The 57,671-nt window shown below is 43.8% G+C and carries 52 protein-coding genes, 3 tRNA genes and 3 pseudogenes (1 of these 58 running past the window's edge); 22 read left to right on the forward strand and 36 right to left on the reverse strand.

Annotated elements, in window-relative coordinates; genetic code table 11:
* Nucleotides 1–147: 147 nt before the first annotated feature.
* Nucleotides 148–720, reverse strand: coding sequence for a helix-turn-helix transcriptional regulator (locus tag F6K53_RS23890; protein ID WP_293071143.1), 573 nt, complete (start codon nt 718–720; stop codon nt 148–150).
* Between the two features lie 188 nt (nt 721–908).
* On the opposite strand from F6K53_RS23890, the gene F6K53_RS23895 reads away from it, so the two are divergent.
* Nucleotides 909–1,094 (forward strand): hypothetical protein, encoded by a 186-nt coding sequence (locus F6K53_RS23895; protein ID WP_293026463.1) that lies wholly within the window; start codon nt 909–911, stop codon nt 1,092–1,094.
* Nucleotides 1,095–1,638: 544 nt separating this feature from the next.
* Here the strand turns inward: F6K53_RS23895 and F6K53_RS23900 are convergent.
* The 3 genes from F6K53_RS23900 to F6K53_RS23910 all read right to left on the reverse strand — a co-directional run bounded on the left by F6K53_RS23900 (nt 1,639) and on the right by F6K53_RS23910 (nt 7,101).
* A complete protein-coding gene (locus tag F6K53_RS23900) occupies nt 1,639–4,116 on the reverse strand; it encodes a CHAT domain-containing protein (RefSeq protein WP_293071145.1) in 2,478 nt (825 codons plus the stop codon).
* A gap of 119 nt (nt 4,117–4,235) precedes the next feature.
* A complete protein-coding gene (locus F6K53_RS23905) occupies nt 4,236–5,570 on the reverse strand; it encodes a DUF1822 family protein (RefSeq protein ID WP_293026467.1) in 1,335 nt (444 codons plus the stop codon).
* Nucleotides 5,563–7,101 (reverse strand): hypothetical protein, encoded by a 1,539-nt coding sequence (locus F6K53_RS23910; RefSeq protein WP_293071147.1) that lies wholly within the window; start codon nt 7,099–7,101, stop codon nt 5,563–5,565. Before F6K53_RS23910 ends, F6K53_RS23905 begins: the two co-directional genes overlap by 8 nt.
* A 298-nt stretch (nt 7,102–7,399) precedes the next feature.
* Here F6K53_RS23910 and F6K53_RS23915 point away from each other — a divergent pair, with 298 nt between their 5' ends.
* From F6K53_RS23915 to F6K53_RS23925, 3 genes are all read left to right on the forward strand, one after another.
* Nucleotides 7,400–8,461, forward strand: a complete 1,062-nt coding sequence (locus F6K53_RS23915; RefSeq protein WP_293071149.1) for a hypothetical protein — start codon at nt 7,400–7,402, stop codon at nt 8,459–8,461.
* Nucleotides 8,462–8,660: 199 nt separating this feature from the next.
* Entirely contained in the window at nt 8,661–9,275 is a 615-nt protein-coding gene (locus F6K53_RS23920; RefSeq protein WP_293071151.1) for a Uma2 family endonuclease, read from the forward strand.
* Nucleotides 9,276–9,473: 198 nt separating this feature from the next.
* Nucleotides 9,474–10,415 carry a polysaccharide pyruvyl transferase family protein gene (locus F6K53_RS23925; protein ID WP_293071153.1) on the forward strand — a complete coding sequence of 314 codons (942 nt, stop codon included), beginning with the start codon at nt 9,474–9,476 and terminating at the stop codon, nt 10,413–10,415.
* A gap of 110 nt (nt 10,416–10,525) precedes the next feature.
* On the opposite strand, the gene F6K53_RS23930 is transcribed toward F6K53_RS23925, so the two are convergent.
* Nucleotides 10,526–11,374, reverse strand: a complete 849-nt coding sequence (locus tag F6K53_RS23930; RefSeq protein WP_293071155.1) for an ABC transporter permease — start codon at nt 11,372–11,374, stop codon at nt 10,526–10,528.
* 182 nt (nt 11,375–11,556) lie between these two features.
* Here F6K53_RS23930 and F6K53_RS23935 point away from each other — a divergent pair, with 182 nt between their 5' ends.
* Nucleotides 11,557–11,724: a hypothetical protein gene (locus F6K53_RS23935; RefSeq protein ID WP_293071157.1), complete on the forward strand. Its 168-nt coding sequence runs from the start codon at nt 11,557–11,559 to the stop codon at nt 11,722–11,724.
* Here F6K53_RS23935 and F6K53_RS23940 read toward each other — a convergent pair.
* From F6K53_RS23940 to F6K53_RS23950, 3 genes are all read right to left on the reverse strand, one after another.
* Nucleotides 11,693–12,556, reverse strand: a complete 864-nt coding sequence (locus F6K53_RS23940) for an ABC transporter permease (protein ID WP_293071169.1) — start codon at nt 12,554–12,556, stop codon at nt 11,693–11,695. The genes F6K53_RS23935 and F6K53_RS23940 overlap by 32 nt on opposite strands.
* 323 nt (nt 12,557–12,879) lie before the next feature.
* Nucleotides 12,880–14,004 (reverse strand): spermidine/putrescine ABC transporter substrate-binding protein, encoded by a 1,125-nt coding sequence (locus tag F6K53_RS23945; protein ID WP_293071159.1) that lies wholly within the window; start codon nt 14,002–14,004, stop codon nt 12,880–12,882.
* A gap of 221 nt (nt 14,005–14,225) precedes the next feature.
* A complete protein-coding gene (locus F6K53_RS23950) occupies nt 14,226–15,380 on the reverse strand; it encodes an ABC transporter ATP-binding protein (RefSeq protein ID WP_293030115.1) in 1,155 nt (384 codons plus the stop codon).
* Between the two features lie 575 nt (nt 15,381–15,955).
* Here F6K53_RS23950 and mrdA point away from each other — a divergent pair.
* Nucleotides 15,956–17,698, forward strand: a complete 1,743-nt coding sequence (gene mrdA / locus F6K53_RS23955) for a penicillin-binding protein 2 (protein ID WP_366510756.1) — start codon at nt 15,956–15,958, stop codon at nt 17,696–17,698.
* A gap of 107 nt (nt 17,699–17,805) precedes the next feature.
* Here the strand turns inward: mrdA and ispE are convergent, their stop codons facing one another.
* The 14 genes and pseudogenes from ispE to F6K53_RS24025 all read right to left on the reverse strand — a co-directional run.
* The gene (gene ispE / locus F6K53_RS23960; protein ID WP_293071163.1) at nt 17,806–18,756 is read right to left on the reverse strand and encodes a 4-(cytidine 5'-diphospho)-2-C-methyl-D-erythritol kinase; all 951 of its coding nucleotides are present in this window, start codon (nt 18,754–18,756) and stop codon (nt 17,806–17,808) included.
* Nucleotides 18,725–19,573: a 16S rRNA (adenine(1518)-N(6)/adenine(1519)-N(6))-dimethyltransferase RsmA gene (gene rsmA / locus F6K53_RS23965; RefSeq protein WP_293071165.1), complete on the reverse strand. Its 849-nt coding sequence runs from the start codon at nt 19,571–19,573 to the stop codon at nt 18,725–18,727. The genes ispE and rsmA overlap by 32 nt, the downstream gene beginning before the upstream one ends.
* 376 nt (nt 19,574–19,949) lie before the next feature.
* Nucleotides 19,950–20,915 (reverse strand): CBASS cGAMP-activated phospholipase, encoded by a 966-nt coding sequence (locus F6K53_RS23970; RefSeq protein WP_293071167.1) that lies wholly within the window; start codon nt 20,913–20,915, stop codon nt 19,950–19,952.
* A 37-nt stretch (nt 20,916–20,952) separates the two neighbouring features.
* Nucleotides 20,953–21,318, reverse strand: a complete 366-nt coding sequence (gene folB, locus F6K53_RS23975) for a dihydroneopterin aldolase (RefSeq protein ID WP_293044580.1) — start codon at nt 21,316–21,318, stop codon at nt 20,953–20,955.
* A 343-nt stretch (nt 21,319–21,661) separates the two neighbouring features.
* Nucleotides 21,662–22,342, reverse strand: a complete 681-nt coding sequence (plsY, locus tag F6K53_RS23980) for a glycerol-3-phosphate 1-O-acyltransferase PlsY (RefSeq protein WP_366511364.1) — start codon at nt 22,340–22,342, stop codon at nt 21,662–21,664.
* 86 nt (nt 22,343–22,428) lie between these two features.
* Nucleotides 22,429–23,619, reverse strand: a complete 1,191-nt coding sequence (locus tag F6K53_RS23985) for an RNA-guided endonuclease TnpB family protein (protein WP_293018365.1) — start codon at nt 23,617–23,619, stop codon at nt 22,429–22,431.
* Nucleotides 23,620–23,769: 150 nt separating this feature from the next.
* Nucleotides 23,770–25,014 (reverse strand): DUF3086 domain-containing protein, encoded by a 1,245-nt coding sequence (locus F6K53_RS23990; protein ID WP_293018366.1) that lies wholly within the window; start codon nt 25,012–25,014, stop codon nt 23,770–23,772.
* A 98-nt stretch (nt 25,015–25,112) separates the two neighbouring features.
* Nucleotides 25,113–26,297, reverse strand: a complete 1,185-nt coding sequence (locus F6K53_RS23995; protein ID WP_293066888.1) for a transposase — start codon at nt 26,295–26,297, stop codon at nt 25,113–25,115.
* 156 nt (nt 26,298–26,453) lie between these two features.
* Nucleotides 26,454–26,843 carry a DUF3119 family protein gene (locus tag F6K53_RS24000; protein WP_293018368.1) on the reverse strand — a complete coding sequence of 130 codons (390 nt, stop codon included), beginning with the start codon at nt 26,841–26,843 and terminating at the stop codon, nt 26,454–26,456.
* A 198-nt stretch (nt 26,844–27,041) separates the two neighbouring features.
* Nucleotides 27,042–27,128: transfer RNA gene (locus F6K53_RS24005), tRNA-Ser, on the reverse strand.
* Between the two features lie 119 nt (nt 27,129–27,247).
* On the reverse strand, nt 27,248–29,608 hold the full coding sequence (locus F6K53_RS24010) for a ComEC/Rec2 family competence protein (RefSeq protein ID WP_293066892.1): 2,361 nt from the start codon (nt 29,606–29,608) through the stop codon (nt 27,248–27,250).
* Nucleotides 29,608–30,087 (reverse strand): DUF4079 domain-containing protein, encoded by a 480-nt coding sequence (locus tag F6K53_RS24015; RefSeq protein WP_293066895.1) that lies wholly within the window; start codon nt 30,085–30,087, stop codon nt 29,608–29,610. The genes F6K53_RS24010 and F6K53_RS24015 overlap by 1 nt, the downstream gene beginning before the upstream one ends.
* 524 nt (nt 30,088–30,611) lie before the next feature.
* A complete protein-coding gene (locus F6K53_RS24020) occupies nt 30,612–31,493 on the reverse strand; it encodes a hypothetical protein (protein WP_293066898.1) in 882 nt (293 codons plus the stop codon).
* Nucleotides 31,494–31,772: 279 nt separating this feature from the next.
* A pseudogene (locus F6K53_RS24025) lies at nt 31,773–31,901 on the reverse strand (IS200/IS605 family transposase); the annotation flags it as partial.
* A 72-nt stretch (nt 31,902–31,973) separates the two neighbouring features.
* Here F6K53_RS24025 and F6K53_RS24030 point away from each other — a divergent pair.
* Nucleotides 31,974–32,813: an SGNH/GDSL hydrolase family protein gene (locus F6K53_RS24030; RefSeq protein WP_293066901.1), complete on the forward strand. Its 840-nt coding sequence runs from the start codon at nt 31,974–31,976 to the stop codon at nt 32,811–32,813.
* A 129-nt stretch (nt 32,814–32,942) separates the two neighbouring features.
* On the opposite strand, the gene F6K53_RS24035 is transcribed toward F6K53_RS24030, so the two are convergent.
* The 5 genes from F6K53_RS24035 to F6K53_RS24055 form a co-directional block, all read right to left on the reverse strand.
* Entirely contained in the window at nt 32,943–34,271 is a 1,329-nt protein-coding gene (locus F6K53_RS24035) for a DUF2330 domain-containing protein (RefSeq protein WP_293066904.1), read from the reverse strand.
* 40 nt (nt 34,272–34,311) lie between these two features.
* On the reverse strand, nt 34,312–35,325 hold the full coding sequence (locus tag F6K53_RS24040) for an RnfABCDGE type electron transport complex subunit D (protein WP_293066907.1): 1,014 nt from the start codon (nt 35,323–35,325) through the stop codon (nt 34,312–34,314).
* Nucleotides 35,326–35,431: 106 nt separating this feature from the next.
* A complete protein-coding gene (locus F6K53_RS24045) occupies nt 35,432–35,569 on the reverse strand; it encodes a hypothetical protein (RefSeq protein WP_293018377.1) in 138 nt (45 codons plus the stop codon).
* Nucleotides 35,570–35,703: 134 nt separating this feature from the next.
* A complete protein-coding gene (locus tag F6K53_RS24050) occupies nt 35,704–36,615 on the reverse strand; it encodes an alpha/beta hydrolase (RefSeq protein ID WP_293018379.1) in 912 nt (303 codons plus the stop codon).
* A 219-nt stretch (nt 36,616–36,834) separates the two neighbouring features.
* Nucleotides 36,835–37,560 carry a hypothetical protein gene (locus tag F6K53_RS24055; protein WP_293018507.1) on the reverse strand — a complete coding sequence of 242 codons (726 nt, stop codon included), beginning with the start codon at nt 37,558–37,560 and terminating at the stop codon, nt 36,835–36,837.
* A 925-nt stretch (nt 37,561–38,485) separates the two neighbouring features.
* On the opposite strand from F6K53_RS24055, the gene F6K53_RS24060 reads away from it, so the two are divergent.
* The 6 genes from F6K53_RS24060 (at nt 38,486) to F6K53_RS24085 (ending at nt 43,141) form a co-directional block, all read left to right on the forward strand.
* Nucleotides 38,486–39,007 carry a GNAT family N-acetyltransferase gene (locus F6K53_RS24060; protein WP_293018381.1) on the forward strand — a complete coding sequence of 174 codons (522 nt, stop codon included), beginning with the start codon at nt 38,486–38,488 and terminating at the stop codon, nt 39,005–39,007.
* Between the two features lie 63 nt (nt 39,008–39,070).
* Nucleotides 39,071–39,144, forward strand: a tRNA-Pro gene (locus F6K53_RS24065).
* Between the two features lie 255 nt (nt 39,145–39,399).
* The gene (locus tag F6K53_RS24070) at nt 39,400–40,167 is read left to right on the forward strand and encodes a Tic22 family protein (RefSeq protein ID WP_293018383.1); all 768 of its coding nucleotides are present in this window, start codon (nt 39,400–39,402) and stop codon (nt 40,165–40,167) included.
* Nucleotides 40,164–41,111: a peptide chain release factor N(5)-glutamine methyltransferase gene (prmC, locus tag F6K53_RS24075; protein ID WP_293018385.1), complete on the forward strand. Its 948-nt coding sequence runs from the start codon at nt 40,164–40,166 to the stop codon at nt 41,109–41,111. Before F6K53_RS24070 ends, prmC begins: the two co-directional genes overlap by 4 nt.
* Nucleotides 41,112–41,213: 102 nt before the next feature.
* Nucleotides 41,214–41,816, forward strand: a complete 603-nt coding sequence (locus tag F6K53_RS24080) for an L-threonylcarbamoyladenylate synthase (RefSeq protein ID WP_293018386.1) — start codon at nt 41,214–41,216, stop codon at nt 41,814–41,816.
* A 386-nt stretch (nt 41,817–42,202) separates the two neighbouring features.
* Nucleotides 42,203–43,141, forward strand: a complete 939-nt coding sequence (locus tag F6K53_RS24085; RefSeq protein WP_293040034.1) for a HAMP domain-containing sensor histidine kinase — start codon at nt 42,203–42,205, stop codon at nt 43,139–43,141.
* On the opposite strand, the gene F6K53_RS24090 is transcribed toward F6K53_RS24085, so the two are convergent.
* Nucleotides 43,101–43,571 carry a GNAT family N-acetyltransferase gene (locus F6K53_RS24090; protein ID WP_293018389.1) on the reverse strand — a complete coding sequence of 157 codons (471 nt, stop codon included), beginning with the start codon at nt 43,569–43,571 and terminating at the stop codon, nt 43,101–43,103. The two genes, F6K53_RS24085 and F6K53_RS24090, sit on opposite strands and share 41 nt — an antisense overlap.
* Nucleotides 43,572–43,915: 344 nt before the next feature.
* On the opposite strand from F6K53_RS24090, the gene recJ reads away from it, so the two are divergent.
* Nucleotides 43,916–45,967 (forward strand): single-stranded-DNA-specific exonuclease RecJ, encoded by a 2,052-nt coding sequence (recJ, locus tag F6K53_RS24095; RefSeq protein ID WP_293018391.1) that lies wholly within the window; start codon nt 43,916–43,918, stop codon nt 45,965–45,967.
* A gap of 186 nt (nt 45,968–46,153) precedes the next feature.
* Here the strand turns inward: recJ and F6K53_RS46010 are convergent, their stop codons facing one another.
* Nucleotides 46,154–46,288, reverse strand: a complete 135-nt coding sequence (locus tag F6K53_RS46010) for a photosystem II reaction center protein Ycf12 (protein ID WP_008178400.1) — start codon at nt 46,286–46,288, stop codon at nt 46,154–46,156.
* A 201-nt stretch (nt 46,289–46,489) separates the two neighbouring features.
* Between F6K53_RS46010 and F6K53_RS24100 the strand changes: the two genes are divergently transcribed.
* Complete coding sequence (locus F6K53_RS24100) at nt 46,490–46,843, forward strand: YkgJ family cysteine cluster protein (RefSeq protein ID WP_293018393.1); 354 nt, start codon at nt 46,490–46,492, stop codon at nt 46,841–46,843.
* 67 nt (nt 46,844–46,910) lie between these two features.
* Nucleotides 46,911–47,543 (forward strand): phosphoribosylanthranilate isomerase, encoded by a 633-nt coding sequence (locus F6K53_RS24105; RefSeq protein ID WP_293018395.1) that lies wholly within the window; start codon nt 46,911–46,913, stop codon nt 47,541–47,543.
* Between the two features lie 111 nt (nt 47,544–47,654).
* Here the strand turns inward: F6K53_RS24105 and F6K53_RS24110 are convergent.
* A pseudogene (locus F6K53_RS24110) lies at nt 47,655–48,065 on the reverse strand (ATP-binding protein); the annotation flags it as partial.
* 75 nt (nt 48,066–48,140) lie between these two features.
* Nucleotides 48,141–49,610: a hypothetical protein gene (locus F6K53_RS24115; RefSeq protein ID WP_293018397.1), complete on the reverse strand. Its 1,470-nt coding sequence runs from the start codon at nt 49,608–49,610 to the stop codon at nt 48,141–48,143.
* A 40-nt stretch (nt 49,611–49,650) separates the two neighbouring features.
* Here F6K53_RS24115 and F6K53_RS24120 point away from each other — a divergent pair, with 40 nt between their 5' ends.
* On the forward strand, nt 49,651–49,824 hold the full coding sequence (locus F6K53_RS24120; RefSeq protein ID WP_293018399.1) for a hypothetical protein: 174 nt from the start codon (nt 49,651–49,653) through the stop codon (nt 49,822–49,824).
* A gap of 64 nt (nt 49,825–49,888) precedes the next feature.
* Here the strand turns inward: F6K53_RS24120 and F6K53_RS24125 are convergent, their stop codons facing one another.
* A complete protein-coding gene (locus F6K53_RS24125; protein WP_293066918.1) occupies nt 49,889–50,521 on the reverse strand; it encodes a pentapeptide repeat-containing protein in 633 nt (210 codons plus the stop codon).
* Between the two features lie 475 nt (nt 50,522–50,996).
* Here F6K53_RS24125 and F6K53_RS24130 point away from each other — a divergent pair, with 475 nt between their 5' ends.
* Nucleotides 50,997–52,022 (forward strand): Hpt domain-containing protein, encoded by a 1,026-nt coding sequence (locus F6K53_RS24130; protein ID WP_293043597.1) that lies wholly within the window; start codon nt 50,997–50,999, stop codon nt 52,020–52,022.
* 21 nt (nt 52,023–52,043) lie between these two features.
* Here the strand turns inward: F6K53_RS24130 and F6K53_RS24135 are convergent, their stop codons facing one another.
* The gene (locus F6K53_RS24135; RefSeq protein ID WP_293066922.1) at nt 52,044–52,565 is read right to left on the reverse strand and encodes a hypothetical protein; all 522 of its coding nucleotides are present in this window, start codon (nt 52,563–52,565) and stop codon (nt 52,044–52,046) included.
* A 98-nt stretch (nt 52,566–52,663) separates the two neighbouring features.
* Between F6K53_RS24135 and F6K53_RS24140 the strand changes: the two genes are divergently transcribed.
* Together F6K53_RS24140 and F6K53_RS24145 are read left to right on the forward strand one after the other, a co-directional pair.
* Entirely contained in the window at nt 52,664–52,801 is a 138-nt protein-coding gene (locus F6K53_RS24140; RefSeq protein WP_293066924.1) for a hypothetical protein, read from the forward strand.
* A gap of 30 nt (nt 52,802–52,831) precedes the next feature.
* Entirely contained in the window at nt 52,832–54,376 is a 1,545-nt protein-coding gene (locus F6K53_RS24145; protein WP_293043593.1) for a GTP-binding protein, read from the forward strand.
* Nucleotides 54,377–54,576: 200 nt separating this feature from the next.
* On the opposite strand, the gene F6K53_RS24150 is transcribed toward F6K53_RS24145, so the two are convergent.
* The 3 genes from F6K53_RS24150 to F6K53_RS24160 all read right to left on the reverse strand — a co-directional run bounded on the left by F6K53_RS24150 (nt 54,577) and on the right by F6K53_RS24160 (nt 56,654).
* Nucleotides 54,577–54,777: a hypothetical protein gene (locus F6K53_RS24150; RefSeq protein ID WP_075898656.1), complete on the reverse strand. Its 201-nt coding sequence runs from the start codon at nt 54,775–54,777 to the stop codon at nt 54,577–54,579.
* A 330-nt stretch (nt 54,778–55,107) separates the two neighbouring features.
* Nucleotides 55,108–55,947 carry a nucleoside triphosphate pyrophosphohydrolase gene (gene mazG, locus F6K53_RS24155; RefSeq protein ID WP_293018416.1) on the reverse strand — a complete coding sequence of 280 codons (840 nt, stop codon included), beginning with the start codon at nt 55,945–55,947 and terminating at the stop codon, nt 55,108–55,110.
* Nucleotides 55,948–56,045: 98 nt separating this feature from the next.
* Nucleotides 56,046–56,654, reverse strand: a complete 609-nt coding sequence (locus F6K53_RS24160; protein ID WP_293082467.1) for a metal-binding protein — start codon at nt 56,652–56,654, stop codon at nt 56,046–56,048.
* A gap of 60 nt (nt 56,655–56,714) precedes the next feature.
* Here F6K53_RS24160 and F6K53_RS24165 point away from each other — a divergent pair.
* Both F6K53_RS24165 and F6K53_RS24170 read left to right on the forward strand, forming a co-directional pair.
* Nucleotides 56,715–56,786: transfer RNA gene (locus tag F6K53_RS24165), tRNA-Val, on the forward strand.
* Nucleotides 56,787–57,208: 422 nt separating this feature from the next.
* Nucleotides 57,209–57,671 (forward strand): annotated as a pseudogene (locus F6K53_RS24170) (transposase) (its annotated part continues 365 nt past the right edge of the window); the annotation flags it as partial.

Here is a 57,671-nt window from a genome sequence, read left to right on the forward strand (position 1 = left end):
TACTCCCTACTCCCTACTCCCTACTCCCTACTCCCTACTCCCTACTCCCTACTCCCTACTCCCTACTCCCTACTCCCTACTCCCTACTCCCTACTCCCTACTCCCTACTCCCTACTCCCTACTCCCTTTGCTATATAAATAACTAATTTAATTGGCCTCTAAAAATTCCTGTTTAAATTGGTAAAACTTAATTTTAGCATAAATATTTTTCAAGTGCTTCTTAACCGTGTTGAGAGTAATGCGCAATTCATCAGCAATCTCCTGATAGCTGTAATCAGCACGACGCAGTAACCAAACTTCGGCCTCACGAGGAGTCAAGTCATATTTATTCACCTCTGCGATCGCAAAACTCTCAGCATATTGATCGTGATTTTCTAGTGTTACTAAAATGCAGGGATTTTCAAAGGAGTCTAAGGTGAGCTTAACGGCTCGAATCCGAAAAGATGTTGAGGGATCAGTAATAATTTCAGACTCGATAATTATTGACTGATTTGGATATAACTCACAGCTATCGAGCACAGCTTGGCAAACACGCCTGATTTCTTTGGGAACAACGTTAGATTTTGACCTATCCACTGCCAGTTGAGCACAAATAAAGCGACCATAGCAATTGCTATGAACTAACTCTCCCTGAGCGTTCAGAATCAAGACACCATCCATTAATCCTTCTACTACCCCTTGTAAGAGAACACCGTTAAACTGTCTTGCCTGAGTATTCATCCTCTAGACCTATGTGAACGTTACGAATCTGCAACAGAGCAGGTCCCTACTACAGGTACCTACTACAAGTCCCTACTACAGGTTCCTACTACAATCCATAGGTGTAGCGGCTTTGAGCTTATGCAGTAGCTTATCGAGTTCTGGTATCACTAGTTCACAAGAGTGGGTCAGTGTTGAGTTGTAAGCATATGCGCTACGCGCAGGCTACGCCAACAGCAGTCAGCGGTCAGCGGTCAGTGGTCAGCGTTCAGTGGTCAGCGTTCAGTGGTCAGCGGTCAGTGGTCAGCCTTGTGGGACAGGCTTTGGCCTTGGCCTTTGGCCACGCTACGCGAATGGCCACGCTGTGCGAACGACGCATCGGACCTAACCCATAAGCTAATAGCTGATAGCTGATAGCTGATAGCTGATAGCTGATAGCTGATAGCTGATAGCTGATAGCTGTTCGCGTAGCGTGCGCGTAGCGCATATGCTTAGCTCAGCACTAGTGTCATTCATTTAAAATCTAGAAACTGAGTTAGAAAAGGTAGTATAAAAAGACTCAGAAGGATAATGACAATCATGAATAACTTTAATGTTAAGCTATCTTCCTGTTCGAATTCATTCCCTGTCGAGTTAACGATGTTTTGAAAAATCGAATTATCTAAGGGCTTCTTCCACCATGGTCTTTTTTGTCTTTTTCGTGGATGTTTTTCTGTTTGAGTCATTGGCACTTGGGTATTAGTATTCGTAAGTTTTGAGATTAGCTTAGTCATGGAAGGGTGCATCTCATATTTGTAAAAAAGTTGCGTAGGGTGCGTTAGGGGGGCCTCATTTTCCGCCTCGTAGCCAGGGTTATGTTGCTGCCCGTAACGCACCACGGTGTCAAACAGCAAAAATGAGATGCACCCGTCATGGAATAGATCTTATTCAAAATCACTCCTACCTTAAAGAATATTTTTGGAGAGCGAAACTATAGTAAAACCAAACTAGTATTGACGGTAAAAACCACGGAATCAATACTAATGCTGAGATATAAACCTGCAATACAAATAATCCGTATATTCCTGTTATACTTCCCAAGGTTAATACCTGTTCATGTCGCTGTAGTAAGGTTTTTTTTACCAGGATAATAGTAGTCCATTTTCCTAGGAATGCCCCTAGAAAAATAACCCAATGATCAGGAATCCAAACTACCCGATGCTGCCGGATTATATGGTGAACCATATAAGCAAATACTTCTCCTCTAGTTAATACTTCGAGGCACTGCTTTAGATCCTGTTCAACAGGTTGATAGTAATGGCACCAATAGCCAGCAACTGACGGAAAGTAAAAGTCATCTTCGGTGTCATTGTAGTCACCATGGGTGATGATAACAACTTGCTGCATCACATGCTGTTGGAGTTCTGGATTAGGCACAGGAAAATTGAGAAGTTCCTTAGCTGTAATAGATTTGTAGACTTGTCTAGGAGGAATAGAAAAGTCAATAATGGAAGCTAGTCCAAAAGGAGGAGCAGATTGATTGAAAGGAATCAGCCCTTGATTGTGAGTCTTTCCTGGCTTTAGATAATCACTGACTTGGGACTGAAAATCTACTGTACTGTTTAATGTTGGCTGGGGTAAACTATCTGAAGATGACTGGTGATTGAGCAGATGAGCTACTGCTAGCTGATAGGCAAACGGACATGACTCGTCGATACAGGTGGGATCTAGAGGCTGTTCAATAGTCCAAGGCTCAAAGTCTATGTATCCTTCTAAACTCCATTTGCGACTAGCGACTTTATCTTGTTTATCTGTTGCTAGCACAAACCAAGTATTCTGCTTTTCCACAGCAGAGCGAATCGCTTGATCAAGGTTTTCGTATCTAGGTTGGTAGATATGCCGACTGTAGTAAATGCCGATTACTTGAGCATTCAAGGCGTATAGGTGTCTTACCAACTTGGCTAAGTATTCGGAATCAATCAACTTACCTTGTGTGCTTTCTATTGCTTCATCAGCTTGATCTAGAGATTCCTGATCGATAGCAACTAACAAAACAGGCGCTAAGGTATGCTTTGGTAATTGATTCGTCAAATTACGATAGACAGCTTGAACAAACGCTCGGATGTCGAACAATAATTCGACTTGAATAGCTGGGATGACGCTCAGCAGTAAAACTGTTCCCAATGCGATCGCTTCTGGTCTTGTCGGTAACCACTGCTGCAGCATTTTCTTCCAATCAAACCGCTCAATGCGATAGGGAATCAAACCGGGAGGATTAAATAAAGAGGGAAGCAGATAGGCAGAGGGATAGGCAAATTTTTCTACGGATTGAAGATGTTGACAGGCTTCGAGTAGTGCATCGTAAACATCTCTATGGTCAGCTAGGGGCTTACAGAACTGCTGGAGAAAACTCTGAGCCACATCATTGCGAATGGGTTCCCGCATCACTATTACCTGTAACCCAAGTTTAATCAGAGAGTTAGCAATGCTCAGACCACTGCAGGAGTTGAAAATGGCCAGCTGCAATTGATTTTCCCTAGCTTGAGTTAATTTTTCTTCGAGTTCACTAATCGACAGGGATATATTCGGAGCGATCGCAAGTCTTCCTCCTGTGGTTGTGGTTTCATCGCTATGTCCAGCAAAGAACAGCACATCCCAGCCTCGTTGATCACAGATAGCATTAGCAATTTTAGTTTTGATATCGACATGGTTTTCATGGGGTTGCCAGGTTACTCGCTCGACCTCAGCAATAGACTTAAGCGATCGCACAGCTTTCCAATCGTCCTGCAACGGTAGTCTGGGATCATCTCCGAAGATAGCTAGAATACGGGTTTTTCTACGGTGCGCGTTTCCTAGCGCTTTAAAAAAGCCCGGGGTCGCACCGCAAGCTGTCAGGGGCTTAGTACAAGCAATGGGATCCGGATTATCCATAGCGCTTCTGAAAATGCGAACCCTCCCCAGGGGTGTGCCTTCAGGAGCAAGTTCCCAAGTTTCCCATGGTAACCGTTCCATTTCTATAGAGTCACAAGCTACGAAAATATCAACACTGGGGTGAGTACCAATCCCCTTGCCTTCTTCCGATATCACTTGAGCAACACGAGTCAATTCGTCTCGAATCCGCTGTTGAATCTTACGAACGTTTCCTTCTCCTAACCAACGCTGGAAAGCATTGATGAACTCTCTTTCTGCCTCCATCAAATCATAACATGGGTCACCTGAACCAGGATTAATTCTGCCACTATCTCCTATAGGTTTCACTGACGGAAATTCGTAAAATCTAGTGTAGCGCTGTCGCCAGCGTTGATAACATCTTTGTATTTCTTTGGAATAGTTTAGACTGGCAGATAGCTGCCTTATCCTGTTATCCCATAGCAGCAAAAAAAAACAAGATTTATCATCTGTTTTATGCAAAATTTTTAGTTCAAAAACAGTATTCATTACCCAAAATAATCCTCGTTTTTTTATATGGTTGCCGGTTACCTGTTCTAACTTTAATACTCCCTACTCCCTACTCCCTACTCCCTACTCCCTGTTTACTAAATAACTTAAAATCCTGTTTAACTAGGCTGGAATGCATAAGGAGATAAGGTCTGTGCTGAGCTATCCGGTGGGATAATGGTCACAACAAATTTTTCATCTGAGCGTCCTTCCACACGGGCAAACAGAAATGGATCATCAAGCCCTGATACAGGCTCATGTATAATAGACCTTAGATTGCTAACTTGTAGCTTGAATCCATCAGGTAAAGGAGTACCCAGCTGGGTTCCTAAAATTACCAGCAATGACCATTTTGGTGGAGGAATTGGAGAGTCAATCGCCCAGGTTACCGCACATAGTCGTAAAGCAATTTCACCTAAATCAATGTCCTGATAGGATCGACCTGGTTCGGGAGGAATGTCCATTCCTTGATATCTAAGCTCGTTAATCACATTCTCGAATTTATCAATTGACCGAAATACCGATAAATTACCAGTAATGGTTTGAGGGATAAACAATCCTAAACCTTGGGCAAATTCATCTAATTTACCCTCCAACCATTGTTGTGTATTGATAGCCTTTTGAGTTAGGATAGTAAATACTTCTGTAATCCGAATCGAAAGGGACGTTGTTCTCTGTGGAGTTAGTTGCCATTGATATAATAAATCCAGTAATTCAGGACTTTGGAGTATAGTCAGCCCTTGCTCCCAAGTTAACGTTTGCCAAAGAGTTTGCTCAGGATATTGTAGGCGTTCTAATAATGTTTCTAATGTTTCCAAGTCAGGTTGGTTAACAGATAGCCTAGGGAGGTAATTAGGGGAAATTACTGGTAGCTTAATGACAGCGGAATCCAAGAAACGTAAATAAAATAGTAGGTGATTTGGCTCAGAATCAAACAATGACAGAGGTAAACTATAGTTCCAATCAACTTCAGGATGTAAATTACAAACTTGTCGATAATTAACCAGTTCGTCGTAACGGATAAAGCCTCGAATAATAGCAGTTTCTAGCTCTTCTTGCACTTCAATCACAACATAGAAATGAGCAGCAAATTCTGGTAAATCAATGGCGGCTATCGGTACAGTTACTACTTCATCAATTAAACTCTCACTGGTAATTAAACAAAGCTTAAATTCGCCTACTATAAGATTACATACCGCTTCAATCACATTAGCGTATTTAGGTTGTCGTAAAGAACAACAATTCTCAGAAATCAAAATATTAGCTAACTTTTCCTCTAACCATTGTGTAAAACTAAGTAATGCTAGTCCATTCAGATAGGTTTGCCATTGGCGTGCTTCTGAGATGACTTGATTACTCATTTGTACTGCTTGCTCAAACTGTTCGGACTCTAACCAAATACATTCTGGTTGCACAAGCCTGAGGTCGGTGGAATTAACAGAATAACTAGTCATGATTTTCCTGCTTCGCTTTCTCAAGGTAGCGGCATAGTCGCTGGGTATATAGGCTATTAGTAGAACACTTTTTCCCTGTCATGATTTCTGCAGCTGCTTCTTGGAAGACTTCAGCATCCACGAAAGCTTCTAGGTGTTCCATCAGGTTTCTGAAATAGTCTGGATCCCTAGACATATTTGCCAGATTAAACTGATGTGCTGCATGGGAGATAATGTGGAAAAGTTTGTCTATTGTCCAAAACCGCACCCGATTGAGCAGATCCTTTGGATTTAGCACCCGGCTCACTTGGGACTGATTGGTCATTCCTAAAATAGAGGCAATCTCGGCTTGAGATTTACCGTGACAGTAGATCAGTTCAAGACCTGATATAACCTTTGATGCAAAACGGGCATAACTTCGACTGCGCTCTAGCTTGGTAATACGGTCAGTTAGCCCTTGCTCTATCCCCAAATCCAAACAGGCTATGAGTTGCTGACTACAGAATTGCTGTAATTCTTGTCGTGCGATCGCATCTAAAGTGTTGGTGAAATTTTGGTCTGGTAACTCTCGGTTCCGTCCAGTATCCGAATCCGACACCTCTAGGGATTCCGATGGCGGAAATCCGCTGCGAATCCATATGTCATATCGCCTTAGCACTCTGGCTAGATGTTTGAGTTCATCCCTCAGCTGTACTAGAGAGTTGACAATTACCGATTTTTCCTGCAAGAGGTGGCTCATTTCTTCAAGTTGAGCCTGGGTGGGATCGGGACAACGTCTAGCTTTTTTTCCTGGCTGTTGGCGTCTGTCCCGACGGTAGACCCCATGAAAGGCTTCTAGAATATTGCGATCGCGTGGCAAGAGTTGTTCAAATTGTGTCGGTCTAGCTCGATTCAGCAGCGCCCAGTCACTGAGAAAACAAAGTCCCCGCTCCGATAAGAAGTCTTTGAGTTTGGGATTTTGTTTGGTTTGATAGTAGACCCAATCATCTAACCTAGACTTGGATGGGGAATTCAGATTATATTTTCGTAATACTTCAACGGTAAAAAATTGGTAATCGGTTTTTTTGGTTTCCCTATCGCCATTCAGGATAAGTTGAGTTATACCATCCTGATCTAAGATGATTAGCACTTTTCCATCATCATCAAGCACAAATGGCAGCAAATCCCGATAGGTGAAGTGATTGCTAGCGCTATATAAACTAGCCAGTTTCTTGCAAGCTTTCAGGATTGGGTAAGAGACATAGCAACGAAGACAAAGTCCTGCTCTAGCACGACTTATGGGTGACCCAGACGCCTCAGGGTGAAACCAGGCGTATAGGGAGGTTTGAATGTCCCGATGCTGCTCCACCGACAAATGCGTTCGCGAAGCGGTTCGATGTTCCGTTCGCGTTTCTGGAGCATCTAATTCTAGACACTTCTGTTGAAAAAACTCCCATGCTAGCGGTAGTAACAGTTTTTTGTAACCACACCCAACACTAGCAGGATCAAGTCTTAAAATTTCCCAATATCTCGATAGAGGCACCATCCTTACACTTTTGCTTAGCTGTGCCATATTGTCTCATACAAATTATTAGGTTTGCAGTACCCAAACGGGTAATTTTTTGTAAAAGATGATATGCTATAATTCAGCTTTTTTTGATCGCAAGATAAATGCAAAGTTGAGTCAAGTTCCATTAATCACTTCTTAAATAGTTCCTGGATTTTTGAGTCAGGGTAATCTGTAATGCCTAATCATCAACTACTAATTACCCATTACCTTTTACCCAATTACCAATTCCAATATCAAGCATATATTAATTAGTTAACCAAATTGGAGATTGATTTGATATTACTTCTTTATCCAGGATTCAATGACCGATAAATTACCCCCAATTTACTTCTACATTCCTCAGGGTTTCTGGCCGGACACCATGCCCAAAAGTGCCGATGAGAACTGGAAAGGCTTTGGGATTGGTATCTATGCCTGGACTTTACAAACCTATCTGCGCCTGAAAGCCGATGGTTTCCCTTGCGAACTAGTAGCAGAATTGCCCACAGAGGGGATTGTTCTGATCCACCGCAATTGCTTACGAGCTCACAAAGACCAGCTCAAGCCAGGACCAAAGTTATTGCTGATTTGTATTAAAGCTGAACAAAGACCCTATCCCTATGCTCAACTCCATGTGGTACAAAATCCTCTGGAAACAATGCATCTGCGCAATAGTTACTATTTACCCCACTGGACTCAGCCAGGGTTAATTCAGCGCCATCCAGCAAGATGCGATCGCTTTGAAACCATCGCCTTCTTTGGTCATGAAAATAATCTAGCGCTAGATTTAAAGCATCCCTCCTGGCAACAACAACTCCAAGCACTGGGGTTATCTTGGCAACCAGTAATCAATCGCAATCATTGGCATGACTATAGCAACCTAGACAATCGCTGGCATGACTACAGTAAGATTGATGCTATTGTGGCTGTGCGTAGCTTTGAGGGCAACACAGCCTGCCTCCACCGCAATTACCTGACCAAACCAGCTACCAAACTCTACAATGCTTGGCTAGCAGGGGTTCCTGCTATTCTCGGAGGTGAAGCTGCTTATCAAGCAGAACGCTATAGCCCACTAGACTATCTGGAAGTGGCTACCCCTAGGGCGTTAATTTCAGCCCTTAAGCGGTTGAAAGAAGAGCCCGATTTACGTATCGCTATGGTTAAAAATGGTCGAATTCGTGCCAAAGCGATCACCCCTTCAAGTACTACGAAGAAGTGGCGTTATTTCTTAGAAACTATTGCATTACCTGCTTATTATCGTTGGTGCAATCAATCTCATTGGTCTCAACAGATTACCTTGGGACAGGGTTATCTTGGCTTTCAGGGAAATCGAGTTAAAGATAAACTAACAAGAGTTTTATTAGCTAGCAATAATTCCAGATAAAAGTCGATGGTAAATGGATTTTGGTATCATTATGATATAGAATTTATCAATTTATTGATGTACTTAAATCGCTGGTTTTTATGGAATAGGGAGTATAGATGCAGCCCTTTTTAAACAACAAATATTTTCACCTATAATTATAAAACGCTATACTTAAAGTAGATACTAACCCAATAGTACTTATTAACCATTCCTAACTATGGTTCAAGCAGTATCAAAACTATTAACCTTTGACGAATTCTTAGAACAGTACCCAGAGGATGGAGGAAACTATGAACTTCGTCAGGGTAGAATTGTAGCTATGCGTCCCACCGGTTTGCACGAACAAGTAGCAGCTCTCATTGCCAGAAAACTCGATGTCGAAATAGAGAGACTTTCACTACCCTACTTTATTCCTCGAACTTGTCTTGTCAAACCCTATCAACAGGGAGAAGGTTATTTACCAGATATCATTGTTTTGGATAAACAAACTGTTGCGGAAGATCCATACTGGAAACAAAAATCAAGTATCTCAATCGGTAAATCAGCTAAGTTAATCGTGGAAGTCGTTAGTACCAACTGGCAAGATGACTATCTAACCAAACTGGCTGAATACGAAAAATTTGGCATTCCCGAATACTGGATTGTTGACTATAAAGCCTTGGGAGGAACCCGATACATTGGGTCTCCTAAAATTCCTACAGTTTGGATATACGAGTTAGCTGATAATGAATATAAAGAAGGCAAAACCTTTACGGGTTGTGATTCTATTGAATCACCAATTTTCCCAGAATTAAAACTGACTGTTGACCAGCTGGTCAAGGCCGGAACATAAACCTTTGGTGGCTCTACCACACAAAAATGGATATATTAGGGGATATAGCGTTTGTATTTGAAATGTAAACCTAGGAGGTCTTTTTTTACTATCCAATAAAACTCCGGATCTCTTTTCCCTTTTGCCTCTTGCCTTTTGCCTCTTGCCTTTTTAGGCAATTCGTGTGTTTACAACCCAGATACAAATGCTATAAAAGTAATGAAACTCTTCTACTACCAATACTCACCCAAACGATTCCCTGGTGGTCTCAATAACTTTGGCGATGACCTAAACCCTTGGCTATGGCAACAGTTAATCCCTAACTTACTAAATGACGATGAAAGCACCGCCTTTGTTGGAATCGGTACCCTCCTAAATAATTTACTATCCAAGCGTTTACCCAATGCTCGCCGAATCATCATTTTTAGTAGCGGAGTCGGTTATGAAAAGTTACCAAAACTCCAAGATTCCTGGACAATTTACTGTGTAAGAGGACCCCTCTCAGCCAAAGCCTTAGGCATTTCCCCTCAATTAGCCGTTACCGATGGAGCAGTGTTAGTCAGACGACTCTTCCATCCCACCAGTCAAAAAATCCATCAATTTGCCGTTATGCCCCATGCTAAATCTGCCAGATATGGCGGTCAAGCCTGGCATCAAATCTGTGAACAAATCGGCTTTAAGTATATTGACCCTCGTTTGCCTGTCGAGGAAGTATTATCTGCTATCAGCCAAACCAACATCTTACTAACAGAAGCTATGCATGGCGCAATTGTAGCCGATGCGCTACGAATTCCTTGGATTCCCATCTGCACTAATCCAACTATCTTAGCATTTAAATGGCAGGATTGGTGCTTATCTGTTGGTTTGAAATACCAACCCCAATATATCATGCCTCTGTGGGATTTATATCCTAGAACAGCACGGGGAATTCGTTCATCAATCCGTTATGCTCACTTTTGCTTCAATTGGCTCAAACAAGATCAGTTGCGTTCAGTCAAGACACTTTGGGGTGAAAAACAACAATTAATCGCCACTCAACTATTCAGAATCGCTCAAACTACCTCTCCCTACTTAAGTAAAGACCATCGCATCGAGCAACTTACCACTGAATTAGAAGAAAGGTTAGATAAATTGAAATCAAAGATGAATGATCAAGGATAAATTATGAAGGATGAAATATAAATTTCGATGTTGCTGAACTAAGGAATGAAATAATATAAAGTAACCTTGTATTAGTTATAAATTCCCAATTACCGATTCCTAATTCCCCATTATTGCTGATTTTCCACACTCCGATAACGGAGCCATTCAGCGATAAAAGCAACTGCACCTGATACCAGGATTAACAAAACACTAAGAGCATTTATATCTGGCTTAACACCAATGCGGATGCGGCTAAAGATTTCCATGGGTAGGGTAGTTGCACCAGTCCCAGCCGTAAAACTAGAAATCAGAAAATCATCCATACTTAGGACAAAAGACAATAAACAACCGGCAATAATCCCTGGCATCAATTCCGGTAGTAATATTTTTAGAAAAGCTTGTAGGGGCGTTGCTCCTAAATCAAGGGCTGCTTCTTCTAGGTGAGGGTCAAGTTGGGTGATACGGGAGGAAACAACAATGGCAATATAAGCCAAACAGAAAACTATATGAGCTGCTATGATAGTCCACAGACTAAGAGGAATAGCCATAACTGCCAAAAAGATGAGAGTTGCCACTGCGATCGCAATATCTGGGATAATCAGGGGTAAGTAGGATATCCCTCGATACAAGCGTTTCCCTGGAAACTGGTAACGGGCTAAACCGACTGCCATCATGGTACCCAATACCGCAGAAATCCCTACTGCCACTAGCGCTACCGTGAGACTATTGAATAGTGCGGTCCTTACACTCTCGTCCTGCCATAGTTTCAGGTACCACTTAAACGTGAATCCCTGCCACTGAGCACTGTATTTAGAGTCATTGAAGCTATAAAACGTCAGTACCAGCAGGGGTAAGTACATATAAAAGAACATCAGCAGGGAGAAAATACCTTGCCAAGAAACCCGGAGTTTTGGTTGAGAGTTTACCATGTCTAGGGGAAGCTCCTCCTGCTGATGGTAGAGTTGCTCATTAGTCATTTGTTAATTGTTAATTGTTAATTGTTAATTGTTAATTTTACTTGTTAATTTTACTTGTTACTTGTTACTTATTAATTTTACTTGTTACTTGTTACTTAATTTAAAGTTTATAGTTGAAATTTTCAATTTTTAGGAATGCAACCCTTTTCTTGTTATAGGTATCCGTGTAGGAATTGTGAGAATTGTTGATCCGAATTTCCCTACTCCCTACTCCCTACTCCCTACTCCCTACTCCCTACTCCCTACTCCCTACTCCCTACTCCCTACTCCCTACTCCCTACTCCCTACTCCCTACTCCCTACTCCCTTTTCTATAGTGCTAGGGCTGTGCTTTTGGATCACCATACTTAATCAAAAGTGCGATCGCTATACTCACCACCAAAATTAACATCATACTCAAAGCTGACCCAAATCCCCAGTTTTGAGTAGCTCCTAAAAACTGGTTATAAATCAATCTTGCTCCAGTCATACTCGATGCTCCCCCTAGCAATTCCGGATTAACAAAATCCCCTAATCCAGAGATAAATACCAGCAAAGAACCTGCAGCAATTCCTGGTAGAGTTTGGGGTACAGTTACTTTCCAAAACGTTTGATAGGGATTTGCCCCTAAATCCGCCGCCGCTTCTAACAAACGTTTGTCTAATTTTTCTATAGACGCATAGAGAATCAACACCATATATGGCAGAAAGCTGTAAGCCATTGCAATCAATACAGCAGCACTACGATTGAGCAAATCCAACCCTGGTAGTCCAAGACTAGTCAGTACTGTATTGAGAACCCCAGTCGGTCGCAGAATGGTAATCCAGGCATAAGAACGCAGTAGAGATGATGTCCACAACGGTAAGATAAAACCCAGCAGCAGTAAATTTTGCCACCGCTTGGGTGCTAGCTTAGCAATCCAATAAGCCACAGGAAATCCTAGCACAAGACAAATCACAGTGGTTCCCATGGCCAAAAAAAGCGATCGCCCCATCACTTGCAAGATTACTGGATCAAATACCCGCAAATAATTATCAATACCAGACGGATTGACCACATCTCCTGGTCTAATGTTGGGTACCAAACTTAGCTCAAAAATCACTAGGGTTGGCAGCACCAACAACAAAGCTAACCATATACCTGCTGGACTGAGCAATCCTAGGGGTTCTAACCACTGCCATCGTAAGTGTCTCTTATCTTGCATAACTGGGGATTCAGCAATGTTCTCAGTAACGCTTTCAGTGTTATTTATCATTAGTTTTTAATCATTATTTCTTATTCATTAATCCAAGACTTATAGCCTTTTTTTTTAATGCTATATTATGATATCTAGATTTAAACCTTTTAAAAAGGTGAATTATTATTTAGGATTTTATCACTATAAATTGGGATTTAATTTGTTAAAAATAGCAGTTTTAAATAGCGTTTCGCTCTTTTTGAGAGGTATTTTGAATGGTATGTTTATTTCTGCATTTCCGTACTATTTTCCTAAACTTTAGGGTGTTGAAAAGGGCTAATTCCTAACTCCTAAGCACTGGTCAACTGAGTCCAGTATCGGTCATAAAGTTCGCTAACCTCGTCAACAGGTGCAAGACCTTCACAACGTTCTAACGCTGATTGTTCTGGAAACAAACTTTGATCCTCTTGGATGTCACGGGACAATAGCTTAAAGGCTTTCTGGTTTGGTGTGGCGAAGCTCAACCGTTCACAAATTTGAGCAGCAACATCTGCTTCTAACATAAAGTTAATCCAAGCGTAGGCACCCTCAAGATTGGGAGCTGTTTTGGGAATTGCCAAGGTATCGGTCCACAAGGAAGAACCACTTTTCGGTAGGACGTACTGCAAATCTGGGTTTTCTGCCATGATTTCAACAGCATCAGAGGAGTAACACATCGCAAGCCATAAATCCCCACTTAGGATTTGCGATCGCCAAGCATCAGAAGAAAATGAAGCAATACTTGGTTTTAACTCCACCAACGTTTCATAGGCCTTTTTGATCTCCTGGGGATTGGTAGAGTTGTACGAGTAACCCAACATTTTCAAAGTTGCACCCATCACTTCTCGCACATCGTTGAGCAAAGTCATCCGTCTCGATAATTTATCTTTATATTGCCAAAGATAGCTCCAATCCTCCGGTACCTTAGATAGTTTTTTGGAGTTGTAAATCAAACCTGTTGTTCCCCAGCTCAGAGGAATACTGTGCAAATTGTTGGGGTCATATATAGGATTGAGGAACTTAGAAAACAGTCGATTTATTCCGATGATGCGTTCAAAATCCAGTTTCACCAACAGATCCAACTCCACCATCTTCCGCACCATGTAGTCAGACGGGTAGATAATGCTATAGGCTCCACCCCCAGAAGCCTGAAGTCGAGCAAGCATAGCTTCGTTGGAATCAAAGACATCGACTACAGCTTTGATTCCAGTTATTTCCTTAAAGCGGTCTAGTAGCTCATCATCGGTATAGTTAGTCCAAGTGTAGATAAATAGTTTATTTCTGTCACCTGGTGAAGGAGGTGTTGGTCTGACCTCAGCTAGAGTCCAGCCACATCCAGACAAGGTTAGACCTGATAGGGTAGCGACCGTGGCTAGCTGTAAAAAGTTGCGCCTTGTAGGGCGTTTTAGTAATGATTGTCGATCCTTAGAAAGCACGATTGAAAAGGTTGAAGGTTGACGTTTGTTTTTGCCCAGGCGTCCGAAGTAGGGTAGGTTGAAGAAAGTTATTCACAACGGATTACCCATTACCCATTACCCGAAAATGGATAGGATAATTAATCCACCAGAATTGATTTAGTCAACAAATAAAAATCTCTTGCTCTACTCAGCACTATTTTCCAAGCAAACTAGGCTCAAAAACTACCGAAATCCTCAAATTATTCCTCCAACACTCGACAATCCGTGGGTGCCCAACGAGCATAAATTGTCGTGTGAGGGTCTGGTAACTTGTTATTGGTGTTGGCCAGTATGACTCTGAGACAGTCGCCACTGAGTAACTCCACCACACACTGAATATGAGTACCCAGGTACATCGCGTGTTTGAGACGTCCTTCAAAGCAATTCATTGTAGTAGTAGTAGTTGTTGTTGTTGGGGGGGAAAGACTCAGGCGAATTTTCTCTGGTCGTACACCTACTACAATATCCTGAGTATTAGAATTATCCAGGACTTCTCTAACGGATGGAGACTCAACCACAATCTTGATACCAGTCTTGGTGGTAATTTCGAGTGAGTCGGCATCGGACTGTTGCAGACGACCTTTAAATAAATTGGTATCACCGATAAAGTCTGCCACAAAGGTTGTCCGAGGATTTTCATAGATTTCTCTGGGGGAACCAACTTGCTCAATTTTACCTGCACGCATCACAGCGATACGGTCAGAAAGACTCATAGCTTCTTCTTGGTCGTGGGTCACCATCACAAAGGTTAACCCCAGGTCTTGATGGAGATTTGACAGTTCCACCTGCATCTGTTTGCGCAGCTTGAAATCTAGCGCTCCCAAAGGTTCATCCAACAACAGCACCGCTGGTCGATTAACTAATGCTCGGGCTAATGCCACTCGTTGCTGTTGACCCCCAGACAATTGAGGGGGATACCGATTCGCCAATCCCTCCAGTTTCACTTGTTTGAGGGCTGCTTTGACTCGTTCCTCAACCTCCAATGAGGGTAGCTTTTTTAGCCGTAGACCGAAGGCAATATTTTCGGAAACACTCAGGTGATTGAATAGAGCATAACTTTGAAAGACAGTATTGACAGGTCGGCGGTGTGGTGGAATATGATTCATCGAGCGTCCCTGAATCATTACCTCCCCAGCTGAAGGCATCTCAAATCCCGCTACTAAACGCAAGGTTGTAGTCTTGCCACAGCCAGACGGACCAAGAATGCTAAAAAATTCTCCTCGACGGATAGTTAAGTCAACACCACGAACAACAGTCTCGGTGTCGAACACTTTAAAAACCTTCCGGAGTTCAACATCAAGTTTAGCTGTAGTCGTAGTAGTCGGACGTGGTTCTTTAACAGTCGTTTGAAACATGGTGGTTATTTCAGCAGTAGTGATGCCCCCAGAGTCATGCCTCGTCTGTCTGCATCTGTGCAACACGGTTTCTCTCCTTGGGTTTATTTTATCCTCCAACCTAAAAATACTCCTGCAGTAGCTAAACAGATCTGCACTGATCCAGTAGCTGAGGTGCAGAAGTAAATTGCTGGGTATTAGCCGTGACTAGGTATTAAGCTAATGGTAAGAGCTATTAGAACAGGGGCAAATCAGAGCCTCCTTAATCAAGGCTTTGGGGCAGATCTAGGTGAATTAGTGTGGGCAATCCCAAGGGCATATTCCAATTCTGCTCACTACACCCGGTCACCCTCAACCCCATACCCAGTTTTAACCGACAAGCTTGGGGCGTGAGTCCTGTTGTTTTGTTGTCAATTGTCAATCCTTAATTCTTAATTGAAAAGGGAGACTTATTCGGAATCAAAGCCAATAGGTTACTGGGATTGATCAGGTGACTATTCGCCTTAATTGCCCAATTCCGTGTTCTCCAAGTGCGATTCCCCATTCTCAGACCTCTGACGATGACATTAATTCAGCCTTCCTTATCTCCATTTGCAGTGCATCGATCTAATTCCCGCACTGTCGGACGCAAATACCAATCCGTAGTGATTATGGTACTGATTAGCCTATTCTTGCTGGGGGGAATTGCTTCCCGTTTAGCGTATTTACAGCTAGTTCAAGGGGAACGCAACCAACAGCTGGCAGAAAATAACCGGATTCGTCTGATTCCCAAGCCCCCTATACGGGGCAATATTTTTGACCGTAAGGGAAGAGTATTAGCTAGCTATCGGTTGTCTCACTCGGTATTTGTGTGGCCGATGGTTCTTAGGCAGGAGCAATGGCCCCAAACTCGCAAACGCCTGTCCCAAATTTTGAAGATACCAGACGCTGAGATTCAAAAGCGTCTGGAACAAGCGGGCTATAACTCTCCTTACCTACTTCGGATTGCCCGTGGTGTTACTCCCGCTCAAGTTACTGCCTTGGCTGAGTACAGCAATGAATTACAGGGGATAGAGGTGGATATTGATGCCTTGCGGTACTATCCCCATGGACAGCTATCGGCTCACGTTCTAGGTTATACTGGAGAGCTGGACTATGAAGAGCTGCAACGGCGTAAACCTGACGGCTACCGCCTCGGTGATGTGGTTGGCAAAATGGGGGTGGAGAAGTCCTATGAGCATCTGCTACGGGGAGAATGGGGCGGTCAGCAAGTAGAAGTTGATGGTGCTGGACGAGTCGTCAGGGTTCTGGGTCAGAAACAGGCACAAGCGGGTAAACCTATCCATATAACCATCGATATAGATGTGCAGAAGGCAGCCGAGGCAGCATTAGGCGATCGCAAAGGGGCAGTCGTGGCTATAGACCCCAACACCGGTGCTGTCCTCGCAATGGTTTCTCGTCCAACCTTTGACCCGAATATTTTCTCGACTCGCATCACCTCAGAAACCTGGCGAAAGCTACAAGGCAGAGGGAATCCGTTTATCAACCGGGCAATGCGAGGGTTTCCTCCAGCCAGTACATTTAAGGTGGTCACGGCTTCGGCGGGTATGGAATCTGGTCGGTATTCTCCCAAAACTGTTTTACAGACTTATCCTTACCTGTATGTCGGTGGTCATGCCTTTGGGGAGTGGAACCGAGCCGGATTTGGTCCAATGGGATTTGTGGGTGCTATGGCTTGGAGCAGTAACACCTTCTTTGGTCAAATCGGTCGAGGGGTTGGGGGGAAAACCCTGATTGAATGGGCTCGTAGATATGGCTTTGGTGAAAAAACTGGTATTGAGTTATCCGGCGAATCCAGTGGTTTGATAGTGGATGATGCCTGGAAGCGGAAAAACTACAATTGGGGATGGACCGTTGGGGATACCATAAATATGTCTATTGGTCAAGGGTTTACCCTAGGAACACCCTTACAATCCTCGGTGATGTTTTCTGCAGTTGCCAATGGCGGCTATCGGGTTAAACCCCACTTGCTCAAGAACAATCAGGATGCTATTAAAGGGCGAGTGTCCATCAATATGAAGCCATCAACGATTCAGACCCTGCGCCGAGGATTGCGAGCTGTGGTGACTGGGGGAACAGGAGCGGCATTGAGGGTGCCAGAGTTGCCTCCTGCCGCTGGTAAGAGTGGAACAGCAGAGGCTCCTCCTGGGAAACCTCATGCTTGGTTTGGTGGTTTTGCCCCCTATGATAAACCCGAGATTGCGGTTGTTGCTTTTGTGGAACATTCCGGCGGCGGTGGAGGTTCAGTGGCAGGACCAATTGTGCGCCAGGTGATGGAGGCTTATTTTAAACATAAATAGTCTTAATTATGTTTAATCTCTAGGAGAATCTGGTTAGTCATTTTCGACTCAGGATTAACCAACTCATGGCTAACCAACTCAGGATTAACCAACTCATGGCTAACCACTCAAGGTGTTGACATGATCTGAATTCCCTGACTCGATAACTTGGTCACCCAAAACTCCAAATCTGGGTCAGTAATCTCAATGCTTACTTTCTGTTGAATTTCCTGGGCTTGCTCCTGGGACTCGCACAGGGCAAATACCGTCGGACCGGAACCAGACATCATGGTTCCTATCGCACCACTATTCTCAAAGGCTTCCCGTAGTTGCAAGACTTGGGGGTGATTGGGTAACACCACTTTCTCTAAATCATTGCGCAATAGTTTTCCAATCTGTCCCCCATCCTTATTGAGGATTTCCTTAACCATCGGACCACTATGAAAACGATTAGCACGGGATTCTAAGTCCTCAGGCTCCCGGATATAGGTTTCCCCAAACTGATTCCGATAAGTCTGATAAGCCCAAGCAGTAGAAACCATGAGACTGCGGTATTTACCCAACACGACATATAGAGAATCTAGTCCCGGTAGGGCAGACAATCGCTCACCTCTCCCCAGAGCTAGAGCGGTGCCACCAGCAAGGCAAAACGGCACATCCGATCCAAGCTGTGCTGCCAATTGTTCTAATTCCGGGTGGGTTAATCCCAATTGCCACAACATATCGATTCCTACTAACACAGCCGCTGCATCCGTCGAGCCACCAGCTAGTCCAGCCGCTACAGGAATTCGCTTGTGGATAGTAATTTCCACACCACCCAAGTTAGCAAAATACTCAGGAAACTCCTCCCACATCAAGGCAGCTGCTTTATAAGCGAGGTTGCTTTCATCCGTTGGCACTTCGGGATGATGACAGTGGACTTTAATCTCCTGTGTACCAATGGCACGGATGTCGATTTGATCAGCTAATTCGATGCTTTGGAGAATCATTGCGAGTTCGTGATAACCATCACCCGCATCACCGAGGATTTCCAAATACAGATTGATTTTAGCTGGGGCATTTAGGGAGTATGAATGCATTCTTTATGGTGATCTGATTCGCTAGGGCTATCCATTGAGCAACACTAAGGTCTTCGGCTCGGGCTTGAGGGCTTATTTCTAATTGTTCCAGCAATTGGGTGATGCGATCGCGTTCAATTACAGATTTTAAATTATTGCGCAACATTTTACGTTTGCTGCCAAAGCCCAGTTTCAATAGTGTCTCCAAGCATCTGGGGTCAGAAGCTGGTGGTTCGGCTAGGCTCGGATGTAAGCGCACCACAGCAGAATCCACCTTGGGGGGAGGAGAGAAGGCCGACCCAGGGACATCGCAAATCAATTCACATTCGGCGAGATACTGCACCCGCACTGATAATGCCCCGAATTGTCTACAACTGGGTTTGGCATATAACCGCTGAGCGACTTCTTTTTGCACTAGCAGCACGATTAAATCAAACCCTGGCACAGCTGGCTGAGTAATAGTACCTAGTAACTTTTCCAGAATTGGACCGGTGATATTATATGGGATATTGGCAACAACTTTATTAGGTTTTTGTAAATTAGAAAAGTTAGCTAACAATGTATCTAACTCTAGGGATAGAAAGTCCCCTTGCAGAAGTAAAAAATTATCTATCTTACCGAGTTTTTTTACTAAAAATCGGCACAAGTCTCGATCAATTTCTACCGCCACTACAGACTGAACAAAAGGCAGTAACCGCTGGGTAAGAATGCCAGTACCCGGACCAATTTCTAGAATGCGATCGCTTTTTTGTAAATTAGCGGCTGTCACGATTTGGTTGAGTGCCTCCTCGCTACGCAGCCAATGTTGAGCAAATTTTTTACGAGCTTTTAACGTCATTGCCCAATTTTATAGCATTTATCAATTCGGTCCCCAATTGGTAAGCTATCAGCGTGTCGCTTATCAGTTATCAGCTAATGCGCTACAGATGGTGCTACTTGAGGTGCTATCAGCGTGTCGCTTATCAGCATATGCTTACCTTTCAATTATCATTAATCTGGAACTATTAAATTCTCCCTAAAGAGGTTTATTTTAACCACCTCAATTCCCGTGAGCTTTTAGCTGACGGCTGACGGCTGACGGCTGACGGCTGACTGCTTACATCACGTCTAATTGGGTTGATACCATAAATGTTAGTTTTTAATTAACCACTAACAAGTAACCAAGTTCCTTGAATTATCAGTAGTAAACCGACCAACAAGATTTTAAAGGTTCCTCAATGGATTTTCAGGAAGTTCTGGAACAAACCTTGGTTTTGCCAGGCGTAATTCTTAGCAACACGCTTTAACTTGGCAATATTGCTCCGAGTCGCATCATCCATTGTGTCATTAGTGATTTCCGGTTGTAGACGCAGGTAACGAGAAACTGTTGCATCTTCGGATTCTAAGCTACCCATCAACTCTTTGGTAATATACCGGTGAATGTCAGAAGGAGCATCAAATAGCACTTCAATCAATCGTCCTTGCCATCCCCATTGTCCCAATCCCCAGCCTTTAGCTTTTTCCCAAGGAATGGAGCGGTTGGATTCTCCTGTGCCAATCGAGATTATAGAAATTTCCTCAAGGGAATGATTTAACCGGATCGCTTCAGCTAATGCACAGCTTGAGGGATTATTCGCCCCAACCCCACCATCAATTGCCGAGTAAGTCTTGCTTTGAGTCTTGAGCTGATGGGCTGGAAAATAGGTGGGGGCAGATGCGGAACAGACACAGGCTTCCCATAAGGGAACATCAAAATAATCTTTGTCTTCACGCCAGCTTTTAAAGACAATCGGCATGCGACTAATGGTGTCGTAGGCTGTGATCAACAGCCGAGGTGAATCGTAGATATCCGACAGTTTGGTCGTCCCAAACTGTTCTTTCATCACCTCAATTAACCCCTGATTGGAGTGTTTAGGAGCAGAAAGACCATACTGAAGGATCACCTTAAGCCGCTTTAGTGAAAAACGGCTGGTGTAGCGGAAAATCCTTTCCCCTTTCTGTTCATAAAGTCTAATCATCTCCCGACTGGGGATGCCAGTGGCAATCCCGGCAGCCAAGATTGAACCAGTGGAGGTACCTGCAATTAAATCAAAATACTTGTTGAGGGGCTGGTTAATCTCTTTCTCCAATTCTGCCAAGATTACTGCTGCGATAACGCCCCGAATACCACCGCCATCTAAGCTGAGTATGCGAAAAGTCATGATCCCCCTAAAAACCCACGATGTTGAATTATTCCTCCTACCTATTGTGACGGGTTCTAGTCACTTCCAGGGTGATATTACCTCCAAAATCTGGAATCGGGGCACCAGGTTTGCTTAACTGCACCTGAACTTGCTCCACCTTATCGAATTCTAGAATCGCATTAGCAATTTGAACTGCCAATTTTTCGATCAGGGCACATTTTGAGGTTTTAACCAAATGCTTGACAGTATCAATAGTTTGCCGATAATCCATGGTATCCCTAAGGTCATCACTTTCTCCCGCAGGGCTTAGATCTAGCCACAGGGTCAGGTCTACTTCAAACCACTGTCCTAGGGTCTGTTCTTCCGGTAGGTAGCCAGTGTAACCGTAGCAGCGAATATTGCTCAGTTTAATACAGTCCATCATTTGTCAAGTTTTCCCTCATCTATGCTTTATCACCAAAGTCAACGATTGCCATTAGCGCTACTACTTTGGGTTAATCGCTTTTAAAATCTAATGTTTAAAAATGAGAATTGCTGGAATTTACTACCAGAATTTTTGTCTCAATTCAACCCCTAGCATACAACGATATCTCTTGCTGTGCTTTCACCCTTCGTTCTCTTGGTGCGCGTTCACGCTTGTCGGGACACCCGACCGGGGTCGCACCGCGTCGCAAAAAGTGCGGTGTTGCACCGCTGCCTAAGTCCGCTCCTTTATTAGATTTGTACCCAAGCAATCCATAACCAGGGACTTGTGTTTTATAGTCTTAGTCTGTTCCAGTCTCTAAGGATACTGCTGGAGAAAGGGGTTTCCCGATTTGGGGTTCGGTACCTGTAAGTAGACGCTGGATGTTACTGCGGTGACGGATGATGACATATATGCCAGCAGCAATACCAAATAGCTCATAGGCAAGAGGAGCTTTGGTAAGGTACATCAGTAGGGAAACAGCGATCGCACCAGCAATGGAACTGAGAGAGACAATACGAGAAATGGCCAAGACTACTGCAAATACACCTACGGTTCCTAACCCTACAGGCCAAGACATGGTGAAGATAACACCTATACTGGTCGCAACGGATTTACCTCCGGTGAAGTTTAGCCAAATGGATTTACTATGACCAAAGATAGCAGCAAACGCAGCTAATGCCACTAACCAGGGTTGCCACGTTTCAGGCAGTAGGGAAACTTGTGTCAGGGTATAAAAGCCATTGACTAGACTAATAGCAGCTACTCCTTTCAAGGCATCAATCAGTAATACCACCACTGCTGGTCCTTTGCCCACAGTTCTCAATATATTGGTGGCACCGGTGGAGCCAGAGCCATGCTCACGAATATCAATATCTTTAAGCCAGCGTCCTGCTAGGTAACCAGTAGGCAGGGAACCTAATAAATAGGCTGAGATTACTAGTAGCCCACTCCAAGTTAAGTTAAGTACCATTGGTGTCATGTTGAAAATTTTCACAAGATCCGGCATTGACATCCTCCCGCCGCTAAATCCGGCGATTATAGCGGGGGATTCCTAAGACTCACGACTTAGGTTTCTGCTTCCTTCTCCCTTTTTTTGGAGTTTTTCGCACCAGCCTTCCGAGACTTACTCTCCTCGGGTCTTACGGTCGCTCCACAGACTGACACGGCAAGCCCTGCCGCCAAAATATTAATTGATGCGTTGATATCGCGATCGTGGTGAGTATTGCAAGATGGACAATCCCACTCTCGAACATTTAACGGTAAAGATTCGACGCGATTCAAGCACACAGAACATAACTTGCTACTGGGAAACCATCTGTCAATTGATACAGCTTCACGGTTGTACCACTCTGACTTGTATTTGATTTGACGGATTATTTCTGCCCAGTTAGCATCACTAATCACCAGCGCTAATTTGTGGTTTTTGACCAGATTTTTCACAGCTAAGTCCTCAAACGCAATCAATTGGTTTTCTTTGACCAGTTTAGTAGTTAGCTTGTGGGTAAAATCCCTTCTAGCGTCCTTGATTTTTGCGTGTATCCTGGCTACCTTCAATCTGGCTTTGTAGCGATTGTTAGATCCTTTCTGTTTCCGCGACAAAGCTTTTTGGTATTTAGCCAGTTTTTTCTTGAGCTTTTTAAAATGCTTTGGGTTAGCAATCTTATCTCCGTCACTGGTTGTAATTAGGCTAGTAATTCCTAGATCAAAACCAACTCGTTTATCCGTGGTAGGTAAACTCAAGTCTCTAGGGTCATTGAACCTGATCGAGACATGCCAACGATTGGACGGATCTAAACTAACTGTAACGGTACTTGGATTGCAGTTTGCAGGTAGCTGACGACTCCAGCGAATAGGCAAAGGTTCTTGACATTTAGCTAGATATATCTGACCATTTTTCCATTTAAATGCGGATTTTGTGAATTCCGCACTACCACCATTCCGCTTTTTCTTGAAGTTTGGATATTTAATGCGACCTGCAAAGAAGTTCGTAAAAGCAGTTTGAAGATGTCTTAATCCCTGTTGAAGTGGAACAGAGCTAACTTCATTTAAAAAGAACAAATCATCCTCTTTCTTCCATCCTGTCAACATTGAGGAAGTTTCTTTATAGCTGACTCGTTTTTGGTGCTCGTACCATCCTTTTGTTCTAGCGTCCAAGGCTTTGTTGTATACAAGTCTTACGCAGCCTAGAGTTCTCCTTAACAGAGTCTCCTGTTCAGGGGTTGGGTAAAAACGGTAACGGTAAGCTTTTTCAGTCATGCTTACATTTTAAAGCGTTCCGTGTAAGATGTCAAGGGGAGGTGCAGCGCACCTAGCAATTCATGAGGGGCTGTGTGCGGAACCTGCGTCCGCACTTTATACGCCCCGTCTCCCGCTAACCCTACCGGTATAACGGGAGTATTCTTGCTCTTAAGGATAATCGTCATAGGTATACATCTGCCGAGGATCAGGTGCAAAAGCCAACCATAGGGGAAATTGCAATAATGAGAGACTGATTTTATCTTCGGTTTCGTCAACAATGATTAAGGCTAACTGATCCCGCTTGATCAGTCGTTCCGCTTTTTGAACCAGGGCTATTGGATCTTCAAATAAAACAACTCCCCGTTCTGGACCAAAATCACTACGGGATATTCCTAGGCAGTCCTGTAATCCTCTGCGCCATTCTCCCAGTCGTTCTGGGGTGTTGGCAAGGACAAGAGTACGTAGGCGATTGTCGTATAGTGTCCGCAACACGGATATAACCGCTGAGGCAATCAAAACATTTTGTAAGCGGCTCCCCATAGTTTGCAGCGCACCACGACCACCTTGGGAAAAAAACCACTGAGACACTTTTTCAGCGTGAATTGGCTCAAAGGTACGACGCAGTTGCCAGGGAGGACCATAATAATCTGGCATTTTGCGATATTGATCCAACAGCTGACGAATCTGTCGGACTTCGTCTTTAAAGGCTTGTTCGGCAAATTGTGGGTTGCCTCTGGTGGGGGGTGGTGGGGGTTCTTCTAATGCTGGCCGTGGTGTTTCGGTTGGCGGCTGGGAGAGTTCCAGTTGTTCAGCAGCAGCAGCTAGGTCTTGTAAGGAGCCAACCAAATAATCTTTAAAGCCTTGAACCCGAATGGCTAGCTCTTGAGATACACCCGCAAAACTGGTGCGCATTTCTTCACGAATGCGTTCCCGGCGGCGTTCTAATTGCTCAATAGAAATTTGCAACTTTTGCTTGCGTTGCTCCAGTTCGGTCAGACCTTCAAGTATCATCCGCTCCACAACTGCTTGGGTGGTTCCCAATTCCTTTGAAACCAGTGACTGTTCATGGTTTTGCAGATGGGCAATTCTCTGTCTCAACTCCTGTTCTTTTTGCTCAAGTTCAGCCACAGTTTGAGCTAAGCTAGCCATTTTTTTTGCTTGATCTGAAGACTGCCCTAGTTGAATTTGACTTACTTTCTCCTCCTGCAGCGGATCACTTGACTGTGTGGCTTTAGCTTTGTCATGGTCTGATAGGGTCAGAGAAATGGGAGGAAGGTCGGGAGCTTGAGAGTTATCCCTAGGAGTAGCCCTATCCTGATTTGGCAAATTTGACTCCTGTGAATTATATAATCCCTTAACTGCTTGGTTTTTATCTTGCTCTTGTTCTGGGTTTTGTGGGTCTTCGGAATTCATTTAAACTGATTTCTTAATAACTTATTCACTAACTACCTAACCTCTACTCTATACTTTGAGGTAATTGACACTCCCCACGGTTGTAAACCGGGGGATTCTTACTTCACAGATTCAACTTGCTCAACCAGGTCGGAACCAAGAAAAGTAGAGGCCAAATCTCCATAAGCGTTTAATAAGGTTTCGGTGTGCCCCACCGTACCCAAGGCTGTTTTGAGGATATTGATTGCAGCATTGTGGTCTCGATCCAACTGACAACCACACTTACAGACGTGAGTTCTAGTTGAGAGCGACTTTTGAACCACTTCGCCACAATCAGAACAGTTTTGGCTAGTATAGGCAGGATTTACTGCGACAGTTATCCTGCCAAATTTATTGCCAAAATACTCTAGCCATTTTCTGAATTGATACCAACCTGCATCATTAATAGACTTGGAAAGACAGTGGTTCTTTACTAAGTTTTTAACTTTTAGATCTTCATAGGCCACCAAGTCGTTAGACTGGACTACGCAACGTGCAAGTCTCTTTGCATGTTCCTCACGCTGCCTACTTATTCTAAGGTGTGTTCTACCTAGTTTATTAATGGCTTTTTTGCGGTTGGCAGAGCCTTTATTTTTTCGGGATACTCGACGTTGATAGAACTTTAAGAGTTTTTCACCCGTTCTGTAAAATCTAGGATTGGGTTCAGCTAACCCTTCGGAATCAGTATAAAAGTCTTTTAGCCCGACATCTAAACCAATAGTATTTCCTGTTGCTTCTAGTTGATCGTGGTTGTCTACTTTAAGGCAAAACTGAACATAATACCCATCAGCCCTTTGGACGATCCGAACCCGCTTAATTTGCTTATTGTCGAATCGCCACAAGTCCCAGGTACCCTTGAGTCTAACCTTACCTATCCCTTTTTTATCCCTAAATACAATCGACTTCTGATCAGGGGATAATTTCCAACCGGATTGCTTATATTCAACGGAGCGACAATGCTTCTTGAATCTGGGATAACCTTTTTTGCCTGGCACCTTCTTCTTACAGTTGTCATAAAAGCGTTTAATTGCCCGTTCTACGTTTTCTACAGAAGCTTGACAGGCATGACTATTGAGTTCTTTTACAAAGTGAAATTCATCTCTTAACTGAGTGTTATAGCGATAGAGTTCTTTCTTGCCGATACCTCGATTGTCCATCCAGTATCGAAGCACTTTGTTTCGGACAAAACGAGCTGTCCTGATCGCTTCATTTATTGCTAATTTTTGAGGCTCTTTTAGGACAGCCTTGAACTCCATAACCAACAATTAAAATCACCTCCTTAGGTTATTTACATTACTTTACTTACTATCATAGTCGATATTATAACGCAACAGTTCCCAAACAGTTAGGGAATAAATTCCTGTTCGGGCTAACCCCATAAATGGAATTTAGGTGCTTGCGCCCTCATGGTTTTCGGTCAGTTAGATTTTAGGGAAGTGTTCTTCTAGGCAAGTTCGTAGCAGCTTTGGGTCAAAGAGAATTGGTATAAAGTGAATGCTTTTGACTTCTGAGAAATAAAACAAAATCGGTACTGATGTCCAGAAGATTTCCCAATTTTGCCATTCCTGATAAGGAAAACGCCGGATCAGGGTCTCGGAGCGATAAATATCCAAGGCGGTTTCAGTAAATTGCAGGCGTATGGTTACGGCCTGAAACAACAAGAACAACCCAAACAATGCGATCGCTAAACTTACCCAGGGTTGTATGAGCACTATTGTCACTGCAGCAACAATCAACACTATAGGCAGTGTATAACTTGGAGAGAGTTCAACGGTTGATGTTGATTTTGGAGAATAATCAGCAGAAGTCACTTCGCTTAAATCCCGAGCTGATAAAGATGAATCAATATATGAATATAATTTAATTCTAAGCCTATATTCCCAACTTCTTCGATCTTCCCAAGTTCTTCTATGGGATTTAACGGGATGACAGTTACCTGATCTTACCTACTACCAGTATCTAGCACATCCCTGAGTAAGATTGACCAAAAATTCAGTTAAATCCCTGTACGGAGAGGGGGGGATTCGAACCCCCGATGGCTTTGACACCATAACAGATTTCGAGTCTGCCACCTTAAACCACTCGGACACCCCTCCATGATCTAATCAAGCCGCACCCCAGACTTCATCTGAAATTTGAACACAAAACCCTGGAATTTGTCAAGCCTTCCTTTTAAAACTCGCCTGTTGCTGGGTGGTCAATGATGGAATCACCATCAAGGAACATCAATGTCTATCTCAATATCTTCAACAGTAGTCTTAAAACCACCATCCGGTGTCCACTGGATAGCACCATCACGGCCTGTCCAATAGAGGGTCATCTTAGCATTGCGCATTAGCTTCGCCGTGTAGGAATCCACTACATTCGATGATGCGATCGCAATTTTTGGCTGCAGGGCATCGAGGAATTCTGGCCTCAGACTTTTTCCCGACCACCAAAGTACTTGTAGGTCAGGGAAACTGATGGTTTTGGCTAACTGTTTTTGGACGCCTGGTTTGAGATCTCCTAGGAGTAACCAATTTTGGTCAATGATGCGCATCAGCAACACTGGTGGTTCAGTGTTGACTAATTCTATTGATGTAGAGCCAAAAGAGAGTATTTCACCCACTGGAATTGGTTGGTAGTTCGCCTCCCTAGAGGCTACTGCACTAGCGATAGAGTTACGGGTGACAATATCGTTCCAATTTTGAGCCTGAGACAATGGTCGTTGTAAATCAGTATTATCGTAGAAGGTCTCGATCGGTAAACTACCTAAAACCTGAACCCAACCACTTCTGAGTTGGGGCTGCTTGTCTAGAGCAACCGCCCAATTAATATGATTGATACCTTGCTTTTGCAGAAAAGGCAGCACTGTAAACCTTACTGTATCAGGGTTGCCACTATTGACCAACGTTACTTGTCCCTGGTCTTGAATCACTAAAATTTGGTCATTTCCTGTAGCTAGCACTGTAACTTGAAACAATTTTGACGCTTGTTGCCATTGGGGCAACACCACCACAGTGACAGCAACTAGACTAATCAGCCACCAACGAGGATGTAACCATTTAATCAAGCAAGCTAGAGCAATTAGCCCGTAGAGGAATAACAGTTGCCCTAGGGAAATTTTGCCCACCGCTACAGAACTTCCTGGCAACTGATTGAAAAATTGCACTAGTCCCATCAGTCCATGGGTTGGGTAATACAGTAACCAAGCCAGTCCACTTCCTGCTGTTGGCCAAATTAGTCCTGCCAAGGCGCTGACAATTCCACCCAAAGTGATTATAGAAATTAGGGGTGTAGCAATAACACTAACTGGTATAGAGTAGCTGGCAACAACTTGAAAAACATACAGTTGCAGGGGTAGAGTCCAAACTGCTGCTGCAATTGGCACAGCAACTAGGGATGCGATCGCAGGTGGCAACCAATCCAAACGTTGGATAATCTCTGGTGCAGTGATTAGTAATCCTAGGGTGGCCAGAAAGCTCAGCTGAAATCCCAAATCCCAGATCCACAAAGGATTAAATAGGAGTAACAGTGTTGCTGCTAACAAGAGTGACCCTAAAGGCTTCACTTTCCGTGCCGTCACTAAAGCAATTAGGGCACCTACCCCCATCAGAGCCGCCCGCATTACCGATGGCTGTAGTCCAGTTAATGCCACGTAAATTAACAGTACACTCAAGCTAATACTGAACTGCTTTCCTTTGCTTAAACCCCTGGTAACGGCTAAGACAAAACCCAACAGCAAAGATACATGGAATCCAGATGCTGCTAAGGTATAGGCTAACCCAGCCTGAATAAATTGATCGCGGATATCGTAGGGCAAATCAACAGCACGACGTCCTAAAACCATTGAACTGACTAACGGACCTGTGGGAGAGCCTAAAAAGCGAACTTGGGAACGGATAATACGTTGTCGCAGTCTCCACCATCCCCAGGGTTTGCCAATAGTTTCCTCATCAAAGTTTATTTGACGCCCACTCAAACCAGCAAAAGCCCCTTGACGAGCAAGATAGGCTCCAAAATCAAAGGCTCCGGGATTAGTCACTGGCTTGGGTTTATATAAAACCCCAGTTACGCTAATTATCTGACCTGGGTATAAACCAGTTCCTTGAAGTAATGGCACAGTTACATACAACTTGCCTGTCACTCCTTGACTTATCGCTCCCCCATCTTCGCGACTTTCAATTTCAGTTAACTGAGTAGCTTGTAACCAAAATTGTGTACGCTGATTTCGGGTCAGGCGAGGCATACTCTCCACTTTGCCTTCAACCTTAAACAGTTGCTCTGGAGCAATGCTATTGGTTGAGGGGACATATTCGCTAATGTCATTCAGTTCTGGTTGTGGTACCCGCAATTGAAAATAGACCACCGCCAAGGCCGAGATTAGTCCTGCTGCTACCCATAATCTTGGTTTTGGTCCTGTGCGCCAGAACCTGGGGAATGCGATCGCAGCCACTATCCCTGTGACAACCAATCCTGTTACCAAAGCTCTGTACTCTTGCCAGGGAATCTCACCAGTCGGTAAGTTGAGAATCCCTGTAGAAAGTAAGCCGAGAATATAAGCAAGACTTATTACTGTACCACTGGCAGGCTTCATTAGATCGATAAACCTAGCCTTAAGCCCAAAACAACATGAAGCAATAGCAGGCAAAGTGGCGTACTTCCTAAGTAAGCATGAACGCTACGCATCAATGCTTTGTTCCCGCCAAAGCCAGTCAAGGCAATCACCCCATTAGCAGCCAGCAAAATCAGTACGATAGATCCTGTCCAAAAGTGTGGGCTTTCTAGAATTGGTTGATACTGCATTACTAGAGACAACACCCCACCCGTGTAGCCACCTGCGATAAAAATGAACATCCAGGGTGCTATTTTTCGATGATCACTGCGACTCTGTAGTGCTATTTCAGGATCAGATACTACTCGGCCACGCCATCCTGCTATTCCCACAAAGCTACCCATAATCAATACCACAATTCCCATCATCAATGGGTGTCCCCAATGCACCACTGGCTCAGGAATACCTAAAATCCTAAATTGGTTAGCAATTGGTTCTAACAGCTGACTGAAATTTCCCACCGGTGTAAAACTATCCTCTCGATTAAGGTTGACCTAGCTTAAGTAACCATCTTTGTAGCATATTCAGAATTTGATTGGGCAAGAAACTCTCAACATGCCCAGATAGTGATGTTTAGATTCCTTGACACTTGTCTCAAACGAGGAAACAGAAAATTCAAACACTCGCAGCTCAACGTGAACAAAGGCTCACACCAGATCCTAGAAGACTGGTATGAGCCTTTGCTTGTCCCTAGTGCCAAGGAGACGCAGGGCTTTAGCCCCAGGGCAAAGCCATCTAAATTTTTTTTGACAAATGACTAAGACTATGGATCGAATACTTGAAAGTACACCGCTAAGGGGATCTCCGAGAGATACCCATTTGTTAGAGGGCGATGCGGAATATCCGACACTACGGGAACGCTTACTAGCTGATTATTGAAAATAAATTAATCACCCACATTCCGCACCCCGCCACTGTCACTATTGTTTTTGATTAGGATTACCCTGGCCAATTTAAAACTATTATATATCAAAATTAGTATTTACTAATTTTTTTCTGTCGCTAACGTAGCTTTGGAGTTTTTTTGAGCAATGCCTTTACTATAGACAAGCCAGGTAAAGATGACTAATCCAGCTTCGGTTCCTACTAAATCGTGAAGGATATGAAATAAAGCATTGAAAGTCACTTGTGGATCAGTATAGGGATTCCCTCCAAACTTATCTAGAAGAAACACAAACGTTAAATTGACTCCAACTGAGAAAATTGGTAAAAGAATAATTTTCCAATCTTGGAGTATTTTATAGCCTCGATAGGTCAACACACCCAAAACTATAGTAAGTGCAATATAAATAGGAATCTTAAAATTATCGTTACCGGCTTTATAACCTAAAGGGTACAAAATTGAAACAACTAACAGACTAATCGCAAACACAATATTAATTAAATTGGTTATTATAGTAGTCTTTTCCACTAAACCATCGGCCCACAGCGCAAATGCTGAAATCAAGAAAAAGTAAAACATGAAATTCAGCATCGTAAAATCGTTTTGATAATACCAGCATTGGGTGACATGCCAACCAATTTCTGAAGCGATCGCCACCATCACAAAAGCTAGCCCCAGTTGAGACGCAAAAATACTTCTCGATGGCAGTCCTAAGTTTTTTAAACTGTTGTAAAAAATTCTCATCGCCAGAGGGATGATGGCAAAAACCAGCACGTGGGTGATAATTAATCCCAGTTTCCAACCATCGACTATACAGGTTCTAGAGGGGTCTGTCGGGGATTCTGCGATTCCGGGCAATGTGGCGAGAATATAGCCAAATCCAGCTAAACCAATTAAGAAGCAGAGTGCAGTAAACCCTAAGTTAGTAGTAAAAATCTTGCCATCGTTATTTTCGTGGGATTTAGTAAATTGCTTTGAAGACATTCATACAGCTCCTGCTCATAGACAACTAAAACAAATCGCCGAAATCCCTGGAGGAGTATCCCCACAGCCTAATACCAACTACTAATTCTCTCACAATAACTATCCCTGGAATCTAATAGTTAAGATAAATTTTAGGTTATCATTGATAAATGTTAAGTAACCATCAAATTTATAATGATTGCGTTACATATCTTTGTTAATATATAGATTGCTTTACAAGTGTGATGGGTAAATCCCCTGTACTTTAGTCGAGGGATATAAGCGAACAGATAAATTGATTCATCCGTGATGGGGGTCGCTAATGTACACTAAAACTTTCTGAGTGCTAATCTTGCCAGTGGTGTCAAACATATACGAAGGTGTCCATAAACTTGGCAATCTCAACAGGTCTGGAAATTATTGTCTAAGCAATAATGATCTTCGTAATTGGTTTGTTCATTGCTGTTACTGTACCTCACGCTTACTAGGAAACGTTATAGTATGAAGCAAAAATTTTACCCAAAATTGACCTTAATCGCTGCTTATTGCATCAGTCTATTTGAGTTTTATACCACTGCAGAGGCGCTCACCATCGATCAATGGTCTCTCAAGATTATGCCTTTAGGAGACTCAAACACTCGTGGTAAAGCATTGGATCGAGCCGGATATCGAGATGACCTGTGGGCCTTGTTTAAAGATAATGGCTATAAAGTAAATTTTGTCGGTAGCGCTACCTCAGAAAATCCCGAAATAGTTTTAGGGCAAAAGAACACATATGTGTTTGATCAAGACCATCAAGGGCATGGGGGATTTGCCATAGCTGGTGTTGGAGCATCCAATGCGTGGTCGGATTTAAACTCCGAAATAGAAGATTGGCTGAAGCAAGCAAGACCGGAGATTGTCTTATTAATGGCTGGAACAAACGACATCCTTTTTCAGAATGAAAGCCCTGAAGATACGGTCAATGAAATGATTTTACTCATTGATAAAATTCTCGCCTGGTCAGATCAGGTATATTTGTTTGTCTCTTCAATTCCCCCGATTAACCCCTCTGCACTTAAAGATGGTACTATCAAGAATCAGAAAGCAGATAAATACAATAATCTATTGGCAAATTTGCTGACAGTAGAAAGTTATAAAAACAAGAACATTAGATTTGTTGATAACCGCAATCTATTCACCCCTGAACACATGCTTGAGGATGATATTAACCTAACCCCAGAGGGTTACAAAAAGTTGGCTCATGCTTGGTTCAAAATGATGCTCGGCATCGGTACCAGGGAAAAGCAAGATAATATTCCTATAGATGTTCCCGTTGAGATCGAGATCTATAGTAATTGAGAAAAAAATCTGTAGCTGTTGAGACTACAAAATCCCTCGCTATGATCACTTCCGGTAGGGTTTGCTCATTGCTGTTACTGTACCTCACGCTTACTAGGAAAGGCTATAACAAGTAACGATTTCTATAGTTTACCAAAGATGTCTCCACCAAGGAATAGGCTTAACATCAGGAAAATCGATTTTATTGCGGATTTCATCAATATCCCATCCAGTCAACTTAGCTAAGGTTTGAGCTTCCTGTTGCAATCGTCGATTTAAGGATTGTTGATAGTCAACTCCTGCCTTACAGCTCATCTCCCCAGTAAACGGATGACGAAGGATATATCGTCCCTGAAACAATTCACGATTGGACGTTTCCTGGAATATCAAATCTTCTGGGAAGGTATCACGGGTATAGCGAACATGGAGGCGAGTGATATAAACATTATTATTGGGTCTTCTATTGGCTCTTCCCGAGTTTAGCCAAAAGACACCTGATTTCCGGAGCTCTTCCCAATTGAGGGGGTTAGCTGAACATGGGTCACAACTAGCCATATTCCAAGCATATTCAACAAAAGCTACTTTTTTCCCTTCACTCTCGTAAGCAGTTTGGAACATAGCAGTGTAAAAATCACCAAACTCTGTTTTGACAAATACCGGAATTTCAGTATTAGAAGGAATCTTCACCGTGCGGTAGTTTGTAATTTCAGTCTGACCTCGGGGTGATAAGACATAGACAATCAGGTCTTGCTCACCGGTAGCATTCATCATCCCTAAGCGAATGGGCAGCATAAATCGGGGAGACTCGTAAGCCATCTGGAGGGGTCGCAACCGTTGGTAGGCAGTTTTGTCAAATTCCTCCAGATTGACTTTGGCAACGAAAAATTTCATATTCTGGCGGATGTAGGGTCGCAATAGCCGATTTGCTCCCCGTGGAATTTTGTAACCGTTGCGTCTAAGCCAGGTTTCTAAACCTCTAGAGTCCTTAGCACTGAGGATAAGAATGTTATATTCTCCAACTGAGAAGCGCTCTTCTACCGTGACACCTAAAGCACGATCATCAGTATTCCTTGCCCTTGTGCCACTTCTTGGACCACCTAGCCGTGGTGCTGCAGTTTCGGGATACTTTCGGTTATCGGCACAGGGGTCTGGGTCAAAATATTCCACTAGTCGAGGTGCACTAAACTGATCGAGGCGTTCAATAATCTTAGGGTCACCTACATTCACCTGTTCTCGCTGAAGCACCACAGGAACTGGGACAACCATAGCAAAGTCTTTAACATCTCCTTGATAGTCATTTGCCATGGTTAAAACAGTGCGATCGCCATCCCGAGCAATTACCACTTGAGAGGACTGGTTATATAGTTGAGTATCAGCTTTGGCGACATAAAACCCACAAAAACCCCAGGCTTTTTGTGCCAAGCACAAACTCACGAAAACCGTTATAAAAATAGTACTTATAACCCGAATAATTTTCATTTTTATTAATTTTTTTGTCTTTAACTAAAGTTACTTAATGTCATTCAACAAAGTCACTATCATCCCAGGAAAATCTCGTAGATGACCAGATAAAATCCAAAAGTACGCTCAAAGGGGATAGGGCAAACAACGCCCAGAAAATAGCAGTAGGCATGAAGAATTGATTGCGCAATATAAAAGTGAGTAAGGCAATACACACCGCCCAGAGCAATCGACTAATCGGTGCATTAGGGATTGAGCGAGGGTCGGTTAGCATAAATAGGGCAAACAGTAAGAAAGACCCACTCATCAACCGATGGCAAAATACATCCCAACTCCAGCCAAGCCAGAGATTTCTAATCCCTTCTAAAACGGCATAAGCACCCAAAAACGCTGCCGTTGTATCCCATCGTCCTACCCGTTTTAACACCATACTCCCAGTGCCCGCAAATAATAGACCATACCAACCATCATCCCCCCACTGTCCGGGAGAAACCCAAGCATCATTGGTTAGGATAAGAACAGCAATAATTCCAAAATTGGCTGGATTAAAAAAATGCTTGCCCTCAACTCGGAAAATAAATTTACTCAAAATTCCTAGGGAGCCAGCTAAAACAATAGTGCTATAGTTATCAGCTCGCAGCAGAAGACTCAAGCTTAAAGCTGTAATCATAGCACTTTTTAGGGAAGGGGATTTGGGAGAACTGGCGATAGTAGCATCATTATCCTGGGGGCAATTTGGTTTTTTTCTCAGCAGATTAAGAATTGTTTCTAAGGTTTGAATTTTGCACCATTCAAGGGTAGTTTGGAAAAAGGGTTTCGGATTAAAACCCAAAGGGAGGCAAAGGAAAGGGAGGCCAAGGAAAGAGAGGCTGAGGTCCCCAGAGTTTTTGATTGCGGATCTGTGTTTGGGGTTTGACCAAAGAAATGCTGCTAACCACTGAGTTAGTAGGCAGCTGACGATTACAACTAGAATCAAGTCTGGTCTTAGTGTCCAGTCCCGAGTGCTGATGCCCAAGACTAGGAAAATGGAGAGAAACAGAATTTGATTGTTTCGGGGGTCTTGTTGCCACATTATCTACGGATTCTGATCCGACTTTTAAAGTAATCAGGGCGCTCTGTATGGATCAGGTTTAACACAAAAAAAGACGCTAACTCTACCAAGACTAATGCCAGAGCGGTCAGGAAATGTTTACCCGCTGCCAACACCAGGCTACGGGAGCGATCGCACCATACTGTACAAATGCCTTTACAAATGCCTTTACAAATCCCTTTACAAATGCTATATAGCTACTATTTTTGAGTGGTTCATCGGGCATGATATCAAGTATAGTGGTCAGTTAACCATTACCCATTACCCACTCCCCTCAATTATTCCATCATTAATGGATAATTCTCTAGGTTATAAATTAAGAAAATTTTAGTTAGATGGCCAGATAATTGCCAATTGTAATTAACTATAATTAGCCAAAATTTGACGAATTTGATCATCAATAGTCTCTGGTTTCTCCACCATCGCCATATGTCCACATTCACCAATTTCAATCACATTGTCCCCACAGGATTGAAAGAGACTGTGAAAACTAGCAAGATGACGCACATATTTCGGTTCCATTACCTTATCCTGAGTACCAGCAATGAAATAAACAGGTTGTTTGAGTCGGAAAACCACCTGAGGTAAGCGATGCACCTCGGCTTCTGTGGTGGAATCTAGTAACGTCCTCAGTGCAGCTTCCGCGTTAGCAGTAACAAAATCAATAACCCGTTGACGTCCCCATTTCCGGGCAATAGGACGCGCTACCTGGGCCCGGGTAAACAGTAAGTCCAGTAAAGGGACATAACACAACCAACGGGGACGACGTTTTACCAACTGCTCACCAGCCAGCCGAAAGCGCTCAAATTCTTCTTTAAGATAAATCCCACCACCAGCATTAAGACAGATTACCCCTTGAATCCTCTGAGGCAGCAAATAGGCACCCCATATAGCAATGCTACCCCCTAGGGAATGACCAACCAACCAAGCCTGCTCGATTCCCAGTTTTTCTAGCAGGATGCCCAAGTCCTGAGCGTAGGCCGCTAAGGTATAGCGGTCAGTGGATGAAGCCGTAGTCTCAGGAAATGGTGATTCCGAGTCGGGGTTCGATGTTGAGCTTTGAGTGTTATGAATTTGGGACTGGGATTCACCGAATCCGCGCAGGTCATAGATCAGACACTGATACTGCTGTGACAACCTATAAATTAGAGGTTGCCAATAGCTACGGCTTAACAGCCAGCCGTGGATGAAAACTAGAACAGGGCAGGATGATTGAGTAGGAGGTGTTAATTCGTAAGTATGGGATACTCCTAGGATGTTAATGGTTGCCATACCTTGATCTTATCGAAGAATTAACAGGATAGGAAATTAGTCAGTGATTTGAATCACATCTTGTTTGTCCTTACTTGATAAAGTAGGCAGGGTGATGGACTTAGGCACCAAGAGCCTTAAAGCCCGGTTTCTGGTTATAAATCAAAGGCTGAAATCGTTGTAATTACGTTAATAAAGTGGGTTTGCGGCATAAGTCCTGTGCTTGTCACCCCTTGATGACTAAAACACTTGACCTAGTAATCGCCGCCGAATACTTTCAGCAATTTTTTGACCTAAATAATCGGGAATCAAGTTTCCGTTAGGGCCTAGTAGGTAAAGAATCAGCCGGGTTCGTCCCCGCCACACCAGCAAGTTGGCATTGACCACCAGTAAATCCTCTTGCCATATGGCGTACATAACTTTGTAAAATAATCCAGGTTGGTTATTTGCCTCAATTAACAGCGCTGGTAGATGAAACACTGGGTCTACATAAAATTCTGTTTCTACCTGCTTCAAGCCAGCATCGAGATTAAATTCCACTGCCAGCATTTGTTCCACCTCAAAGCGCCCTGCCAAAGCCTCCCTCAGGGCACGGCAGACATTTTCTGAGGTTTTGTGGGTCAGCGCTTTCCGGTTACGAGACACCACCAGTTTCATAAATACCAGCATTGGGGCACTAATTTGACCATAAAGACTGAGACTGTGGATAGTCAGTCCATAGGCAGTCAGAACCCCAAAAATGTCACTGAGCAGAAAAGACTCATTGCGGTAAGCAAAATGCAGGACACTTTTTGAGCCTTCTGGTTTGATCTCAATTACAGCATGTTTGCTTTTATAGAGTCGGTAAGCCAGTCTGAGGTTGTGCAGTTGGATCTCACTACTGACAAACTGTTCATAGAACTTAGGAAACGCTCGGTTGAAGCGTTTCAGGATTTCTTGTTGGGATGATTTCCAACCCACAGTGATCGATAGGGGTAGGTGGCTATTCTTATTTATCAAAAGGTGCGACCCGTGGCGAATTAAATTCGCCAAGTAAGAGCGCACCTGAGCTTTTTGAGTTAACACAACCCGGATTGCTTCTAGGGAGACTTACAAAAATACTGATAAAAGAGCCTTAAATGTATATATAGATAGAGTTTAACATTGATTTGCTTGATTTATTGATATATATGGCTTTGAGCCCCCAGGCAACAACAAGTGCGGATCTGATTCATTTCTGATCAATCATGCTGATTAGCCTAGTCTAACTAATCTTCCCCAACTTCCCCACCTTCGGTAGCTTGCCGACTTTGATTGTCTTGATGCAATAGCGAGTGGTTTTGGATCTGTGTGTTAAGACATAACCGCCGGATGGGGGAGCCTTATTTCATGTAACTTAAAATTATTACTCATAGCCTATCGCTTATAAAGGCTCCCCTCTCCTTACGGTAATTCAAAGGAAACCTGCGTCCGCACCGCTGTTTGCCCCGTAGAAACCACGCCAGTCGCTCATGGTGGGAACCCCCTTTGGCCGCGCTGGCTCCCTTTGACCGCGCTGCATCGCTTGTTGATTTTAGATTCGCCTAAGGGCTCAAATGTGTCCCCTCCGAAGAATCTTACCCTGTCTTGATTCAGCGGGGTCTTGAGGGAATGCTAGGATAGGAATTTAGATAGGAGGCTTAATTGTGGTATTATCATTTGCACAAAGAATTAGTTTCAGATCAAGGTAGGTCGGGTATGATAGTTTTCCTGGTGGAGTAAAACCAATAGATCAAATATCACTTTCTGTTTTTTGAAACATTTAAGTCTGGCTCTGGTTGACCGAGACCCAGAACGTCTGAGCCGTCAGGGAAAGAAGACCATTACCAGTCCAAGTAGCTCACAATTATGATAACGCCACTGTCACACCTGCATGGGTTTTTGGAAAAGCTTCTTTAGCAGTTCTGACACTGCTTTGCCTCAAACACGAACTGAAGGAGATACCGTAGAAGGTGTAAAATATCGCACCGACGGTGCCTCACGGGTATTTTTCAGTACAACACGGGAAATTGACCTGTACGAATTGGAAGAACTTTGTGATGCTGTTGGTTGGTCTCGGCGTCCTTTGCGCAAAGTTAGGAAAGCCATTCAGCATAGCTTTTTGGTTACTTCTATGTGGTACCAGCGAGGTAACACGAGGCGCTTAATTGGCTTTGCCCGTGCCACTTCTGATCATGCTTTCAATGCCACAATCTGGGATGTAGTGGTTCATCCAGATTTCCAAGCCAAGGGACTGGGTAAAGCTTTGATGAGATATATGATCAAAAAATTGCGCAGCCAGGATATTAGCAATATCACCTTATTTGCCGATCCTCAAGTAGTAAGTTTTTACCGTAAAATGGGATTTATGCCTGACCCAGAAGGTATTAAAGGCATGTTCTGGTATCCAGATTAATCTCGAGTACACACAAAGTGCCAAAAGTGAGTTATAGTAGTTATACTACTTAGAGGTAGCATCCGGGATGTAGCGCAGCTTGGTAGCGCGCCTGCTTTGGGAGCAGGATGTCGCAGGTTCAAATCCTGTCATCCCGATTAGAAATTCATCAGTCAGTCAGTTAACCAGTCAAGACACTAGGTTAAAGTCAGTGGAGCTTGATAAGATTCAGGTGCAGAGGCATTAAACGCCCCCAATCAGCTAAGTTGACATGCCACGTCAAGCTATGATCGACAAGAATGACTTGAAGATCTGCTTCTACTGGAGGTTAGTGAGGTGCGTTCAGATCTCTCAGTCAGCAGGGTATTCTAGTTGTAACAGGCTCTTCTTCGTTAAAATTAGAGGTAATTTCTATGAAATCATTGTTCCGTTGGGGCACAACATTAAGTTTAGTAGGGAGTGCCTTACTAGGCTCAGTGACCGCAGAAAATTTACCGGCACTAGCTCTGACCGAAGAGCAGGTAAGAGAAAAGTTGAGACGTGTCCCTGTATTTGCAGTTACTGATACTAAAGGTTCGCCACTAGTAGCCTCAATTCCAGATCAGCAAGATCAAAAGAAGACTACCTCAGTGGCAGGTGTGTTTATTAGCCAAGGAGATGCTAATGCCTTTGTACAGCGTTTAAAGCAGCAAAATCCTGAACTAGGTAGCAAGGTACAAGTAGTGCCTGTATCTTTGATGGAAGTTCATGAGCAAAATCAAAAGAATCGCACCGTTCCCGATGGTTTAAATTTTGCCTACATACCAAACCAAGAGCAGTTAAAGCAGGCACAAGCGATCTGGAACCAAAATGGTCAAGAAAAAAAGCCATTTCAGGGGGTACCGCTGTTTGTGGCAAAAGAAGCTAGCAATAGCGGATACCTAACCATTCAACAAAATGGGGTCTCATCAATTCCGTTCTTTTTTAACAAAGAACAATTGCAGAGTATAGTGAACCGCTATAAGCAGCAAGACCCTAACTCCCAGGTTAAGATAGAAGTAGTGCCTCTAGAGGGCGTTATTCAAACCTTACAGGAGAGCAATGATCAGCAGCTAGAGAAAATCGTACTAGTGCCATCCCAGGAATCCATTAAATTTTTGCAAAGTTTGCCCCCAAATCAAGGCCAACGTCCAAATCAATGATTATGGATCAGCGGTGGGTGGTCTCGGGAAAAGAACTCTGGCAGTGGCGTCAAGATGCCTGCAAGTCTGCCACCGAGGCAGGTGTTCCTACAGCCGAAGTGGACTGGTTGCTAAAGGAGGTAGCTGAGCTTGACCCATTAGTACTGCGCTTGGAGTCATGGCAACAGTGTTCCTTTTCAGGGAAAGCCACTGAAAACTCAACTATTCAACTTTCCCAACCTCTAGCTGTACTAACCCAACTCTGGCAAAGGCGTATCCATCAGCGATGCCCAGTTCAATACCTAGCTGGGGTTACTCCTTGGCGTCATTTCTCCTTGAGAGTTTCCCCAGCTGTCCTGATTCCCCGCCCAGAAACTGAATCCCTGATTGATTTGGCGGTCAATGGTGTAGCTATGAGCTCTACACCTGACTTATCATCAGGACACTGGGCGGATTTGGGCACTGGTAGTGGAGCGATCGCTTGTGGACTGGCAGAGGTATTTCCCCATGGGAAAATTCATGCCGTTGATTGCACTCAAGAAGCCCTTGCCATTGCTCAACTTAATGCTCAACAGTTGGGCATGGCAGAAAAAATTAAGTTCTACCATGGTTCTTGGTATTCACCTCTAGAAGCCTGGAAAGGTCAGTTAAGTGGTATGGTGGCAAATCCACCTTATATACCTAGTAACTCCCTCAAACAGCTACAACCAGAAATATACTACCATGAACCCCATATTGCCCTCGACGGTGGCAGGGATGGTCTAGACTGTATCCGACAGCTGATTGAGATGTCTGGGGATTATCTGCGCCCAGGCGGTGTTTGGTTAATTGAAATGATGGCAGGACAAGCGGACAAGGTTGTTCAACTACTACAAAACCAGGGCAGTTACTCTCAGATTCAGATATTTCCCGATTTAGGAGGTATTGACCGCTTTGCTCTAGCTTATAGGAAGTATGAAGTATAAACAAGGTATGGATGAATGCCAATAGGTAAAAAGCTTTGGATAATTTCCGCAAGCTTTTACCTTTAACGTTATAGCTTCTTCTTTTTAGTGTGCTGGTGAGCAATGACCCAAGTTTCTATGGCTACCCTGATTTCCGGGGCTCTCTCAGGTAAGCTGGTAAGTTTTCCGACAGATACTGTACCAGCACTAGCAGTGCTACCGGACAAGTCAGAGTTGGTGTTTGAGGCAAAGCGGCGTCCTCAAGACAAACCTTTGATTTTGATGGGGGCATCTCCTAAGTCTCTTTGGCCATATGTTCAAGGTACTTCCTCACAGAGGTCGATTTGGGAACACATGGCTCAGAAGTATTGGCCAGGAGCATTAACATTGGTTTTACCCGCTTCAGATAAAGTACCTACCGTTATGAATCCTTCTGACCCGACTACTATTGGGGTGCGTGTGCCAGCTTCCAGGATAGCGATCGCAATTTTGTCCAAGACTGGTCCGTTGGCAACTACCAGTGCTAATTACTCAGGCGAGCCACCTTTGCAAACCATGGCAGCGGTTGAGGTGCAGTTTCCCGAGGTATTGACGCTCCAGCCAGCTGAGTTAGAAGCTATCAAACCAGACAAGATTGGCGTCCCGTCTACTGTTGCCAAATGGACAAGCAGTGGCTGGGAAATTTTGCGTGCTGGAGGGATTCAATTAGACGATTCAAAGTTTTAATCCTTCTACTCACCTTTGAAAAAAACTAGCTATCCTTAAAAAGATCTGACAAAAAAGTATGAAGTTTGAATTGTGAAGGAAGTCTGAATTGTGAAGGAAGCCTGAATTGTGAAGGAAGCCTGAAAACGTTCTATCGATTGGTTACTTGGCAACAGGTATTTTTTTTAGCCTGGTTGCCTACCCAACTCTACCCTTGTCGATTAGCAGCAGTACAACCTTCAACCTTCATTCTTTATCCTTCAATTTTTTTAGGTGCGCTTTCCGTTGGCGAATTAAATTCGCTCAAGGTGCGCGCCTCCTAGGCCGCGAGCAATCCCTCGCGGCCTAGGATCGCACCAACGGGCTCGCACCTTTTGACGTTTTTAGTGTGGCAAGACTTAATAAGCATGGGTGAGACGGATCTGATCTATTTGCTAGTAGGCATTGGGTTAGGAGTTATGGGGAGTCGCTTCAGGAAATTTTTCCATGAAAGCACAAACTCAAAGACCTCTGGATGCCATCAAACTGATGCTGAAGAAATCCAGCATCTAAAAGAGGAATTCAAGCAAAATGAATTGGCTTACCAAATGGCAAGGGAAATGAGCCAGTTTAAAGCCGGATTTTTGGCACGAACTTCCCACGAGTTGCGATCGCCCCTGAGTCGGTTGATTGGTTTACATCAGTTGATTTTGTCGGATCTCTGTGAGTCTCCAGAAGAAGAGAGAGAATTTGTGAAGCAGGCTAACGCCTCTGCCCATACTATGGTCAAACTGCTTGATGAGGTGACTGCTGTAGCTAAAACTGAACACGGTACTAACGTTTTGGAGATTTGCTCAGTCCCGTTGAAGCAGCTGTTGGAAGACCTCGATCGTCTCACCCATTTGCAAGCTGCCAATCGCAATCTCCACCTGGAAATAGTTCCACCTGACCCCCAAATCTATATTTTAGCAGATCCACGGCGTTTTCGACAGGCATTAGTAATGATGGTAGATACTGCCATTACTCAGATAACCAGTGGTCAAATTAAAGTTTGGACTGCACTGTCCTATAAATCTGAAACAGTTTCCATCTGGATTGATATGCCCTGTGCCATCAGCTGTTGGGCTGAAGCTGTTGATTTATTGCAATTACCTCTAGATCAATCAAAACAGCCCAGTGAAACGGTATCCACTTCATCTGGACTGACCTTGTTGATGATTCAAACACTCCTGGAAGTGATGCAGGGGCGTATAGAAGTATTAGCGGTCCCCAGTGAAGAAGCTCAAAATGATGCCTCTGCTGAGAATCTTACCCGGTTTCATGTTTCTATACCCCAGGGGATTCCTGAGATTGTAGAGCCTTACTAGGGACTAGAGTAGCTAGAGGCTTATTGTACAAGACCATTGTGGTACTGGAGTTCAGCTCAAAACCAATGCGTTCGTAAAAACTTTGTTGATGGGTGGTCATCAGATAAACTCTCTCTACTCGGCTCATCTGAGGATGAGAGAGTGCGGTTTCCACTAGCTTACGCCCTAGCCCAGCCCCTCGATAGTCTGGGTGGATAACGACATCCCAAATGGTTGCCCGATAAATTCCATCAGAGGTAGCTCTGGCTAATCCAATCAGCTTCTGGTTATCCCAGACACTGATGACAGGATCACTGTTAGCGATCGCAACTTGCCAATCCTCGATTTTTCGGTCTTTTGCCCAAAAAGCACCTAGGTTAAACAATTGTTGTAGCTGGTAATAGTCGATTTTAGATTTGCGATCGCAAAACTGAATATGGCGGTAGTCCATAGTTGCAAAAGTTCCTTCTGATTTTGTTAAACGTGCCTTTAAATTGACTTAATTGACTAATTTTATTCGGGAAGAAGTTTAATGAAAATTTTTTAATTTTAAATAGGGTTCATATCATGTACTATTGACTACTTTTAAATAATATAAACCAGGGAAAATTTTCTGATTAATTAACAATTTAAAATTGAAAATTAATCAGGATTAAACGGGTTTGCAGACAGCTGTTCAAGATATATCTATCGATAGCTTATCTCTGGCTTGGCAAACCCAGGGATCTGAGTATTACAAAATGTTAAGATTATAACTGATTGTAATTATCTCAGTCAAATCCAATAACTGATCCCATGGGTGATAGTATGGGCTATTGTTGTTCGATCACGACACCTGTGCACAACCACCTCTCACCCACCCCATCCAAACCCCATCCCCAATTGCCTAATCAGCGTTGGGAAATTGCCCCCCTCAAAACTGAACAAGCTAACCAACTCGCCCAAGCTAGAGGCATTTCCCCCCTAATCGCTCAACTCCTTATTAATCGGGGTATTGAAACCTCTGAACAAGCGCAGGTTTTCCTCAATCCCCTATCTCAGGTGATGCCTGCACCAATTGATGAATTTCCCGATTTGGCAATTAGTGTCGAGATGCTCACTGAAGCGATCGCAAATCAAGAAAAAATCGCTATCTGTGGAGACTACGATGCTGATGGCATGACCAGCACGGCTTTGTTACTCAGAGCATTACGCTGGTTGGGGGCGGATGTAGACTACGCCATCCCGAGCCGGATGACAGAGGGTTATGGCATCAATACACGGATTGTGGAAGAATTTGCGGAGGAAGGGGTGGGTGTGATTTTAACGGTTGATAATGGTATTGCTGCCCATGAACCTATCGCTAGAGCTGTAGAACTGGGAATAACGGTTATTGTAACTGACCACCATGACCTACCTCCAGAACTTCCAGACGCTGATGCCATTCTCAATCCTAAGCAATTGCCGGAAGAGTCACCCTACCGAAGTTTAGCTGGTGTAGGGATAGCTTACATTTTAGCTATCTGTCTAGCACAAGAACTGGGTCAACTCAAAGGCTTGACGCAACAGCTGTTAGAACTATTTACTCTGGGAACTATTGCGGATTTAGCCCCTTTAACGGGGATCAACCGACGTTGGTTAAAGCGAGGCTTAGGGTTATTGCCTCAATCTCAATTAGCAGGAGTTCAAGCATTAATCGAGATAACTGGGGTTAAAGATGACCAAAAATCCCTTAAGCCGGAGGATATTGGATTTAGACTAGGACCAAGAATTAACGCTATTGGTCGCTTATCGGATCCCCAAATTGTAATTGAACTGCTGACGACTACTGCACCCGAAGTAGCACGTGAGAGGGCAATGCAGTGTGAAGAAGTGAACCAACGGCGTCAGCAATTGTGTGCTGATATTGAACAAGATGCGATCGCATTTATTGAAGACACTGGAATAGATTGGCAACAGAAGCGAGTATTAGTGATTGTCCAACCGAATTGGCATCATGGAGTGATTGGCATTGTTGCCTCCCGATTAGTAGAGCGCTATGGTGTCCCAGTCTTTATTGGAACCTATGAAGACGACGACCAACAACACATTCGCGGTTCAGCAAGGGGCATAACTGAATTCAATATTTTTGAAGCCTTAGAGTTCTGCAAAGAGTTACTGGGCAAATATGGAGGACACAAAGCAGCTGGCGGATTTTCCCTACCTGCTGAGAACTTAAGCGCTTTTGAAGAATCCCTTAGCCGTTTTGCCCATCAATCTCTAAAACCTGAACACCTCAAACCCCTAGTTGCTATCGACGCTAGCCTAGAATTCCCTCAAATTACCTCTAACCTCTACCAGCAATTAGATCTGCTTCACCCCTGTGGCATTGGCAATCGGGATCCTGTCTTTTGGAGTGCCAATGTCCAAATCCTTGAGCAACGAGTTGTTGGTAAGGGACACATTAAGCTTACCTTGAATCAGGACAATCAACCAGTCACGATTCAAGCTATTGCTTGGCGTTGGGGGGAATACTTCCCTTTACCTAAACGAGTAGATATTGCCTACAAGTTGCGAGAGCATCATTGGGAGGGCAACACGACCATTGAGTTAGAGTTAGTGGGTGTCCGTCTACCCGTAGTTACTAGTACCTCAAGCCCCAAAAAAGCAGAATTTTATTACAATCAGCGCCGCTACACCTGTAGCCTTTGGGAATCTTTAAATGAACTAAGGATTAGAAACCCGGAAGGGAAAGTCCTAGCGATTCAGAAAGGACAACGCATTGGACTTTTGGGTACTAAACGGGAAGATGCTAAAGAAGTTAATGTCACTAAACCTCCTTACTACCCCTTGATCAAAGCAGCAACTCGTGCGTTGGGACTCAGCTAAGGAGTTGAAAGTTGACAAGTTACAGGTTGCTGACAAGTTGAAAGTTAACAAGTTATAGGTTGCTGGCGAGTTGAAAGTTAACCAGTTACAGGTTGCAGGTTTTCTACTGAACCTTGGCCAAAAGGCCACGCGTGCGCGTTCAACCTTCAACCTTCAACCTTCAACCCCGTCACCTTCAACCCTCTATTAAAGGTCGCCTCTAAGAGCATATAGGGCGAAAATGACCACTGGACCAGCAATCACAACAGCTGCCAGCATAGTCAACTGAGCAATCAATACCCAATCGATGTTACCTATAAAATCTAAAAAAGCTAAATACATGTGTTCTCCAGAATTAACCCAACAAAGCCGATGGTGACTAATCACAATCCATCCCTTAGATATTACTGGGTAATGATCTGTTTTTTTTAAGTAAGTTTACAAAAATATACAAAACTCAACGGCAAGCCTGACCACACCTATCACGGGTGAAAACTCGCTAAGCTAGATCTACTTTAAGTTTGTAGCTCTTTTTTCAAAGTCATGGCCACTTGGAGTTGTGTAAAGCAATGTGGCGCTTGCTGTCATCTTGACCCAGCTGAGCGTCCAGGATTAGAGGAGTATCTGCTACCAGAAGAGCTAGCGCTATATTTGAGTATGGTAGGTGAGGGGGGATGGTGTATAAATTTCGACCACACCACCCGTGAATGTCGTATTTATCCCCATCGACCTCGTTTCTGTCGGGTGGAACCTGAGGTATTTCAGGATATGTATGGGGTGGAGGAAGCAGATTTAAATGATTTTGCCATTGACTGCTGTTTGGAGCACATTGAAGCACTTTATGGAGATTGCTCTCTGGAAATGCTGCGCTTTGAGCGGGAAATATGGAGGGAATAGGGAAAATCGAAATTAATGAGTAACGAGTAACGACTAACAAGTAACGACTAACAAGTAACAAGTAACAATGCGTGTAAAAATTTGTGGCATTACGAAACCGGAGCAAGGAAATGCGATCGCAAAATTGGGAGCAACAGCATTAGGCTTTATTTGTGTACCAGGCTCTCCTCGTTACGTTACACCCCAGCAAATTCAAGTCGTGGTCAACCACTTGTCCGTATCAGTTGACCGCATTGGTGTGTTTGCTAATACCTCTACGGAAGAAATCACTCAAATTGTCGCTGATTCAGGGATAAATGCCGTTCAGCTGCATAGTAATGAATCCCCAGAATTTTGCCAAAAGCTGCGCCAAGCTTTACCAGAGATTGAAATTATTAAAGCCTTAAGGATAAGAACTCCAGAATGTTTAAATCAGGCAGATAGTTATTTGAGTTGTGTAGATACACTATTGCTAGATGCTTACCATCGAAAAATGTTGGGCGGCACTGGTAAAACCTTAGACTGGCAAAGGCTACAAAAATTTCGTCCCACTATCCCTTGGTTACTAGCTGGTGGCTTGACACCAGATAATGTCTTAGATGCCCTAACGTTGGTGCAACCCAGTGGGATTGATCTATCCAGTGGTGTAGAGCGAACACCAGGTGATAAAGATTTAAAAAAGGTTGCTCGGTTATTCGAGAAATTAGGATCAAGAGTTTAAGGTTGAAGGTTAAAATTTAAATGTTTAATGTTAAGTGTTAAATGTTGAAGGTTGAAGGTTGAAGGTTGTTGGCCTTTGGCGTTCGGTGTAGGGTAGGTTTAAGATTAAAGATCAATAGTCAACAGTCAACAAGGTTTGGGATGATTCTAATGGAATGGTAAAGTGGAATTGACTACCTTGATTTTTCCCCTCAGACTTAGCCCAAATTTTTCCACCCATACCTTTAATAATCTGACGACAGATAGCTAGACCAAGACCTGTGCCACCAACAGTGCGTCGGAGTGAATCTTCCTCTTGATAAAAACTCTCAAATATTGCGTCTAGCTGACTCGGTTCAATACCCCTACCAGTATCTGCTACAATTAGCTCTAGCATGGGATTACCGTGGCGATTCTTGGTTACGAATCCTATCGACTCTGGTTGAGTTTCATTGATTTGGGCTTGGATAGTGATTTTACCCCCTGGCTCAGTAAACTTACAGGCATTATCTAGGAGTTTGGTTAAGACTTCTACCAACCGTTCTTTTGAACCTATAGAAAACTGTAGATCCGGGCTACGGTAATCCCATTCAGGCGAGATTTTAAGCAGTATTGCCTGCTACTGCGCGATTGCTGAAGGCTTGACCAAAAATCCCCAGTTAGAGATGCTGTAGTAATCGTGCCGACGATTGATTACAGCACTCGCCTGTATTTGCTTATTCAGTTGATTCCACCAGTACCAAACGTGTTTGCTCGGATTCACTCCGATCAAAGCGGTTAAGGCACTGGGTAGTCTTTCACTCAATCCCATACCGCGTCTAGCAATCACCAACGCGGCCACTTCATCGCTGGCAAGTCCATACATCCGGGCGTACTTCACCATCCCGATCAAACTGCTATAAGCAGGGTTGACCGTGAAGACATAGACGCCACGGTTAGAGCAAATCGAATTCAGCAGCTCAAAGAATCGGCTATAGGCCCACCCTGATAGCATTCGAGCGTATTTCCGTCCCAATTCTCTGAATGCTTCTTTTTTCTTGCCAAAATCTAAGGTTTCGTGGACTATCGGACATTGATAAGTTTTAGCCAGCGTCACCAGTTGTAGACAAGCATCAACTATCTGAGCATCCTGTTTGCCACTGGGTAGACCTTGCTGTAACGGGATTTGTCCGTGAGCTTTCAGGTTTCCATCAGCGTCAACATAAGCCCACCCAACGCTACTTGGGTTGAGATCGATACCGATACAGCCATATCGGGAATGCTGTGAGACACGCTGAAGCTTAGCAGGCGTGAACTGAACAGCCGCTACCCACTTGTGATCTTTGCGGTAGAAATGCCAGGTTCTAGAACCATCGTCAGGCAGGCGGTTGATGTTGCGGTCAAAGTCACCGATAACTGCCGAAACGTATTGTCCATACTTGGACTCAAGACATTTGGGAACTCGGAAGCGGATCGTTTCACCGTCCCATTGACAAACCTGATTTCCCCAGGTCTCATCTTTGCTACCAACAACAAATACCTGACCGTAAGGCACCTTAACCTGTAGCTGAGCTACTTTCAACCCTTCGATTTTTCTCTCTAGGTGGGCGATATAACGTTTCTTGTGATGGATTTGGAAGCGTAGATTTTGCCAATTGGTGTCACGATATCGTAACGAACAAGACAGTGGGAATTTACAACCAGTTTTACTGTTCTGCCAGTTCTTTTTAGCGTAGAATTTTCGACCATTAGCTAATCGCTTCTGTGCTTTCCTCAAGCAGTCCTTAGCGCTTTTGAACTTACCTGACAGTTGCTCAATGTGGTTTTGTCTACACTCGGCCGCAGAATCCACAGCGCCTTTAGCACTAGCAATCACACCGTTAGCGTGACGTTTGTTAATACCGTAAGTCTGCTGTAGGTAAGTGTTCCACTGCCCTTTGTTGAAGTCACCTGATCGCAACTGGGTAACCGTTTCGATTTTTGCCTGACGGAATATCTGTGAATACTCAAACAGAAACATCTCAAAGTCGCTGCAACCTAGAGCGTTCATTCGCTCTGACAGTTGCGGCAAGGCTTTGCAGTAGGTAAGAGTAGTCGGTTTTTTCTTCATACGTGCTATTATAACACAGTAAAATCATGTGTTATGAATCATGGCAAAAACATTAACTATAGACATTTCAGACGACGGGCAAGCGATTATAGAAAGATATTTTCAGCGCTCAAAAAGGTCTCAGACCGATGTGATCAGAGACTTAATTAGAACTGTGGTGAAAAATCGGCTTAAACGCCTAGAAAAATCTACAGATAGTCCATTGAATCAATAGATTTTCGTATGCTGTTTACAAACCATTTTGATCAAACCAACCCTTTTGATCAAGGGATTATTTATTAGTTGTTAGCTGTTAGCTTTTGGAAGTTTGAATATTCACTACTGAGTTGATCTGGTACCGTTGCCCCAGAAAGCTCAGCCTGACCCAAATCTACATTTGAGAGAGTAACCCGTCTCAAGTCTACCTGACTCAAAATTGCTCCACTCAAGTTTGCTTGAGAAAGGTCAGCATCACACAGATTTGCCCTAGTCAAGTCTGCCTGGTGCAGACAAGCACCAGTCAAGTTAGCCCCTCTTAAGTCAGCGTAGCGTAGGTCTGCCCTGGTTAAATTGGCTCCTCGCAAATCGGTATCCTGAAGAACGGTTAATCTTAAATCGGCTCGGGTTAGAATAGCTTGGCGCAGGTTTACTCTAGTCAGATTCGCCCGAATCATAAATGCCTGACTCAAGTTAGCCTGCACTAGAGAGGTTTTTTTCAAATTGGTTCGCCACAGTTTCGCTCCAGTCAGATTTGCCTGATTAAGGTTGACTTCCTGTAAAACCGCGAGACTCAGGTTGGCGTCAGCTAGGTTGACTCGTCTGAAAATTACTCCAGTCAGATTGACTTCACTCAGGTTGATTTGCTGGAGATCTACTCCACGGAAATCCCTCTCACCTGCTGAATAACGCTCTAGAAGCTCAATAGTATCCATTTGGGGTATCCATAGCTGGCAGCTGCGCCAACATGACATAGTGTTAATTTTAATGTAACATAATGTTAAGAATACTTTTTGTATGTAAATGATTATGTTAAATTAGGAAGTTTTATCCGGAGATAAGCTATTCTTATCGGTGCCTGCAATCGATTGGTGATAAAATATGAAGCTTACCCGAACAGGTAAGTGTCGGCTTCAAGCTAACCCTAGCTATTCCTTGTGCTTTTAAGCTGGCGTAAAGTCTTTGCTGACTTGGTGTGGGATGCCACAATAGAGATCCAACTCAAGATCTAAGAGCAGTTTTCACAATTGATAGCCCAATAGCTGATTTGGGGGTAAGCTCAGAATAAGCTGTTGCTGTAACCAACGCTATGGTCTACTGATTTTAAAACTGCGTTCACCAGATCGAATGTTGCTCTGATGATTATCATCAATCTGTTGTGATTAGCCGTTCTGATAAGGAAAAATTGCCGTGGAAGCTGGGAATCAGCAAAGGATTTTAGGCTATTTCATTGAAGAAGCGAAAGAACACCTGGAAACCATTGAACAGGGACTGTTAAATCTGGGCTCAGTGGTCAATGAACCAGAGACGGTTAATGAATTGTTTCGCGCTGCTCATTCTGTTAAAGGCGGGGCGGCGATGTTGGGATATACAAGTATTCAAAAGACTGCCCATCGTTTAGAGGATTCTTTCAAAGTACTTCAAGAGAATAAGATTAAGGTTGATCAACAGCTGGAGACTCTGTTTTTAAAGAGTTATGATACCCTCAAAGCTTTGATTGATCTGTTGGAAGGACCGTTTGGGTTTGAGCAAAGTGAAGCAGAAAAAATTCTAAAAGCAGCTCAGCCAGGCTTTGAACAATTACAGAATTATCTCAAAACTTTGGTCAGTGGTGAGAGTCAATTACCAGCGGCAATGGCTTCTAGCTCTGCTGCTGAAAAAGCGATTCGTTCTGATCAAGTTTCGACTAGCAAAGCTTCTTCTTCAGCAAAAGGGAAATTTCCCCCAGACTTTGGGCCGAAGGTGATTAGCCTGCTTAAAGATATGCTAGAGCTGTTTAAACAATCTTCCACACCAACCAATCGCCAACAACTTCAAAAGCTTTGTAAGCGTCTGGCTCAACTGGGGGCTGGGATTGGTAGTTGGCATAAATTAGTGGGAGTTTGCCATAAAGCGATCGCAAATCCTCAAAACTCCTATATCCAGTTAGCACCATTAGTGATCAAAGAACTCAAAGAAGCTAGTGACCAGTTGCAAGCAGCACAGGGTAATCTAGAGGAGTTGCGAAAGGCAGCGGCTGCGATCGCTCCGAGTTCAGCACTGCAAAAACTAGCAGCTGTAGGATCTACTCGGCCAAACCGAACCACTAAGGGTAAGGAAATTACGATTGTGCTAGAACCAAAAGCCGCCGCCAAGGTACTGATCCAAGCCTTTGATAAACCCCAGCTGTCAAAACTGGTTAAGTTACTGATTCCAGCAACTCGTGCTTCTTCCTAGGCCAACGAATCGCACTTTTGATTAACGTCCTAAGTGCCGTGATGCCAGCTGCATGGCATCATAAATATCCACATCCCCATCCCCATCAGCATCTAGAAAGCCACTGAGTACAGAATTAGAACCAAGGGGATTCTCAATATTGGTGCCAGTCTTGAGGAAATTCAACACTACGGGTACCAGGGTGGGTAGCATGGCTTGAATGATACCAGCATTAATACCTGTCTTGCTAGTAATTTCTCCAACAAGCTCCTGAATCTGAGGCGCACTAAAGAGCATATTGACCACTTGAGAACTAGCACCAATGCCACCAAATTGATTAACTAGTGCTTGTACCTGCTCATCTCCTTCATTTCTGCGCTTTTGTTGCAGCGCTGAACGCACATACTTACCTACAATTGAGGTGGCAGATTGCACCGCTGAGGGATTGGTGTGATGGTTACCACTCAACTGCTGTACCGTGTCCAGAATATCCCCTAGCTGACTAGAACTAGCTTGTTGTGTAGGACTATTAATGGCACTGAGAATACTATTGAATAAGTTCATTGTTTTTTAAAAGATTTAAACAGTCAGATGTGAACAGTTGTTTCCCAAATCAATTATAAATTGCTGATATATATAGCGAAAGGCAAGAGGCAAGAGCGATGCAGCGCGGTCTTGGGGGTTTCCCCCATGAGCGACTGCATCAAGACGGCAAGAGGCAAGAGGGGAAAGATATCCGGAGTTTTATTGCACAGCCTCTTGGGTTCAGAAGATGGGGGAATTCTTGCCGGATCTTCTAAGATTAATAATTAAAACCTATCCTATCTTCCATGCCCCTGCCACGTCTACTAACCCTAATTATTGGCCTCATTATTATTCTGGGGCTAATGCTTTGGTTGATTAATGGTATATACCAACTATATATCCAAATTTCCTTTACTGCTCCGGTACTGGCTAATTTACTGCTGCTGTTGGTGATTACCTTGCTAGGGCTACTAATATGGGCCTTAATCTACACCATGGGGTTATTTGGTAAATCCCGGAAACGGCCAGGTAAGGGTCGTCTGGAACCTAAAGCCCCGGAGGTAAAAACTGAAGCAGCAGAAGAAACCCTTAAAGCAGTAAGGCAACAGGTCAAACAGATTCAGGATGAAGTGTCACGGCAAGCGATGCTGCGTCGCTCTGAGGAAATTGAAGCTATCCTCTCCCGTGGGGAACTGTTAGTGGTAGTGTTTGGTACTGGTTCAGCGGGGAAAACTTCTCTAGTCAATGCTTTGATTGGTCGGATGGTGGGTGAAGTCGGTGCGCCCATGGGAACGACGGAGGTTGGGGAAACCTACAAACTAAAGCTGAAGGGATTAGAACGCCCAATTCTGATTACTGATACACCAGGAATTTTAGAATCTGGCGTGGTTGGCACTCAGCGAGAGCAATGGGCACGACATTTGGCAACGGAAGCGGATTTGTTGTTGTTCGTGGTGGATAACGACTTACGACACTCAGAGTATGATCCATTCCGAAAGTTGGCAGAGATTGGGAAGCGATCGCTTCTTGTCTTCAATAAAATTGACCTGTACACGGAACAAGACTCAGAGAGGATTCTAGCACGATTGCGCCACCGAGTAAGGAGCTTTATTGCTGGTTCAGATGTAGTTGCGATCGCAGCCAATCCCCAGCCTGTTACCCTAGAAAATGGTCAGCTTTGCCAACCTGAACCGGAAATTTTGCCCTTAATCCGTCGCTTAGCTGCTGTATTAAGAGCAGAGGGAGAAGAGTTGATTGCTGATAACATACTGCTACAATCCCAACGGTTAGGCCAAGAAGCTCGACACATCCTCGACAAGCAGCGCAGGCGAGAAGCAGATAAGGTGGTGGAACGGTTCCAGTGGATTGGAGCAAGTGTAATTTCTCTGACTCCTTTACCTGTGGTGGATTTGTTAGCAACTGCAGCAGTCAATGCCCAAATGGTGGTGGAAATTGGCAAAATCTACGGCTGTGAACTGAATATGGAAAGGGGTCGGGAATTAGCCCTATCCTTGGGAAAAACCTTAGCTAGTTTGGGCATTGTCAAGGGAGCGATTCAAATCCTTAGCACTACACTAAGGTTGAATCTTGCCACCTATATTGTCGGCAAAGCGATTCAGGGGGTAACCGCTGCTTATCTAATCCGAATTGCTGGGAAAAGCTTTATTGAATACTTCCGCAATGACCAAGACTGGGGAGATGGAGGGATGAGTGAAGTGGTCCAGAAGCAGTTTCAGTTAAACCAGCGGGATGAGTTTATTAAAGCCTTTGTCAGTGAAGCGATCGCAAAAGTAGTCAAACCTCTGACAGGGAAACCAGAAGCCCAATCACCAATCGATGAAAGGGACTAAATCAAGGGCAAAGCCAGGAAATCATAAATCTCCGCCAGAATGCCTATCAAATCGACTCACATTCCTGTTTAATGAAATAGAGTAGATTCAATGTTTTCTCCAGCCCCCCATGCCCCTCACATCAATGGGGGTTTCTTTTTATCTATCGTTTTATATATCCTTTTCTCAAGGAGACTCATCCACTACCTATAGTCAAAGCACTAGGTAGCAAGCTTCACCCTGCCCCGATTTACAGCGTGGAGCAATCTGTCGATGGAGTCTCGCTCTTCGGAGGTGAGTGAATCCTCCAATAGTGCTGCCATCAATCCATATCGATCAGCAAGAGTAATTTTTCCAGAGCTGCTAACTTTAGCAAATAGTTCTGGTATAGCACCGGGAATAAGACGAACTGGAGCCAACATTATACTATAGGGTAATGGCTGTTGTTTATATTTTTAACCTTTTTCCGGAGCTTGGGGATGTGGGGCTATACCCCCTGTGATATTAATTCTGGTTGGGTACCCATAATCTTAGGGAGGGTGGGGAGAAACGGAGGTGTGGGGAGATGGGAAGATGGGGGAGATTTTTATTAAAGGTAATTATTCTGAGATGATATCAGAAGTCAGGATTCAGGAATCATAATCATTGATTTTAAAGTAATTTTTCGATAAATTGGGAAAAAATAAGCAAATATATCTTTATACTACTGCTATGCTGGCTTAATTATTCTGCTAAATTCTTCTAAGGAGACCCTACTTCTGAGCTAACAGTGCTTTAGCCTTTTGCCAGAGAGCATCCAACTCATCTAAGGTGTAATCAGACAGTGGGCGCTCAGCCAATGCTTCCACTTGGGCTAACCTTTCAATAAAGCGTGCTTGGGTTCCCTGCAAAGCAGCTGAAGGGTCAAGGTCATACCAACGCGCTATATTAATCAGAGTAAACAGTACGTCTCCCAATTCTGCTTCCTGGTGGGCTTTATCGTCCTGTTCAAGTGCTTGTTGAAACTCAGCCAATTCTTCGTGAAACTTATCCCAAACTCCCTCAACATTATCCCACTCAAACCCACCACTAGCGGCCTTTTTCGATATCTTCATCCCAGCCATTAGGGGGGGAAGGGTTTTACTATAGCGACTGAGTTTATGACTCAATAATTGCTTATCCGCAACGGTTTCTCCTTTCTCTGCTGCCTTAATGTCCTCCCAGTTTTGACGCACCTCCTCGACATTATCAACCTGGACATCACCGAACACATGGGGATGACGGCGGATTAGTTTTTGAGTAATCCCCTGAGCTACCTCGGTCAAGGTAAACTGACCTTGCTCACTACTAATCTGAGCTTGCAGAACTACCTGCAATAACAAATCCCCCAACTCCTCTGCGATCGCATTTTGATTGTTACTGCGAATCGCATCCACTACTTCATAAGCTTCTTCAATCACATAAGGAATTAGGGACTGAGGGGTCTGAGCCAAATCCCAAGGACAACCACCCTCAGGCGATCGCAATCTGGCTACCACATCAATCAACTCTTGCAAAGCGGCCAACATCGAAACCTGATCAACTGGCTGAGCTTGTTCCGGGGAAGTAGACATAAAACCGAAAAGCGAAACGCCACTTAATTAGTCTTAACGAAATCTACCACTAATGCCAAATTTTAACCAGCTAATGATACTGGAAAACCCGATCACATCTAACTTCCCTTGCCTTTGCGTGCTTTGCGTCTTTGTGGTTTACTCTTACCAGCACCCCTACCCTTGCTCCTCCCTTGCTTGGGAGACCATAACCCCGTGATCCCCCCTTTTTTAAACTGCTTATAAGCGGAACTTCCCCAATCACTGACAAAATGCGCGATCGCACCCAACTCCAATCCCACCACACAGGCCATCAACCAGGTACGATATTCCCACACCCTACCGCCCAGCCCTTGAATCAGCTCTAGCCAACGATCTGGTTCATCCTGGAATAGCTGAAACACCAGCAATCCCACACCCCCAAACAAGACGAGCCAATTGGCTAGATAAAGCAGTCGCAAAATTGTTCCAATCACTGGTCCATGAGAAAAAATAGAACGGTGAGGCACCATCCTCTGATAAGGGATCCAAATCCAGCGCAACCAGCCCCAACGCTTAAAGGGTCGAGAGTATAGATCTAAATCAGGGCTAAACATCAAGCCACCGAACAGGAACCCTCCAGCTACAATCAAGGTCAAATCACTACTCCGGGTTACTACCAGGCTCAAAACCGTGACTACTGGCAAACTCCACAAGGTTATGCGATCATGTATATAGCCAGAGGACATATTTTTTATAGTTGTTGTCGTCTTTGGAAAAATATGCTATAGTAAGTAAGTATTGCATACGGGCGGTTAGCTCAGCGGTAGAGCGCCTGCCTTACAAGCAGGACGTCACTGGTTCGAATCCAGTACTGCCCATGTCCGTTAAATTCCAAAGTTAAACAAAGAACTAACTCTCGCTTGTTAGCTGGCCGGTAAAAGAAGCCCCACGTCTCAATCCGTAAGGATGAGTGCTTAAAGTTACCGTAAGAATAGTGGAGCCTTAATCAAAAAGTTTTAACCCTTTTACCCATAGCCGACCAACCATAAAGGCTCCACTATTCTAAGGTTTCGTCTCCAGGGATGAATTTTACACAGAGTCTTTGGGATCCCGGAAGCGAGCTATTAAACTCCTAAGTAACTCAGAGCACGTCATTCCCCTGCGGTCAGCTTCCTGTTTCAGTTGCTTCTTTTCAAAGCCAGTCAACCTAATCATTAAATTTTTGTATTTAATTTTGTTTTAACATATGTAAATACGAATGTTATCTTGATAATAGGTCGAAAAACAGGAGATGGCAACAATGATAACAGCCTATCAGTACCGGCTAAGGTTAACTAAGTCACAAGAAGCGGAGATAGAAAGATGGCTTGACATGCTTCGACATCAATACAACTACTTACTGGCTGACAGATTTAGCTGGTATGAACAGAATCGCTGTTCCATTAACTCTTGCCCTCTTGTTTGCCACTTACCAAATTTAAGGAACAATCCAGACTATTTTTCCCAAAAGAAAACCCTCCCCCAGTTAAAGAAGGATAGACCTTGGTACAGTGCAGTTCAATCCCAAGTTCTCCAAGACTGTGTCAAGAGAGTAGATCTAGCTTTTAAGCGGTACCTCAAAGGGGATAGTAACGGAAGAAAGAGCGGAAGACCTCGCTTTAAAGGGAAAAACAGATATAAATCTTTTACATTTCCTTCTCTTGGCAAAAACCCTATAGATGGCAATAATTTGACTCTTCCGAAATTTGGAAAAGTCAAGCTGA

Origin of the sequence: Moorena sp. SIO4A1, from assembly GCF_010672065.1 — a bacterium.
In the GTDB taxonomy this organism is placed as follows: domain Bacteria; phylum Cyanobacteriota; class Cyanobacteriia; order Cyanobacteriales; family Coleofasciculaceae; genus Moorena.

What these genes read in the sequence shown, in the direction of transcription:
- F6K53_RS23890 (WP_293071143.1), bottom strand. Translation starts at nt 720, where the DNA reads ATGAATACTCAGGCAAGACAGTTTAACGGTGTTCTCTTACAAGGGGTA.
- F6K53_RS23895 (WP_293026463.1), top strand. Translation starts at nt 909, where the DNA reads ATGCGCTACGCGCAGGCTACGCCAACAGCAGTCAGCGGTCAGCGGTCA.
- F6K53_RS23900 (WP_293071145.1), bottom strand. Translation starts at nt 4,116, where the DNA reads ATGAATACTGTTTTTGAACTAAAAATTTTGCATAAAACAGATGATAAA.
- F6K53_RS23905 (WP_293026467.1), bottom strand. Translation starts at nt 5,570, where the DNA reads ATGACTAGTTATTCTGTTAATTCCACCGACCTCAGGCTTGTGCAACCA.
- F6K53_RS23910 (WP_293071147.1), bottom strand. Translation starts at nt 7,101, where the DNA reads ATGGCACAGCTAAGCAAAAGTGTAAGGATGGTGCCTCTATCGAGATAT.
- F6K53_RS23915 (WP_293071149.1), top strand. Translation starts at nt 7,400, where the DNA reads ATGACCGATAAATTACCCCCAATTTACTTCTACATTCCTCAGGGTTTC.
- F6K53_RS23920 (WP_293071151.1), top strand. Translation starts at nt 8,661, where the DNA reads ATGGTTCAAGCAGTATCAAAACTATTAACCTTTGACGAATTCTTAGAA.
- F6K53_RS23925 (WP_293071153.1), top strand. Translation starts at nt 9,474, where the DNA reads ATGAAACTCTTCTACTACCAATACTCACCCAAACGATTCCCTGGTGGT.
- F6K53_RS23930 (WP_293071155.1), bottom strand. Translation starts at nt 11,374, where the DNA reads ATGACTAATGAGCAACTCTACCATCAGCAGGAGGAGCTTCCCCTAGAC.
- F6K53_RS23940 (WP_293071169.1), bottom strand. Translation starts at nt 12,556, where the DNA reads ATGCAAGATAAGAGACACTTACGATGGCAGTGGTTAGAACCCCTAGGA.
- F6K53_RS23950 (WP_293030115.1), bottom strand. Translation starts at nt 15,380, where the DNA reads ATGTTTCAAACGACTGTTAAAGAACCACGTCCGACTACTACGACTACA.
- ispE (WP_293071163.1), bottom strand. Translation starts at nt 18,756, where the DNA reads ATGCATTCATACTCCCTAAATGCCCCAGCTAAAATCAATCTGTATTTG.
- rsmA (WP_293071165.1), bottom strand. Translation starts at nt 19,573, where the DNA reads ATGACGTTAAAAGCTCGTAAAAAATTTGCTCAACATTGGCTGCGTAGC.
- F6K53_RS23970 (WP_293071167.1), bottom strand. Translation starts at nt 20,915, where the DNA reads ATGACTTTTCGCATACTCAGCTTAGATGGCGGTGGTATTCGGGGCGTT.
- folB (WP_293044580.1), bottom strand. Translation starts at nt 21,318, where the DNA reads ATGGACTGTATTAAACTGAGCAATATTCGCTGCTACGGTTACACTGGC.
- plsY (WP_366511364.1), bottom strand. Translation starts at nt 22,342, where the DNA reads ATGACACCAATGGTACTTAACTTAACTTGGAGTGGGCTACTAGTAATC.
- F6K53_RS23985 (WP_293018365.1), bottom strand. Translation starts at nt 23,619, where the DNA reads ATGACTGAAAAAGCTTACCGTTACCGTTTTTACCCAACCCCTGAACAG.
- F6K53_RS23990 (WP_293018366.1), bottom strand. Translation starts at nt 25,014, where the DNA reads ATGAATTCCGAAGACCCACAAAACCCAGAACAAGAGCAAGATAAAAAC.
- F6K53_RS24010 (WP_293066892.1), bottom strand. Translation starts at nt 29,608, where the DNA reads ATGAAGCCTGCCAGTGGTACAGTAATAAGTCTTGCTTATATTCTCGGC.
- F6K53_RS24020 (WP_293066898.1), bottom strand. Translation starts at nt 31,493, where the DNA reads ATGTCTTCAAAGCAATTTACTAAATCCCACGAAAATAACGATGGCAAG.
- F6K53_RS24030 (WP_293066901.1), top strand. Translation starts at nt 31,974, where the DNA reads ATGAAGCAAAAATTTTACCCAAAATTGACCTTAATCGCTGCTTATTGC.
- F6K53_RS24035 (WP_293066904.1), bottom strand. Translation starts at nt 34,271, where the DNA reads ATGAAAATTATTCGGGTTATAAGTACTATTTTTATAACGGTTTTCGTG.
- F6K53_RS24040 (WP_293066907.1), bottom strand. Translation starts at nt 35,325, where the DNA reads ATGTGGCAACAAGACCCCCGAAACAATCAAATTCTGTTTCTCTCCATT.
- F6K53_RS24045 (WP_293018377.1), bottom strand. Translation starts at nt 35,569, where the DNA reads ATGCCCGATGAACCACTCAAAAATAGTAGCTATATAGCATTTGTAAAG.
- F6K53_RS24050 (WP_293018379.1), bottom strand. Translation starts at nt 36,615, where the DNA reads ATGGCAACCATTAACATCCTAGGAGTATCCCATACTTACGAATTAACA.
- F6K53_RS24060 (WP_293018381.1), top strand. Translation starts at nt 38,486, where the DNA reads ATGGGTTTTTGGAAAAGCTTCTTTAGCAGTTCTGACACTGCTTTGCCT.
- F6K53_RS24070 (WP_293018383.1), top strand. Translation starts at nt 39,400, where the DNA reads ATGAAATCATTGTTCCGTTGGGGCACAACATTAAGTTTAGTAGGGAGT.
- prmC (WP_293018385.1), top strand. Translation starts at nt 40,164, where the DNA reads ATGATTATGGATCAGCGGTGGGTGGTCTCGGGAAAAGAACTCTGGCAG.
- F6K53_RS24080 (WP_293018386.1), top strand. Translation starts at nt 41,214, where the DNA reads ATGACCCAAGTTTCTATGGCTACCCTGATTTCCGGGGCTCTCTCAGGT.
- F6K53_RS24085 (WP_293040034.1), top strand. Translation starts at nt 42,203, where the DNA reads ATGGGTGAGACGGATCTGATCTATTTGCTAGTAGGCATTGGGTTAGGA.
- F6K53_RS24090 (WP_293018389.1), bottom strand. Translation starts at nt 43,571, where the DNA reads ATGGACTACCGCCATATTCAGTTTTGCGATCGCAAATCTAAAATCGAC.
- recJ (WP_293018391.1), top strand. Translation starts at nt 43,916, where the DNA reads ATGGGTGATAGTATGGGCTATTGTTGTTCGATCACGACACCTGTGCAC.
- F6K53_RS46010 (WP_008178400.1), bottom strand. Translation starts at nt 46,288, where the DNA reads ATGTATTTAGCTTTTTTAGATTTTATAGGTAACATCGATTGGGTATTG.
- F6K53_RS24100 (WP_293018393.1), top strand. Translation starts at nt 46,490, where the DNA reads ATGGCCACTTGGAGTTGTGTAAAGCAATGTGGCGCTTGCTGTCATCTT.
- F6K53_RS24105 (WP_293018395.1), top strand. Translation starts at nt 46,911, where the DNA reads ATGCGTGTAAAAATTTGTGGCATTACGAAACCGGAGCAAGGAAATGCG.
- F6K53_RS24115 (WP_293018397.1), bottom strand. Translation starts at nt 49,610, where the DNA reads ATGAAGAAAAAACCGACTACTCTTACCTACTGCAAAGCCTTGCCGCAA.
- F6K53_RS24120 (WP_293018399.1), top strand. Translation starts at nt 49,651, where the DNA reads ATGGCAAAAACATTAACTATAGACATTTCAGACGACGGGCAAGCGATT.
- F6K53_RS24125 (WP_293066918.1), bottom strand. Translation starts at nt 50,521, where the DNA reads ATGGATACTATTGAGCTTCTAGAGCGTTATTCAGCAGGTGAGAGGGAT.
- F6K53_RS24135 (WP_293066922.1), bottom strand. Translation starts at nt 52,565, where the DNA reads ATGAACTTATTCAATAGTATTCTCAGTGCCATTAATAGTCCTACACAA.
- F6K53_RS24140 (WP_293066924.1), top strand. Translation starts at nt 52,664, where the DNA reads ATGCAGCGCGGTCTTGGGGGTTTCCCCCATGAGCGACTGCATCAAGAC.
- F6K53_RS24145 (WP_293043593.1), top strand. Translation starts at nt 52,832, where the DNA reads ATGCCCCTGCCACGTCTACTAACCCTAATTATTGGCCTCATTATTATT.
- F6K53_RS24150 (WP_075898656.1), bottom strand. Translation starts at nt 54,777, where the DNA reads ATGTTGGCTCCAGTTCGTCTTATTCCCGGTGCTATACCAGAACTATTT.
- mazG (WP_293018416.1), bottom strand. Translation starts at nt 55,947, where the DNA reads ATGTCTACTTCCCCGGAACAAGCTCAGCCAGTTGATCAGGTTTCGATG.
- F6K53_RS24160 (WP_293082467.1), bottom strand. Translation starts at nt 56,654, where the DNA reads ATGTCCTCTGGCTATATACATGATCGCATAACCTTGTGGAGTTTGCCA.